The sequence below is a fragment of the Bacillus timonensis genome (assembly GCF_004799755.1).
In the GTDB taxonomy this organism is placed as follows: domain Bacteria; phylum Bacillota; class Bacilli; order Bacillales; family Bacillaceae_L; genus Ferdinandcohnia; species Ferdinandcohnia timonensis_A.
Window position 1 is genome coordinate 1 of the sequence record NZ_SLUB01000026.1, and the last position, 57,671, is coordinate 57,671.

The 57,671-nt window shown below is 36.7% G+C and carries 64 protein-coding genes, 1 pseudogene and 1 riboswitch (1 of these 66 running past the window's edge); of the genes and pseudogenes, 4 read left to right on the plus strand and 61 right to left on the minus strand.

Features of this window, described 5'->3' with window-relative positions; all coding sequences use genetic code 11:
• The 34 genes from E1I69_RS14130 to E1I69_RS25265 form a co-directional block, all read right to left on the minus strand.
• A partial coding sequence (locus tag E1I69_RS14130; protein ID WP_207308552.1) for a transposase occupies positions 1 to 386 on the minus strand: 386 nt, incomplete at its 3' end.
• Between the two features lie 568 nt (positions 387 to 954).
• Positions 955 to 1,710, minus strand: coding sequence for a hypothetical protein (locus E1I69_RS14135; protein WP_136380228.1), 756 nt, complete (start codon positions 1,708 to 1,710; stop codon positions 955 to 957).
• 49 nt (positions 1,711 to 1,759) lie between these two features.
• Positions 1,760 to 2,236: an Hsp20/alpha crystallin family protein gene (locus tag E1I69_RS14140; protein ID WP_136380229.1), complete on the minus strand. Its 477-nt coding sequence runs from the start codon at positions 2,234 to 2,236 to the stop codon at positions 1,760 to 1,762.
• Between the two features lie 138 nt (positions 2,237 to 2,374).
• Positions 2,375 to 2,884, minus strand: coding sequence for an Hsp20/alpha crystallin family protein (locus tag E1I69_RS14145; RefSeq protein ID WP_136380230.1), 510 nt, complete (start codon positions 2,882 to 2,884; stop codon positions 2,375 to 2,377).
• A 23-nt stretch (positions 2,885 to 2,907) separates the two neighbouring features.
• The gene (locus E1I69_RS14150; RefSeq protein ID WP_136380231.1) at positions 2,908 to 3,150 is read right to left on the minus strand and encodes a spore germination protein; all 243 of its coding nucleotides are present in this window, start codon (positions 3,148 to 3,150) and stop codon (positions 2,908 to 2,910) included.
• A 63-nt stretch (positions 3,151 to 3,213) separates the two neighbouring features.
• A complete protein-coding gene (locus E1I69_RS14155) occupies positions 3,214 to 3,456 on the minus strand; it encodes a spore germination protein (RefSeq protein ID WP_136380232.1) in 243 nt (80 codons plus the stop codon).
• Between the two features lie 137 nt (positions 3,457 to 3,593).
• Positions 3,594 to 4,868: a cation:dicarboxylate symporter family transporter gene (locus tag E1I69_RS14160; protein WP_136380233.1), complete on the minus strand. Its 1,275-nt coding sequence runs from the start codon at positions 4,866 to 4,868 to the stop codon at positions 3,594 to 3,596.
• 118 nt (positions 4,869 to 4,986) lie between these two features.
• Positions 4,987 to 5,143: riboswitch (cyclic di-AMP (ydaO/yuaA leader) on the minus strand.
• Between the two features lie 253 nt (positions 5,144 to 5,396).
• Entirely contained in the window at positions 5,397 to 6,305 is a 909-nt protein-coding gene (locus tag E1I69_RS14165; protein ID WP_136380234.1) for a dihydrodipicolinate synthase family protein, read from the minus strand.
• Between the two features lie 75 nt (positions 6,306 to 6,380).
• Positions 6,381 to 7,280: a fumarylacetoacetate hydrolase family protein gene (locus E1I69_RS14170; RefSeq protein ID WP_136380235.1), complete on the minus strand. Its 900-nt coding sequence runs from the start codon at positions 7,278 to 7,280 to the stop codon at positions 6,381 to 6,383.
• Between the two features lie 130 nt (positions 7,281 to 7,410).
• Entirely contained in the window at positions 7,411 to 8,184 is a 774-nt protein-coding gene (locus E1I69_RS14175; protein ID WP_136380236.1) for an IclR family transcriptional regulator, read from the minus strand.
• A 76-nt stretch (positions 8,185 to 8,260) separates the two neighbouring features.
• The gene (locus E1I69_RS14180; protein ID WP_136380237.1) at positions 8,261 to 9,205 is read right to left on the minus strand and encodes a sugar kinase; all 945 of its coding nucleotides are present in this window, start codon (positions 9,203 to 9,205) and stop codon (positions 8,261 to 8,263) included.
• 30 nt (positions 9,206 to 9,235) lie between these two features.
• Positions 9,236 to 11,443: a dihydroxy-acid dehydratase gene (locus E1I69_RS14185; RefSeq protein ID WP_242634602.1), complete on the minus strand. Its 2,208-nt coding sequence runs from the start codon at positions 11,441 to 11,443 to the stop codon at positions 9,236 to 9,238.
• Between the two features lie 16 nt (positions 11,444 to 11,459).
• Entirely contained in the window at positions 11,460 to 12,608 is a 1,149-nt protein-coding gene (gene dgoD, locus E1I69_RS14190; protein ID WP_136380239.1) for a galactonate dehydratase, read from the minus strand.
• A 74-nt stretch (positions 12,609 to 12,682) separates the two neighbouring features.
• A complete protein-coding gene (locus E1I69_RS14195) occupies positions 12,683 to 13,951 on the minus strand; it encodes a lactate racemase domain-containing protein (RefSeq protein WP_136380240.1) in 1,269 nt (422 codons plus the stop codon).
• Between the two features lie 28 nt (positions 13,952 to 13,979).
• Positions 13,980 to 15,029 (minus strand): TRAP transporter substrate-binding protein, encoded by a 1,050-nt coding sequence (locus tag E1I69_RS14200; protein ID WP_136380241.1) that lies wholly within the window; start codon positions 15,027 to 15,029, stop codon positions 13,980 to 13,982.
• Between the two features lie 13 nt (positions 15,030 to 15,042).
• Entirely contained in the window at positions 15,043 to 16,080 is a 1,038-nt protein-coding gene (locus E1I69_RS14205; protein ID WP_136380242.1) for a C-terminal binding protein, read from the minus strand.
• Positions 16,081 to 16,099: 19 nt separating this feature from the next.
• Positions 16,100 to 17,374, minus strand: coding sequence for a TRAP transporter large permease (locus E1I69_RS14210; protein WP_136380243.1), 1,275 nt, complete (start codon positions 17,372 to 17,374; stop codon positions 16,100 to 16,102).
• A gap of 45 nt (positions 17,375 to 17,419) precedes the next feature.
• The gene (locus E1I69_RS14215) at positions 17,420 to 17,938 is read right to left on the minus strand and encodes a TRAP transporter small permease (protein WP_136380244.1); all 519 of its coding nucleotides are present in this window, start codon (positions 17,936 to 17,938) and stop codon (positions 17,420 to 17,422) included.
• A gap of 15 nt (positions 17,939 to 17,953) precedes the next feature.
• On the minus strand, positions 17,954 to 18,988 hold the full coding sequence (locus E1I69_RS14220; protein ID WP_136380245.1) for a TRAP transporter substrate-binding protein: 1,035 nt from the start codon (positions 18,986 to 18,988) through the stop codon (positions 17,954 to 17,956).
• A 237-nt stretch (positions 18,989 to 19,225) separates the two neighbouring features.
• Positions 19,226 to 19,903, minus strand: a complete 678-nt coding sequence (locus E1I69_RS14225) for a bifunctional 4-hydroxy-2-oxoglutarate aldolase/2-dehydro-3-deoxy-phosphogluconate aldolase (RefSeq protein WP_136380246.1) — start codon at positions 19,901 to 19,903, stop codon at positions 19,226 to 19,228.
• Between the two features lie 116 nt (positions 19,904 to 20,019).
• Entirely contained in the window at positions 20,020 to 21,177 is a 1,158-nt protein-coding gene (locus E1I69_RS14230; RefSeq protein ID WP_136380247.1) for a UxaA family hydrolase, read from the minus strand.
• Complete coding sequence (locus tag E1I69_RS14235; protein ID WP_136380248.1) at positions 21,174 to 21,488, minus strand: UxaA family hydrolase; 315 nt, start codon at positions 21,486 to 21,488, stop codon at positions 21,174 to 21,176. Before E1I69_RS14235 ends, E1I69_RS14230 begins: the two co-directional genes overlap by 4 nt.
• Positions 21,489 to 21,504: 16 nt before the next feature.
• A complete protein-coding gene (locus tag E1I69_RS14240; protein WP_136380249.1) occupies positions 21,505 to 22,629 on the minus strand; it encodes a UxaA family hydrolase in 1,125 nt (374 codons plus the stop codon).
• 42 nt (positions 22,630 to 22,671) lie between these two features.
• A complete protein-coding gene (locus E1I69_RS14245) occupies positions 22,672 to 23,802 on the minus strand; it encodes a 2-keto-3-deoxygluconate permease (protein WP_136380250.1) in 1,131 nt (376 codons plus the stop codon).
• A 140-nt stretch (positions 23,803 to 23,942) separates the two neighbouring features.
• Positions 23,943 to 24,863: a fumarylacetoacetate hydrolase family protein gene (locus tag E1I69_RS14250; protein WP_136380251.1), complete on the minus strand. Its 921-nt coding sequence runs from the start codon at positions 24,861 to 24,863 to the stop codon at positions 23,943 to 23,945.
• A gap of 32 nt (positions 24,864 to 24,895) precedes the next feature.
• Complete coding sequence (locus E1I69_RS14255; protein WP_136380252.1) at positions 24,896 to 25,846, minus strand: U32 family peptidase; 951 nt, start codon at positions 25,844 to 25,846, stop codon at positions 24,896 to 24,898.
• Between the two features lie 92 nt (positions 25,847 to 25,938).
• Entirely contained in the window at positions 25,939 to 27,405 is a 1,467-nt protein-coding gene (gene gucD, locus E1I69_RS14260; RefSeq protein WP_136380253.1) for an alpha-ketoglutaric semialdehyde dehydrogenase GucD, read from the minus strand.
• 338 nt (positions 27,406 to 27,743) lie between these two features.
• Positions 27,744 to 27,980 (minus strand): hypothetical protein, encoded by a 237-nt coding sequence (locus E1I69_RS14265; RefSeq protein ID WP_136380254.1) that lies wholly within the window; start codon positions 27,978 to 27,980, stop codon positions 27,744 to 27,746.
• 130 nt (positions 27,981 to 28,110) lie between these two features.
• Positions 28,111 to 28,632, minus strand: coding sequence for a hypothetical protein (locus E1I69_RS14270; RefSeq protein WP_207308553.1), 522 nt, complete (start codon positions 28,630 to 28,632; stop codon positions 28,111 to 28,113).
• A 160-nt stretch (positions 28,633 to 28,792) separates the two neighbouring features.
• Complete coding sequence (locus E1I69_RS14275) at positions 28,793 to 29,296, minus strand: DinB family protein (RefSeq protein ID WP_136380255.1); 504 nt, start codon at positions 29,294 to 29,296, stop codon at positions 28,793 to 28,795.
• A gap of 184 nt (positions 29,297 to 29,480) precedes the next feature.
• Entirely contained in the window at positions 29,481 to 29,789 is a 309-nt protein-coding gene (locus tag E1I69_RS14280) for a hypothetical protein (protein ID WP_136380256.1), read from the minus strand.
• Between the two features lie 187 nt (positions 29,790 to 29,976).
• Positions 29,977 to 30,264, minus strand: a complete 288-nt coding sequence (locus tag E1I69_RS14285; protein WP_136380257.1) for a hypothetical protein — start codon at positions 30,262 to 30,264, stop codon at positions 29,977 to 29,979.
• A gap of 176 nt (positions 30,265 to 30,440) precedes the next feature.
• Positions 30,441 to 31,274 (minus strand): hypothetical protein, encoded by an 834-nt coding sequence (locus tag E1I69_RS14290; RefSeq protein WP_136380258.1) that lies wholly within the window; start codon positions 31,272 to 31,274, stop codon positions 30,441 to 30,443.
• Between the two features lie 101 nt (positions 31,275 to 31,375).
• Entirely contained in the window at positions 31,376 to 31,504 is a 129-nt protein-coding gene (locus E1I69_RS25265; protein WP_278186167.1) for a hypothetical protein, read from the minus strand.
• A gap of 590 nt (positions 31,505 to 32,094) precedes the next feature.
• Here E1I69_RS25265 and E1I69_RS14300 point away from each other — a divergent pair.
• Together E1I69_RS14300 and E1I69_RS14305 are read left to right on the plus strand one after the other, a co-directional pair.
• Positions 32,095 to 32,577, plus strand: a complete 483-nt coding sequence (locus E1I69_RS14300) for a CBO0543 family protein (RefSeq protein WP_136380259.1) — start codon at positions 32,095 to 32,097, stop codon at positions 32,575 to 32,577.
• Between the two features lie 116 nt (positions 32,578 to 32,693).
• A complete protein-coding gene (locus E1I69_RS14305; RefSeq protein ID WP_136380260.1) occupies positions 32,694 to 34,022 on the plus strand; it encodes an IS3 family transposase in 1,329 nt (442 codons plus the stop codon).
• Between the two features lie 387 nt (positions 34,023 to 34,409).
• On the opposite strand, the gene E1I69_RS14310 is transcribed toward E1I69_RS14305, so the two are convergent.
• The 4 genes and pseudogenes from E1I69_RS14310 to msrA form a co-directional block, all read right to left on the minus strand.
• Positions 34,410 to 35,000 carry a molybdopterin-dependent oxidoreductase gene (locus E1I69_RS14310; protein WP_136380261.1) on the minus strand — a complete coding sequence of 197 codons (591 nt, stop codon included), beginning with the start codon at positions 34,998 to 35,000 and terminating at the stop codon, positions 34,410 to 34,412.
• 29 nt (positions 35,001 to 35,029) lie between these two features.
• A complete protein-coding gene (locus E1I69_RS14315) occupies positions 35,030 to 35,788 on the minus strand; it encodes a Crp/Fnr family transcriptional regulator (protein WP_136380262.1) in 759 nt (252 codons plus the stop codon).
• A gap of 175 nt (positions 35,789 to 35,963) precedes the next feature.
• Positions 35,964 to 36,410, minus strand: coding sequence for a peptide-methionine (R)-S-oxide reductase MsrB (msrB, locus tag E1I69_RS25510; protein WP_431731885.1), 447 nt, complete (start codon positions 36,408 to 36,410; stop codon positions 35,964 to 35,966).
• Positions 36,411 to 36,455: 45 nt separating this feature from the next.
• Positions 36,456 to 36,923 (minus strand): annotated as a pseudogene (gene msrA / locus E1I69_RS25515) (peptide-methionine (S)-S-oxide reductase MsrA); the annotation flags it as partial.
• A 700-nt stretch (positions 36,924 to 37,623) separates the two neighbouring features.
• Here msrA and E1I69_RS14325 point away from each other — a divergent pair.
• Positions 37,624 to 38,631 (plus strand): DUF2268 domain-containing protein, encoded by a 1,008-nt coding sequence (locus E1I69_RS14325; RefSeq protein WP_161974906.1) that lies wholly within the window; start codon positions 37,624 to 37,626, stop codon positions 38,629 to 38,631.
• A gap of 546 nt (positions 38,632 to 39,177) precedes the next feature.
• Here the strand turns inward: E1I69_RS14325 and E1I69_RS14330 are convergent.
• The 8 genes from E1I69_RS14330 to E1I69_RS14365 form a co-directional block, all read right to left on the minus strand.
• Entirely contained in the window at positions 39,178 to 39,786 is a 609-nt protein-coding gene (locus E1I69_RS14330) for a class I SAM-dependent methyltransferase (RefSeq protein ID WP_136380265.1), read from the minus strand.
• 176 nt (positions 39,787 to 39,962) lie between these two features.
• On the minus strand, positions 39,963 to 40,706 hold the full coding sequence (locus tag E1I69_RS14335) for a CPBP family intramembrane glutamic endopeptidase (RefSeq protein ID WP_136380266.1): 744 nt from the start codon (positions 40,704 to 40,706) through the stop codon (positions 39,963 to 39,965).
• 233 nt (positions 40,707 to 40,939) lie between these two features.
• Positions 40,940 to 41,680, minus strand: coding sequence for a class I SAM-dependent methyltransferase (locus E1I69_RS14340; RefSeq protein WP_136380267.1), 741 nt, complete (start codon positions 41,678 to 41,680; stop codon positions 40,940 to 40,942).
• Positions 41,681 to 41,713: 33 nt separating this feature from the next.
• Positions 41,714 to 42,250: an HXXEE domain-containing protein gene (locus E1I69_RS14345; RefSeq protein ID WP_136380268.1), complete on the minus strand. Its 537-nt coding sequence runs from the start codon at positions 42,248 to 42,250 to the stop codon at positions 41,714 to 41,716.
• Between the two features lie 354 nt (positions 42,251 to 42,604).
• Entirely contained in the window at positions 42,605 to 43,162 is a 558-nt protein-coding gene (locus tag E1I69_RS14350) for a hypothetical protein (RefSeq protein ID WP_136380269.1), read from the minus strand.
• Positions 43,163 to 43,245: 83 nt separating this feature from the next.
• A complete protein-coding gene (locus tag E1I69_RS14355) occupies positions 43,246 to 43,476 on the minus strand; it encodes a hypothetical protein (protein WP_136380270.1) in 231 nt (76 codons plus the stop codon).
• 129 nt (positions 43,477 to 43,605) lie between these two features.
• On the minus strand, positions 43,606 to 43,800 hold the full coding sequence (locus tag E1I69_RS14360; RefSeq protein WP_136380271.1) for a nucleic acid-binding protein: 195 nt from the start codon (positions 43,798 to 43,800) through the stop codon (positions 43,606 to 43,608).
• Positions 43,801 to 43,978: 178 nt separating this feature from the next.
• Positions 43,979 to 44,464 (minus strand): GNAT family N-acetyltransferase, encoded by a 486-nt coding sequence (locus E1I69_RS14365; protein WP_207308554.1) that lies wholly within the window; start codon positions 44,462 to 44,464, stop codon positions 43,979 to 43,981.
• Between the two features lie 197 nt (positions 44,465 to 44,661).
• On the opposite strand from E1I69_RS14365, the gene E1I69_RS14370 reads away from it, so the two are divergent.
• Entirely contained in the window at positions 44,662 to 44,997 is a 336-nt protein-coding gene (locus E1I69_RS14370; protein ID WP_136380273.1) for a L,D-transpeptidase, read from the plus strand.
• A gap of 293 nt (positions 44,998 to 45,290) precedes the next feature.
• Here E1I69_RS14370 and E1I69_RS14375 read toward each other — a convergent pair whose 3' ends face one another.
• The 15 genes from E1I69_RS14375 to E1I69_RS14450 all read right to left on the minus strand — a co-directional run.
• The gene (locus E1I69_RS14375) at positions 45,291 to 46,139 is read right to left on the minus strand and encodes a sialate O-acetylesterase (RefSeq protein ID WP_136380274.1); all 849 of its coding nucleotides are present in this window, start codon (positions 46,137 to 46,139) and stop codon (positions 45,291 to 45,293) included.
• Between the two features lie 707 nt (positions 46,140 to 46,846).
• Positions 46,847 to 47,404, minus strand: coding sequence for a hypothetical protein (locus E1I69_RS14380; protein ID WP_136380275.1), 558 nt, complete (start codon positions 47,402 to 47,404; stop codon positions 46,847 to 46,849).
• Between the two features lie 269 nt (positions 47,405 to 47,673).
• A complete protein-coding gene (locus E1I69_RS14385) occupies positions 47,674 to 48,111 on the minus strand; it encodes a DUF4362 domain-containing protein (protein WP_136380276.1) in 438 nt (145 codons plus the stop codon).
• A gap of 383 nt (positions 48,112 to 48,494) precedes the next feature.
• Entirely contained in the window at positions 48,495 to 49,982 is a 1,488-nt protein-coding gene (locus E1I69_RS14390) for a sigma-E factor regulatory protein RseB domain-containing protein (RefSeq protein WP_136380277.1), read from the minus strand.
• Positions 49,972 to 50,532 (minus strand): sigma-70 family RNA polymerase sigma factor, encoded by a 561-nt coding sequence (locus E1I69_RS14395; RefSeq protein WP_242634603.1) that lies wholly within the window; start codon positions 50,530 to 50,532, stop codon positions 49,972 to 49,974. The genes E1I69_RS14390 and E1I69_RS14395 overlap by 11 nt, the downstream gene beginning before the upstream one ends.
• A gap of 328 nt (positions 50,533 to 50,860) precedes the next feature.
• Positions 50,861 to 51,184 (minus strand): hypothetical protein, encoded by a 324-nt coding sequence (locus E1I69_RS14400; RefSeq protein ID WP_136380278.1) that lies wholly within the window; start codon positions 51,182 to 51,184, stop codon positions 50,861 to 50,863.
• A 105-nt stretch (positions 51,185 to 51,289) separates the two neighbouring features.
• Positions 51,290 to 51,706, minus strand: coding sequence for an HIT family protein (locus E1I69_RS14405; RefSeq protein WP_136380279.1), 417 nt, complete (start codon positions 51,704 to 51,706; stop codon positions 51,290 to 51,292).
• A gap of 198 nt (positions 51,707 to 51,904) precedes the next feature.
• Positions 51,905 to 52,612 (minus strand): hypothetical protein, encoded by a 708-nt coding sequence (locus E1I69_RS14410; RefSeq protein WP_136380280.1) that lies wholly within the window; start codon positions 52,610 to 52,612, stop codon positions 51,905 to 51,907.
• 118 nt (positions 52,613 to 52,730) lie between these two features.
• A complete protein-coding gene (locus tag E1I69_RS14415; protein WP_136380281.1) occupies positions 52,731 to 53,195 on the minus strand; it encodes a hypothetical protein in 465 nt (154 codons plus the stop codon).
• A 50-nt stretch (positions 53,196 to 53,245) separates the two neighbouring features.
• Positions 53,246 to 53,701 (minus strand): SRPBCC family protein, encoded by a 456-nt coding sequence (locus tag E1I69_RS14420; protein ID WP_136380282.1) that lies wholly within the window; start codon positions 53,699 to 53,701, stop codon positions 53,246 to 53,248.
• A 258-nt stretch (positions 53,702 to 53,959) separates the two neighbouring features.
• Positions 53,960 to 55,207, minus strand: a complete 1,248-nt coding sequence (locus E1I69_RS14425) for a DUF4153 domain-containing protein (protein WP_136380283.1) — start codon at positions 55,205 to 55,207, stop codon at positions 53,960 to 53,962.
• Positions 55,208 to 55,852: 645 nt separating this feature from the next.
• Positions 55,853 to 56,062 carry a hypothetical protein gene (locus E1I69_RS14435; RefSeq protein ID WP_136380284.1) on the minus strand — a complete coding sequence of 70 codons (210 nt, stop codon included), beginning with the start codon at positions 56,060 to 56,062 and terminating at the stop codon, positions 55,853 to 55,855.
• Between the two features lie 224 nt (positions 56,063 to 56,286).
• A complete protein-coding gene (locus E1I69_RS24990; RefSeq protein ID WP_136380290.1) occupies positions 56,287 to 56,493 on the minus strand; it encodes a hypothetical protein in 207 nt (68 codons plus the stop codon).
• A gap of 84 nt (positions 56,494 to 56,577) precedes the next feature.
• Complete coding sequence (locus tag E1I69_RS14445) at positions 56,578 to 57,066, minus strand: DUF5412 family protein (protein ID WP_242634604.1); 489 nt, start codon at positions 57,064 to 57,066, stop codon at positions 56,578 to 56,580.
• Between the two features lie 411 nt (positions 57,067 to 57,477).
• A protein-coding gene (locus tag E1I69_RS14450; protein WP_136380286.1) for an NUDIX domain-containing protein crosses the window boundary here: on the minus strand, positions 57,478 to 57,671 show its 3' end. The gene runs 256 nt beyond the window's last position; only the last 194 of its 450 coding nucleotides appear in the window; the start codon falls outside the window, past its right edge; its stop codon occupies positions 57,478 to 57,480.

Here is a 57,671-nt window from a genome sequence, read left to right on the forward strand (position 1 = left end):
CCACATAATTGTTGAACAATATTTTTGACTTTTCGAGTAGACACACCGTTTACAACCATTTCTAGCATTGAAAGTACAAATGCTTGATCACAACGTGCATATTTTTCAAACAAGGAAGGTGAAAATCCCCCATTGCGAGTACGAGGAACCCTCAGATTCACCCTACCAATACTCATAATGAGCTCACGCTCATAGTATCCATTACGAGAATCAATTCGGTCAGTAGAACGTTCATAAGCTCCAACTTGTAGATATTCGTCACGTTCTTTCTCCATCACAGAATTTAAAACAAGAACAATCGAAGCTTTAATAACAGAGTCAATATCAGAATTCATTACTGATTCTTTTAAAACATCAATATCTAGGTTAAACTGTATTTGAGTCATTTTTATTCCTCTTTTCTATGTTTTTCTTGGTCGTTAAACATTGTTGACAAAAAGGAATAAAATGACTCATTTTCTTTTTACACAATTATACGGACTTAATCACATCTTCTGACAAAGGAAAGCCAAAACAGCTCAGTTGTGTCTGAAGTCGAGACATCTTCTGACAAGGGAAAGCCAAAACAGCTTGGTTGTGTCCGAAGTTGAGACATCTTCTGACAAGGGAAAGCCAAAACAGCTCAGTTGTGTCCGAAGTCGCGTAACTCCTTTACTATTAGATTTTAAACACGCTGTTGCATCTTCAACTTCGCACCGAACAGCAATTCACCGACATATCACACCTATTTTCACAAGCACATTCCATGTACAACAAGTATTGTCACACCTCCAAAAAACGGATGTGGTTTTAATTATTTTTTTATAAAAACTTGCATTAATCGTTAACTATAATAAGAAAATTAAAGCGTGAATTCGTATGTGAATTCACGCTAAAAAATGTATTGTGATTTACTGTTTTGCACCCTGAAGCGGAACCCGTTAGGAACTCCCCAGGTCTCCTGTTAAAGTAAATCTAATCTTCTTCTATAAAAATTTCAGTCCCTTTCTCGTTCATGTCAACTTTCATTCCACCGCTTTTATCTTCATGTGTGTCAGCCTGTTCCGTCTGCTCATCACCCTTCTGTTCACCTTTTTTTCCTTTTTTAAAATCATTCATGGTCGATAAAAAGTCCTCCGCTAAGTCTGATGGGATGATTCCCGTTCCATATGTAGCTCCAACATTTAAGCTCCCACTTAAATCCCTTACTCCAAGGTGTGCGATATTATTATTCAGTTCATATTTATCAATCAGCATTCGTTCAACCTTTATATCCTGGTAAACAATGGGGAGATGGGTTGATTGCGTTTGACTACCCAATGCTTTCTTGATTTCCTGAAACTCCTCAAAAATCTGTTTATTTTCAGATTCACATTGCTGGATCCGCTCTTTTAGGCTAGTCATGTTTTGGGTAAGGACATGTAACTGTTCCTTTAGTTTGTCCATTTCGTGAAACCACTGAGCCCTCATTCTTTTTTCTACAGTGGCGTTGATTTTCGCTTCAAAATCATCAGGAATGCTAGGATATTGCTTTTCCTTCTTCCCCTTGACTGCTGATTCTTCTAATGCATTCATAGTGGAAATGGCAAGTAAGTGGCTTTCCATTTTCAAAAATCGCTTCATTGTCACTTCAAGCGTATTGATTCTTTTAAACTCCACTTCAAGCTTCGTGATCCTCTTTACTAAAGCGTCCCGATCATTTTCTTTATGACCATTTCTTTTAAAGGGCATTTTTATCATCACCACACTTTTTTCCGTCAATTTATTTTAAGATGAGCATCTATTCGATTATGACAAACTCCTCTGGCTCTATTTTTTTATGATAGGTAATTACGAGAAGTCCATGATTAAACCTTGCTCGTATCGGATTGCCATCTGTTGGTTCTGGAAGCTCAATCGTGCGCTCAAATTCACCATATACTCGCTCGTTTTTCAAGGCTGTTTCTGGTTTAAATGGCAATCTTGAAATTCCTTTTATGGTTAGTTTGGATCCAATGACTTTTAACTGAATGTCTCTTTTATCAATCCCGGGGATTTCGATTAAGATGACAATTTGAGAGTCTAGCATGAAGATATCTACTGGAGGATATTCCATTGATTCTGCAGGACGACCTACTTGATCTTCACTTTGTTCTGCCTTCATGTCCTGCATAAATTTCCTTGCCGATTCCTTATCGAATACTTGGTTCCAAAAATCACCCGCTTGGTATTTCTGGGCAACCTCCATCCACTGCTTGAGCTTTTCAAAATCCACCATGCTTCCCCCCCTCGTCAACTGTTTGACATGCTAATTAGGTATCGCCTTCTACTACTAATCATATTGTTCGATTGGCGTTTCATTCCTGCGAATTCGTTACAGCTCCTTAATTATCTAAGGAACCAGACGCCCATCTGTTCATTCAACGGGAGGGACGTCTATTTGCGTATATTGCATATCGGTTGCCTTAGGTAGTTTAATTTGAAGATATTCATCTTTATAGGTGGTAATAGCTCCTTTTTTCTTGACAATCTCAGGCAGGGCGAACACATGATAACTTTCTTCATACGGGTACCCCTCAATGATGATTTGGTTAGATGTATGAAAAATTTTTAAGTTCGATAATTTTGACGGATCCTTTATTCTAAACTTCACATACACGTGATCAAGAGAATCAAATATCGAAGGAGTTAGTTCACTTGAATTCGCTTGTACGGGTAATGTAATCTCTCCATCTTCACTCACTTGGTTCTCATGAAACGCACGGTTTAAAACAGAAGCATTTTTTTGAAAGTAGTCCATAGAAGTTGACATTGATTTCGAAATGGATTCTTGAACAAATTTTTCAATGCTCGAAGATTCTCCTGACTGCTTCATCAACTGCTGCATAATATCCTTGAATGGGAAGAGGGATTGAAAGGGGAACATATGATAACCTCCTTATACTCAAGCTAAAATTGATTTGAAACAGGCAACGATGGGTTGAAGATTTGATCTTGATCCGTTATATCTGTATCTAAATAACCTTCTGCAATCACAGATGAATTTGGTGATAAATCACCCAACGAAAAGCTTAATCCTACATTTTTCGAATTGGCCGTGTGGCTGTTATGAACCGTACCACCAATATCAAAATTCGCGTTTTGGCTCATATTATTCGTCTTTATATTAAAGACATTAATCATATAGGGCATTTTATTTATTCCTTTCTCTCTGACTTTTTTCTGTACTAAAATCGACTTGGTCTATAACTGTAATTAATCCTGAGTGGCATTTACAACCGCTGGGGTTCCGATATCGCCTTGATCATTTAGATCCGGATCAATAAACACATTCTCCATTCCTGCTGTAGTTGGTGAAAGATCTCCATAGGATGAATTTTCCCCTTGGGACTTCGAATTCGCTGTGTGGGCATTATGAAAGGATTCACCAATATTCACTGAACCGTTATTTGAAATGCTATTGACTTTCATGCTATAAATATTGATATGAGTTGGCATATTGATTACCTCCCCCTTCATGTTCTTATATCTTATGCAATAGGCATGCAGGCTGTTATCCCTAATTTGAAGTTGTTGCTTTTGACGAAAAAAAATAAGCACATTTCCATAAACTAGAAATGTGCTTACCCGTATTTTTATAAAGCTGAAGCTTCTGCTTCTCTTAAGGTTTCAACTTCAACAGGAGGATTAAATTTCCCTTCCCATTTCGCCACTACGAGAGCTGCTAATGAGTTTCCTACGACGTTAACTGCAGTACGTCCCATATCTAGAATACGGTCAATACCCGCAATAAATGCTAAGCCTTCAGCAGGTAAACCAATTGTACTAAATGTCGCTAATAGAACAACAAAGGAAACTCCAGGTACTCCAGCCATTCCTTTAGATGTTACCATTAACACTAACATAAGCGTAATTTGGTGACCAATGCTTAAGTCAATTCCGTACATTTGAGCAATAAATAAAGACGCTATCGCTTGGTATAAAACAGATCCATCCAGATTAAAGGAATAACCTGTTGGAATAACGAAAGTCGCAATATGCTTTGGACTTCCTGCTTTCTCCATTTTGTCCATAATTTTCGGAAGGACGGTTTCGGAGCTTGCTGTTGAAAAGGCTAAAATTAACTCTTCCTTGATCAACTTCAGTAATTTAAAAATACTGAACCCAACGAACTTGGCAAGTAAGCCTAAAACAACAATCACAAAGAAAATCATCGTTCCATAAACGGTAAGGGCTAGCTTACCTAATGGAATCAGGGATGAAAAACCGTATTTTGAAATCGTTACCCCGATTAATGCAAATACACCGATTGGGGCATACTTCATAAATAAGTTCGTTACATAAAACATGGCATTTGCCATACCTTCAAAGAAACGTAAAACCGGTTTTCCTTTTTCACCAATCGCAGCAATTCCTAGGCCGAATACGACGGCAAAGAAAATAATCGCAAGCATGTCGCCTTCAACCATCGCTTGAATTGGATTTGTAGGGACAATATGAAGCAGCGTATCGGTAATCGATTTGCCTTCTTGTTCCTCTGAGGTGTGAACATAACCAGAAATATCACTTTGCTCTAGCTTGTCCATATTTAGACCAGCACCAGGCTGAAAAACATTGGCAGCAATTAGACCGACCGCGATCGCGACTAATGTCATCCCTATAAAATAAGTAAGAGACTTAGCGCCTAACTTCCCAACCGATTTTAAATCACCGACACCAGCAATCGCAACAATGATACTAGAAAGGACAATTGGCACGACAATCATTTTAATTAAACGGATAAAAAGATCACCGAACGGCTGTAAGACACTCTGTGCTGTTGCACTTCCATAGAAAATCCCACCGACGATAATCCCTAAGACAAGTCCGATAAAAATTTGAGTAGCTAAACTTAATTTAAACTTTTTCATAAATTACCTCACCCTCTTGATGTTTTTTAGAAAGCTGTATTGCTTAGGCAAGGGAAACAAATGAATACGATAATTCTCACAAAAAAAACGGCAAATGCCGACTTACGATCTATCGTTCTCGTTTCCACTAAATTGCTTACGAGGTTAGCTTTCAGGTTAGGACTATCGGAAACACTGAGCCCCTTCTTTATCAGAATTCACCTATAACGGAAATATCCTCCGTGTAAATCATTGGGTCCCCCGCTCTTAAAAATAAGATTAAGCACATATGAACTAATAGAATTTTATCATTAAAATACTATATTAGTAAACTATTGATTATTTCCAGTAAAAGTGATTCCTACCTTCCACATAACATTTTGCAAACTATTTTCGTTTAAACCTTCGCGCAAGCACATTATTCTTTAATAATTTATGCGCAATATAAAAAAGGGAGCAGTCTCTACATATTATAAAGACTGCTCCCCACCTAGCGGAACGCTACTTATTTAATTTTGCTAGCAAATAAATTCCTGCGGTTCTTGTGCATCACTTTAGATATGTATTTATAAATGTTGCTACCTTTTGGTTTAATGTCGTTTCCTCTGCCAACGCAGGTGGAAGATTGGCTGTTTTGTAACCAAGAATTGTTTGGTTTACCGTTTCTTTGATTGCTAGGAAAAGCGGTTCGCTAAGTTCATAAATGGACATAAGGGAATTTATCTTTTGATGATAAGTAAGCGCCTCTTGTAATTTCCCAGATTTAAAACAATTATATAGGTTAACAGATTGTTCGGGAGCAAACACGGAGGTTCCATTAATCGATCCTGCTGCTCCAATTTGTAACGCTGGCAGGATTAAATCATCAAAAGCTGCGAAAACAGCAAAATCTTCTCTTTTCTTTTTTGTCTCAAGAATAAGGTTTCTAATATGCCCAAGGCTATCAATCGTGTCTTTAATACCCACAATATTCTCACAGCTTTCAGCAAGTCTTGCAATGAGTTGTGGTGACAGACTCTGACCTGTTAACATCGGAATATTATAAATTAACACAGAAATATCAACACTTTCGGACACCGCAGTAAAATAATCATAAAGTTGATCTTCTGTAAATTTCCAATAGTACGGACTTACGACAAGCACCCCGTCGGCACCGCATTCTTGGGCATGACGTGACAATTCGATTGTATCCGCTAAAGAAGATGTTCCTGTACCAATCAGAACGGGTACCCGATTATTCACATACGGAATCATTTCAGCAATGAATTTCTTACGCATCTCAATGGATATAGAAGAAAATTCTCCAGTACTACCCATATATAAGATCCCGTGTACCCCTTTATTAATGAGAAAATCTGTTACCTGTTTGTTTGCTTCCCATTCAAAATCTCCATCCTCATTAAATAACGTGACAACCGGAGAGATTATTCCATGAAACTTGCCTGATTCTTGTTCCACTTATTCATCATCCTTTTCCGAAATTATCATTGTAAAACTCTCCTCCACACACGTTGGAGGTGAGCGAGAATCCGGTTACATAACTTTCTCACTAGGCACTTGAACTTTTACGGGATTTGCCAATACTCCAATGGAGGAAATCTCAATTTCAATATAGTCGTTCTCCTTAAGTGTAAATTCGTTCGGCGGAACAATCGAGGTGCCTGTTAACAGAACTGTACCCTCAAAAATTTCATTGTCTCGAATTAAGAATGAGACTAATTCTTCAAATCGTCGTTTTAACTGAGCTGTATTGGCAGTCCCCTCTACGACTAGTTGGTCATCTCTGAAAATTCGGCAGGTAAGCTGAAAATCATACGGGTCTTCTACCGTTTCTGCAAGGCGAATAGCTGGTCCAATCGCACATGAATGTTTCCATATCTTAGCTTGTGGTAAATAAAGGGGGTTCTCTCCCTCGATGTCCCGGCAACTCATATCATTGCCGATTGTATAGCCAACAATCCGCCCCTCTTTTGTAATAACAATCCCAACCTCAGGCTCGGGAATTTGCCAGTTGGAGTCATTTCGTAAGTAAACGGGAGTATTCGGCCCAATGGTTCTAGCTGCAGTTGATTTTAAAAATAACTCAGGCCGCTCAGCATCATAGACTTTATCATAACAGGTATGTTCGTCGTTTTTTCCATTTGTAGTTTCATAGTTTCTTGCATCCCTACTTTTCTCATAGGTCACTCCAGAAGCCCATACCTCTGGGGCAACAATCGGAACTAGTAATTCTAATTCGTCTAGTCTCTCTCTAATCGGATCCGTCCCGGCTATAGAGTTTTCAACCAGTTTAAGGGCTGTAACCCCAGTAGATTCCGCTTGATTCACCAATTCCATGAAATCCGAATGAGGCAAAGAATAAATGTCTCCTTGATCTGTTAACGCACCAAGCACAACAGCTGAATGATTATTTACAAAACGAATGATTCTCATGTAAACCCCTCCTGTTTTATAATATAAAACTCAGTTTTGTTATTTAAACAAAAATGACTCCACTTCACCATGCAACATATTAAATAAGGGCCAAGGATTTTTATGTTGTAGGTCATAAAAATCCTCGACGCTATTTGATCGGTAAATGCATTTCGTATCCTAATTCTCTAGATATTTTCATCGCAGCTTCTTTTAGCATCTCAACTGTCCTCTGAAGTTTTTCTTGGTCGATACTTGCAGAATGCTGGGACATACTCATTGCGGCTACAACTGTTCCAGAATGATCCCAGATCGGAACTGCAACGCAGGTGATGCCTGGTTCATTTTCTTCTTTATCCATTGAATAGCCGTTTTCCCTTACGTTTTCAAGTTCAGCCAAAAAAAGTGTTTCATCGGTGATTGTATTAGGAGTCTGCTGAACGTATTCATAGTCTTTAAGGATTTCTTGAAGTTCATTACTAGATTTATTTGCAATAAGCGATTTTCCGACTGCACTGCTGTGCAACGGTATTCTTCTACCAATTCTTGAGTACAGTACTGTTGCGGAGGGACCTTCCACCTTATCAATATAAATTCCTTCTTTGCCATCACGAATAACAAGATGGACTGTATTTCCCGACTTTACCGACAACTCAATTAAATACTTCTTGGCAATCGTGCGAAGGTCGAGTCTTCGAATGACAACATTACCACGCTCGAATAGTTTCATTCCAAGTCGGTATTTACCATTTTCAGGATTTTGCTCAATATATCCTCTTTGCCTTAATGTCTGTAATAAAGAGTGTACTGTACTTTTATGGAGTTGCATTTTTTCACTAATTTCAGTGATTTTCATTTCCTGTTCGTATTCATCGAATAAATCGAGGATACGGAGTGCACGATCTACTGATTGAATGATAAGCATTATTCTCACCCTTCTAAAGTCCTATATATGAATACATTTTACCATATTAAAGTAGATTAGGAATATGAATTCTGTGTTATCGAAGCACTTCCGTATCTCTTCTATCCTGACAAATTTGAGACCAATACGGGTACCCTTCCACATCTCCTGCAGTAGTCAGGGCAAAGGCTCCTACCCTATTTCCAAGGCGCACCGCTTCTTCTAGTGACCATCCTCTTAATAGTCCAGACAGAAAGCCAGCAGCAAACCCATCTCCTGCACCGATCGGATCTATGATTCGAGTTACGGTATAACCAGGAACAAATCCTTGGGCTGCTTTCGTTGCATAATAAGCACCTTTATCACCTAACTTTACCACAACTGCTTCCACACCTTTTTCCAAAAAACAGGCGGCAATGTCCGCTGGTTGTTTCTTTCCCGTTAATATCGTACCTTCTTCCAGACCAGGAAGAACGATATCAGATTGGGCTGCGATGACGTTCAATACTCCGCTTGCTTGTTCTTTGTTCCAGAGCTTCAGACGGATATTTGGGTCAAAAACTACCTTCACTCCATTCTTTTTCGCCAATGAAATGGCATGCATGACGGTTTCCCGGCAAGAAGGGCTTAATGCAGGAGTAATGCCTGTTAAATGAAGGAACGACGCCGTTTTTATCTGCTCTTCATTTAAATCTTCTGGAACCATCCTGCTGGCAGCAGAGCCATTCCGGTAATATAAAATATTCGGTTCTTGCATCGGCCGCATTTCCTTAAAAAATACAGCAGTAGGGTTATTTTCATCAAAAATGACACCCGAGGTATCAACGCCTTCGCCTCTAATAAAGTTGCGAATGTAAATGCCAAACTCATCCTTTCCAAGTCTTCCGGTCCATCCAACTCGATGACCGAGTCTTGAAAGAGCGATTGCGACATTCGATTCTGCTCCCCCAATTGTCTTTTGAAAACTGCTGGTAAACCGTAAGGGGCCAGGTGTTATTGGTGTAAACAAAACCATTGTTTCACCAAATGTAATGACATCCATTCGTTAGCCCCCCTATTCTCCCAATTGAATTCAATGTGTGTTTTCTGAAAGATTGGTTGAGTAAGCAGCCAAATCCTTCTTATAGTCATATATAGCATCTTCTGCCACCTCGAACGGAACAACACCATTGGCTGCATCCGTATGTCCCGCCATCCGATTGCTTGCAGCGACAAGACGCTGGCGCTGACGAATTGTTTTTAGTCTTGTTTCACCCAGCTCTTTCCTAGCCTCTTTAGCAGGATCAAACTGAAACACCAGGTTTCCATTTTGGAATTCGTCTTCATCTAAATAATCGATTCTTTTGTTACGAAGCTGAAGATAAAGCACATCCCCAGTCTTTAGATAAAGAATTCCTCCACCATTCTTCGCTTCTGGTGTCATGTGCCCGATTGCAGCACCATAGGTTACTCCAGAATAACGCCCATCACTGATTAACGTTGCTACTCTTTTCAGCTTTCGATTCGCATTTATATGCTGCATTGGAGTAAACATTTCTGGCATACCGAATGCTTCCGGTCCCTGCCCAGACACAATTACAGAAATTTTCAATGCACCTTCGGCAACCATAAAGTCAAATAGCTCATCATACTCCAAATTCGTGCCGTCCTTAAACAATTCCGGTGCATTGTGTTTGAGCATTGCTTTCATCGTTAAATAATTAAAACTTCTATTCTGCTTTACTTTTTCTAATAAATTTTCTTCCAACAATCCTTCATTGGCACTATGTTCATTATCATAAAAAAGGACAAATGATGCCTTTTGATCAAAATTATCGAGTTGTGCTGTTGTCATTCCGCTAATCTTTACCACGGCACTTTCAAAAAAGTTCCCTGTTAACACGTCCACTCCGCTGAATGACCTTCTCGGTTTTGAAAGAATAATAGGATTATCCTTTACTCCAGTTGCCGGTAAACCTTGTTTTTTCGAGAGCCGCTCTCTCCAGGTTGTTCCGGTCACTGTCGGTGCATCTATATCCATTGGTACACCATTTTCAATCAACTCATAGATGAGTGTCTCCATCCCTTTAATCTGACCACTGCAGCATTGCATTGCAAGTGCAAAAATGTCCCTGCCCTCAGTCAGGCTATAGTTAAACAAATCTGGAATCGGGACCTCATGATGGATTTGGTCATAATCCCACAGATTAAATTTATAACCGCCGTACATCATCGCAGCAACGATGTGCATCATCAAATTGGTGGAGCCCCCTGATGCACTGTGGATCCTAATCGCATTTCTAATATTGGCAGCCATAATGCTAGAAGTTCCAAAAGCTGGATTATTTATCATACCTGCTAGTGAATCGACTGCTTTATTGACCTCTACCTGTGTTGGCGGAGCTGTCAGTTGCTCAACTGCAGGATGTACGAGCCCCATACCCGCTACCAGGTGGCGAGAGCTATTTCCTGTCCCGTTAAAGGCACAGACACCACCCTGTCCGTCACAAGTCGCAACAGCCAATTTCTTTTCGTAAAGCTCGTGCTGACTTTTCGTGATGATGCCCCGCTCCCGCGCGCGCTCAAGTACGCCTTGAAATGCTGTATTTGAGGAGCATTGTAAAATGTACGAAAGAGCGTCACGCAGGTCAAAGGCAATATCCTCGGCCCCTTTCGCATCTGCGAGGAGTGCTACTTCTTCAAGCTCGGAAAACAGCGCACTTGGAATCGTTCCTCCCTTTAGAACATGGGCAGGGGCAAAAGTAGCAAAAAACGGTGCTTCATTTCGAAATTTGCGAACTCGGTCTAAATGTGCCAAGGCACTTACGACACCAAGAGGCTGTTTGTCACAGCCCTGAATCACAAATGCCCCGTGATAGCTGTGCGCTTCTAGCTGGTTCACAACCATTTGTGCAACTGCATTCCGGCTTTGCAAGGAATAGCTCATGCCCTGGTTATTCTGGGCGGTGCCATCACACATGACAGGAGTTGCGAATTGAAAAGGGACTCCTCCGTTTTGCCAAATCCGGATGGCTGCCCTTGCAATCGTTTGGAAGTCCATGATATGGGCTGGATGATCCTGTGAACCACCAATTATCGCGATCCTTGGCGCATTATGATGAAGCCGGTCATAAATCTCTTCTAACGACCAATCGGGCCGGTACCCTTTCAATTCTGTTTGGAGGATTTGTTTAGACCGGTCCAACAATCCCGCGACGCAAATTGGTTCATTTGCTTTACCTTGAACATTATCCCGATATGGGTTAACTATATTCTCAATATGAGGGAATTTCACTGTCATCAATTCTACCTCCTTTTTACCATTCGGCTACACTGCCATCTTCGTTTCGCCAAATTGGATTTTTCCAATCATGACCCTTTTCAGCTGCAGCAAGAACGGTGTTTTCATCCACTTCAATACCCAATCCTGGTCCTTCAGGAATCTCGACAAATCCATTTGTATATTTGAACACGGATGGATCTGTTAAATAGTCAAGCAAATCACTGCCTTGATTGTAATGAATACCTAGACTTTGTTCTTGAATCACCACATTTGGTGTACAAGCATCCAGTTGGAAAGAGGAGGCTAGTGCAATTGGACCAAGTGGACAGTGCGGAGCAACTGAAACGTCAAAAGCCTCCGCCATAGCCGCAATCTTTTTACATTCTAGGATTCCACCGGCATGGGAAAGGTCCGGCTGAATAATATCCACATACCCATCTATTAGTAGCTGTTTAAAGCCCCAACGGCTATATTGACGTTCACCTGTAGCAATTGGGCAGACAGTATGTCGGGCTATTTCTCTTAAAGCCTCATTGTTTTCCGGTAAAACCGGTTCCTCGATAAACATCGGGCGGAAAGGTTCTAATTCCTTTACGAGAATTTTTGCCATGCTCTTATGAACCCTGCCATGAAAGTCAAGTGCGATTCCAAACTCTTTACCCACCGCTTCTCTTACGGCAGCGATACGTTGAACGGCCGCCTCCACCTTTGAATGAGTATCTATATAATCCATTTCCTCTGTTGCATTCATTTTGACTGCTGTAAAACCAGCATCCGCCTTTTCCATGGCTGCTTTTGCCACATCCGTCGGCCGGTCTCCACCAATCCAGGAATAGACCCTTATTTTTTCCCGTGCCTTTCCACCAAGCATTTCGTATACCGGAATTTGATAGTACTTCCCTTTAATATCCCAGAGCGCCTGTTCAATTCCGGAAATGGCGCTCATTAAAATCGGACCGCCTCTGTAAAATCCCCCTCTATAAAGCACCTGCCAGTGGTCCTCAATCATTAAGGGGTCTTTTCCGACAAGATAGTCGCTGATTTCTTGCACACAAGCTCTTACTGTATCTGCTCGCCCTTCCACAATTGGTTCTCCCCATCCTGAAATCCCTTCGTCCGTGTCAATCTTCAGGAATAGCCAACGGGGAGGCACTTTATAAAGTGTCAATGCTGTGATTTTTATAAAAATCCCTCCCTACTAAACTACTTAGGTAAACATCCTTGGCCTTTAAAGAAATTGTTTTTCTATTAAACTGCTTAAATACGAACGTTCGAACTCGACAAATCCATCGGGGCTGGATCAGATACTATTTCAATAGCATCTATGCTTCTCGCTTCCTCCAACATCGATTCGGATATCCATATCTCCTGGATTTCCAATGTGTTTTTGATCCGGACGATCCTTACTTTGCTTAAATCAAACGCATTGCAGGTTTTAATCGCTGCTTTTACTGCCAATTCCTCATTTTCTAAAATCATCGGTAGCTTGACGACCTGTGTGACTGTACTTGTTAATGCATTGGCATATCCTTTTTCCAAAATGGTTTGATCCATCACCTTCTGGGTAGAAACATCGGCCATCCCGATTCCATTTGCATTCCCATGAGTTTTCTCTGTTAATCCCAATACTGCAATTCTAGTTACCTGAGGACCGCCACTAGCATATGGCGTAGCATATCGTCCAGTTATATTCGGATCCATTCCGTCTCCCGAAATGTCCTTCCCCAGTTCATCCACAACAAGTACATCGATTGGATCAAACATGATTCTTGGCATTAATGATTTTGCTTCCTTCAAGAGTTCCGGTTCACGATGGATGATCTCTTCTGCCGGAATTGCAACAATCTTAGCAGGTAGATCATAAGCATTTTCTATCGACCCGAGACCAAAAATGATTGGTGTACGCTCAATAGCTATTTTCGCCATCTCCACCACATGCTCAGCCATGTATTTGAAGCTGAAGGCATGGGCAGCTTCTGCCCCTTTTTGCTTTCCAAGACCAATGGTAATCATTTTCATTAGTCCACTTTCTACTGGTCCACGAAAAGCGGTATGTGGTTTAATTCTGTTGATCACGATGATTTTATCTGCCTTGTAAGCATGATGATCCATATAAATTGGAAGACCGTTTGGTAGCCTTCCAATTTCTACAACCTCCATTGTAGCTAAAATGGGGGCGCCAATTGCATCTTCTGTTACCCCTAACTGCTCGAGAACATCCACTTGCCCAGCAGCAGTTGCTCCTCCATGGCTCCCCATCGCTGGTACGATGAAAGGATGTCCTCCAACACTTTTCACAGCATTCACAGTCTCCCTAACCAGTTCCGGCAATTTAGCGACGCCCCTTGAACCAACAGCGATGGCCACTCTGTCTCCAGATTCGACTCTATTAAGTACCCCGGCCGTTTGAATCGCTTCATGAACGGCCTTTTTTACATTCTCAACTTCTGGAGCATGAAATGTTTGCCTTATCTTTATCATTTGTGGAATCTTTATGTCACGCAGGAGTTCTTTTATGATTTCCATGTTCTCTCATCTCCCGGGAATCTCTTTCCTATTTGCGTACTTTTTCAATTTCCTTCATCATCTCGTCCACTAAGTCCTGACCAAACTTTTCGGAGTAGTCATCAATAATAGGCTGAATGACCTCTTTCATTTTTTGCTTTTCTTCGGCAGATACTTCGTTAACCTTTGTTCCTGATTCCTTTATTTCTTCAATCGCTTTGGCATCTTCTTCACGGCTTATCTGACGCTGATACTTGCCTGCTTCAACTGCTGCATCTTGTAAAATGGTTTGCTCTTCCTCGGAGAGACCATCCCAGAATTTCTTACTAACCAGAAATACAAATGGCGTATATACATGCCCAGTCAAACTTAAATAATCCTGAACCTCATTAAATTTATTCGACTTAATGGTTGCAAGCGGATTTTCCTGACCATCTACTGTTTTACTCTCAAGTGCTGTGAACACTTCTGAAAAAGCCATTGGTGTTGGATTTGCCCCAAGCTCTTTAAATGCATCAAGATGGACTTCATTTTGCATGGTTCTGATCTTAAGCCCTTGGAAATCTTCCGCCTTTTCAACAGGATGTTTACTGTTTGTCAATTGGCGGAACCCATTTTCCCAGTAGCCCAGTCCAATGAGCCCGTGTTCTGGGAGTTTTTCCAGTAATTTTTGACCAACTGGACCGTCAAGGACCGCATCAGCCTCTTCAGGCGTATTAAACAGGAATGGGAAATCAAATATTCCAAATTCCTTAATCATTCCTACTAACGGTGATGTGGAAGGAATGGTAATCTCCTGAAGTCCTCCCTGTAAGGCCTCAGTCATTTTTTGGTCGTCACCAAGTGTCGCGCTGTAAAATGGCTTTACTGTTAATTTCCCACCGCTCTTTTCAGCCACAATTTCACTAAATTTTTTTAATCCTAGACCTTCTGGATGGTCTTCGTTAAGCCCAATTCCCGCTTTTATTGTTCTCTCTTGAATCCCGTCAGCCTTTTTTCCTCCATCATTATTTCCGGTTGACGCAGAACCACATGCACTAAGCAGTAACATTCCTGGAATAATAATTCCAACACCCAATTTTTTTAGCCAACTTTTCATTTACACTTCCCCCTTATCTCGTTCCTTTACTATTTGGAATGGTCACTTGACCTACTTGTTCCCTCAAATCCTTATCATTCTTTACTTCTAAATTAACCAGGTATTTCGGGTACTTCTTTTCAATCAGTACATCCATGATCCCCACCGCTGCCTTTGTCCTCATTTCCGCCTCTGCTTCTTCCGAATACCAGGCAACATGTGGTGTTAAGATCACTTGATTCATCGAAAGAAACGGGTGCTGTGCAGCAATCGGCTCTTCTTCAACTACGTCTAAAGCTGCTCCCGCTACCTGTCCTCGCTCAAGAGCCTCAACTAGAGCACTTTCATCGATAACAGGACCTCTTGATGTATTAATAATCAATGGTTTCTTTTTCATCCTCGCAAATTGTTCTTTTCCAAGCATCCCTTTTGTAGCTGGAGTCAGCGGAGCATGGACAGAAATGATATCCGACTCTTCCACAAGCGTTTCAAGAGAGACGAGGGTAACACCCTTTCTCTTTGCCTCTGCTACTGGAAAATAAGGATCCGAAGCGATGATGGTAAAGCCAAGTGGCTTTGCTTTCTCGGCAAGTGATTGAGGAATCCTGCCAAAACCAACAAGACCCAGTGTTTGATTACGCAACCGATGAATCGGTCGTGTCACCTTAAAATCCCAATTCCCGTTTTTTACCTGTTGATTGGCAACCACCACTTTCCGTACCCATGATAAAATCAAGGCTAAGGCATGATCGGAAACTTCATCCATACAGTAATCAGGCACATTCGCTACACAGATTCCTCTTTCTGTAGCCGCTTCCAAGTCAATCGTATTTACTCCAACTCCATAACGTGTGATCACCTGACAGTTTGTTAACGATTCAATCACTTGTCTGCTTAGTGGTGCATACTGATTGATAATACCGTCTGCATCATGGCAAGCATGAATGACTTCAGCTTCCGTACGGCATTGGGCTGCGATTACTTCGATTTCCGGCGATTGGTATAACACCGCCTCCTCAAATCGAAGATCTTCAAACTCCCAGTCTGTTACCACTACTTTGAACTTAGCCAAAACTCCACCTCCAATAAAATTACGTTAAGAAATCAAGCGGAACCATAATAATAGAAGGAAATAGTATCAAAAGAATAAGGACAATAATATGAACTAGAACAAACGGCCATATCCCTTTTGTTAATTCAATGATATTGATCTTACTGACTCCACAGCCGACATATAAGACCGTTCCAACTGGAGGAGTTATTAAGCCAATACACAAGTTAATCACCATAATAATTCCGAAATACACAGGATCAATCCCAGCCAGCTTTACAAGCGGCAGAAATACCGGTGTAAAGATTAAGATCGCTGGTGTAAGATCCATGACAAGACCAATCGCCAATAAAATTAAATTAATTAATAAAAGCAACATTAAAGGATTATCAATCAGACCGCCAAGAAGTGCCGCCATTTGTCCAGGAACATCTGCCACGGTGATCATCCAAGCAGATACCATAGCAGCCGCTGCTACGAACATAACCACTGCGGTTGTCTTTGCTGCAGCAACAAGGACATTATGTAAATCCTTTAATTGCAACTCACGATAAATGACAGCCCCGACAAATAAGGCGTAGAATGCTGCTACTACAGCTGCTTCTGTTGGTGTAAAGATTCCTCCCCTTAAACCTCCAATGATGATAACAGGAAGAAACAGTGCCCAAATCGCTTTTATAGTAGCTTGAAATATTTCCTTTGATGATTGTCTTTTGGGAAGCTCACTTTTATCTTTCCGAGCAATAAATGTCCAGACAACGATTAATCCGAGTCCCATCATAATCCCTGGAATAATACCACCCATAAATAATTGAGTGATTGAAACCCCTGCGGTTACCCCATAGATAATCATTGGAATACTAGGCGGAATCACGGGAGCAATAATACCTGAAGCACAAATTAATCCTGTCGAGCGATTAACGTCGTAACCCCTGGCAATCATCATTGGTATTAAGATGGCCCCAAGCGCCGCCGTGTCGGCCACTGCTGAACCGGACAAACCAGCAAACAAAATGCTAGCAATGATGGCTACATACCCCAGTCCTCCTCTAATATGACCGACCAAGGACATCGCAAATTCAACAATTCGCTTAGAAATACCTCCTGCGTTCATCAGTTCACCTGCTAGCACGAAAAATGGGATCGCCATAAGTGAAAAATTATTTGCTCCATTAATTAGGTTTTGCGCTACAATTTGCGCATCCATCATATCTAAGGTAAACATAATGGCAACTCCACAAATGATTAATGCAAAAGCGATAGGCACCCCAAGTGCAAGTGACCCAAACAATGAGCCGAGAAAAACACCAACCATATATTTGCCTCCTTTCGAAATTAATACTCAACTATTTTAGTAGCTTTATTGTTTTATAACTTCTTCGGTGGATGAAATGATGCTAAATTGTGAATTGGACTTTGATGTAAATGCCTGTATCATTCTGGCGATAATAATTATTGCCATTGATACACTTGTAATAACGCCTATTCCATAAAGAAATGAAAGTGGAAGCCCTGTTGCCGGGGCGGTACTGTTCATATTTAACACCGTCATTTTCCAGCTTCCTACAAGCAATAGCCATAAAATATATAACACTAATAAATTACTAATCACAAAAGCGATTTTCTTTAATTTAAGCGGTAGCGCATTGACAACAACATCGACACCAAGATGCATATTATCCTTCAGGCAGGCAATTGCACCTAGAAACACCAGCCACACAAACAGAAATCTAGACATTTCTTCCGACCATGTAATTCCTGAATTAAAAATGTAACGGAGGATAACATTCCCAAAGACTAGAATTGACATCGTGGCCAGTGACAAAGAAATACTCACATTGAGAATTTTTATACAAATCTTACTAATTTTTTGTAGCATGAATAGATCCCTCCTTTAGTTGGCTTCAGCTTTGATCTTTTCAACCAACTCTTCGGCCCAATCGAATTCTTGATAAATTTCATCGTATAAAGGTTGGGCAGCTTTTTCCATATCATCTATGAATTCTTCAGATGGAGTAGTAAACTGGATACCATGCTCTTCGAGGAATTTCTTGTCTTCTTCATAGCTTTTTTCCAGTAATTCAAATTCATACTCTGCAGCAGTCTTTGAGGCTTTTTCGATAATTTGCTGCTGTTCTTTGGACAAACTGTTCCAGAATTGACTATTAATGATATAGATGTTCGGGCTAAACATATGCTTAGATTCCAAAACGTCACTCTGTACTTCATACCACCCGGATGCTCTCAGGGTTGCAATTGGATTGTCTTGGCCATCCACAACCTTTTGTTCTAATGCAGTAAATATTTCAGAGATTGGTAGAGGCGTAATATTTGCTCCAAGCAATTTTCCAAGAGTAATGTAGTTTGGTATATTTGGCATCCTTAAGCGAAGACCATCAAATTCCTCCAGACTCTTAATCGGTGTATTTGATGAAAACATTCTGAAGCCATTTGCACTCCAAGCCAACGGTTTTACACCATGCTCTTTTTCAAGGTCGGCCGTTAATTCTTCTCCAATCGGACCATTTAATACGGATTTTACGTGTTCAAAGTCTTTAAAGAGGAAAGGCCATTCTGGGACAGCCATTTTAGGAATATCTGCCTGCATGATTAAACCAGGAATCCCCATTTCAATCGTGCCGTTTCGTACTCCGTCATAGAACTCCTTTTCGGCACCAAGCGTACTATTCGGAAATAGCTGAACTTTTAGACTTCCTTTTGATTCTTCTTCAACAATTTTCTTGAATTTTTCTTTGAGGGCTATATTCTGTGGATGATCTTCTGCAAAATAATGGGCGACTTTAATCGTTTTTTGAGATTCGTTGCCGGTTGCTTGTTCAGAATCAGATTTTTCTGTACCGCTACAAGCGGTGAGGAACAATGATGTAATGAGGATAAAAATACCTAAAGTTGAAAATTTTTTATTCATCTTACCAACTCCTTTTTTATTCAGGATAAAATGTAAGCGATACCAAAATGTTCAATAACCAAAAACTTCAATAAGCACCTCCTTCACAAATGATTACATTATAATGATGGGTTATGAAATATAGAAGAAAAATTGAGTGGACATTTCAATAGTTTTATAATATAAAACTACATTCCACTATATAAAACTAACATAATGGTAATATAATTCAAATTTTCTGACTTGTCAATAATTTTATTAGGGTTTTTTTTCGTTTTTTTCTAATATTACTTCGTTTCTTCTAGCTTTTCTTACTAGTTGGACAAACTGCTGCGCAAGTGAGGTTAATGGTTCCCACTGATTATTATCTATAAGATCCTTCCTAAGTAGGGCACCGCCAACTCCCACGGCAACAGATCCCGCAGCGATGAAATCCTCCGTATTTTCAAGGTCGATTCCCCCAGTTGGCATCATTGGTATGTGACCTAAAGGTCCGCGAATTTGTTTGATGAAATCTGGGCCCAATGAACTAGCTGGGAAAACTTTCACAACATCTGCTCCCCACTCATACGCCTGCAAAATTTCAGTTGGTGTAAAAACGCCAGGAATTACGATTTTCTTGTATCCTTTGGTTACCTCAATCGTTCCTTTATGTAAGGTCGGTGCAAAAATAAATTCTGCCCCTGCCTCAATTGCCATTTCAGCTGACTGAGAGTTCAGCACGGTACCTGCTCCAATTACGGCCTTTTCTCCAAATATGTCTTTTACCTCGCGAATCGCCCCCAATGCGTCCTCAGAATCAATTGTGATTTCAATGCCGGTAACTCCTCCTGCAATAAGGGAAGACACAACTTGAGTCACTTTTTCTCGACTGACTTTCCGAACAACAGCAATAACACCTGAATCTAATAGGTTACTCAGGTTGCTATGACTCATGGAATTCCTCCGTTTCATATTGACGTTTTAATAGATTTTGTTATTCAAACCTTCAACGTGGATGGTAAGGAAAAGGAAGGTCCCTTAAGATAACAGGATTCCTCCTTCCATCGTATTTATATGGTTTGGGCTAATCTCCAAATGGCAAATTCTTGATTTTTGTGTCTTTCTGCAGCCGTCAAAGCTCCGTTTGCGGTTTTCATAATCAGTTCATAGATTTCTTCGCCAATTTCATCAATGGTGTTTATACCTTCAATGATTTTTCCAGCATTTACATCAATATGCTCCTCCATAATTTCATAAAGCCTTGGATTCGTTCCGATTTTAATGACAGGAACAATTGGTGAACCCGTAGGCGATCCTTTGCCAGTGGAAAACAGAACAATTTGTGCACCTCCAGCTGCAAGACCTGCTACCGATTCCACATCATATCCAGGTGTATCCATAAAGATAAACCCTTTCTCCGTTGGTTTTTCTGAATAGGCTATCACTTCCATTAATGTTGAATTCCCACCTTTTTTAATACAGCCTAGCGATTTTTCCTCAAGTGTTGTCAGCCCACCTGCCATATTCCCAGGAGTAGGATTGGCTGATCGGATATCCTCACCTGTGTCTCGAATTCTTGCCTCATATTCCTTTACTATTTTTAAGAAGGCTTCACCGACTTCAGGGTTCACCGCACGATTAGCTAAAATATGTTCTGCACCAATTGCTTCCGTTGTCTCCGCTAAGATACTGGTTCCTCCATCTCTAACAATTGCATCAGAACAGGCTCCAATTGCAGGATTCGCCGTGATTCCTGACCAAGCATCTGAACCGCCACACTCTAATCCGATGATCAATTCCGTAACATCAGCCGTCTCCTTCCTTTGCTCCTTGCTACGCTCTACTGCATGTTTTAGCCAGCTCCTTGCTTCTTTCAGAACGTCGGTAAGCGATTTATCCTTCTGAACTATGAGGGCATTCACATAACATCCCTCTTCTCTTAGTTCCGTGACTATTTTCTCAGCTGGATCGTCATCGCCCATCCCTAGAAAAAGCGCAGCACTTACGTTTGGATGACCCGCCGTCCCTTTGAGCGTGCGAATCGTTTGTTCTAAATCTTCCGGGTATTGTGCTTTTCCCCCTTGATGAGCAACCGGTATTACCCCCGGGGCAAGCTGGGCTACCTTTTTCGTAAGACTGGCCAATTCACCAACCGTATTCAATATAATCACATGGTTTCTAACACCTATTTTCCCATTTGGTCTACGGTACCCTTCAAATGTTTTCATGGCAATTGCACCTCTCGGTTTGTACTTATTCGTTCTTCTTCTTTCAATCCTCGGACATTGAATACATGAACATGGTAACCAGGTTGAATGTCCTCCGTTGCAATGCCCATGCATTCTCCATATTTCATGATTTTTCCACCTTTCGGGATAAAACGGGTTGCGATTTTATGTCCGTAAGGAATCTTTTGCATGACCTCTACGTTCTCCACAACCCCTTGGATGAAGAGTGATTCACCTTCTTTAATGCTTCTAAGAGCCACAGCCACATTATCGTTCTGATTCAGTATTAGCGCATTGAACTTTTTGCTCATAACAGTCCCTCCGATATTAAAAAGTAGTTCCAACGTGTGGTATTGAAAATTCACCAAGTTCCAACTTTTCAAGGCTCGTTTGTTTGCCCGAACAGATTTCGAGAAGTTCAGCTATAATCGCTTCTACTTGAGTTGAAACCTCTTCAGTTGTGACGGTATAGTCAATCAGTTCGTCAAACGCTTCATTTGGGTTTTTTGGGGCTATCGTCATGCAAGGAAGGGCAATGGATCCCGTCAGTACGCCTCTGCTGCTGACAATAATCACTAAACTGCATCCGCTAGAAGCCATATTTGATAAGGCCTCAACGATATTGTTTGGAACGGTAATCAAATGAAGGCCCGCCTCTTCTGGTGTTTCACTGTATCCAAGCACACTTCTAATAGAATGTGTACCAGTCATCCTTGCTTCTAGAAGACTGAGTGCCTTCTCCTGTTCTGTAAATTCAGCATACGCCATCGATCCATTCGTTACTTCTTTCCATCGTTTCCGCTGTAAGCCCTCTCCGATCGTCTGTAGTCTATTTCTTACATTTTCATTTCCAGCACGTTCTGATAATGGTTCTCCCGCTGGTTCCAATGTTTTTGAAAAGCCAAACAGGACTTTGGCGTTCTTTTCTACTAATTTATCAACTACCCCACCTATCACTGGAGCCAATTGATTTAATGGAGCTTCGTCTAAATCTACTGGTAAAATGCCCACTGTCAACGAGGAGATAGGAAAGCGTTTCCTTTTTTGATCAACTATTTCCCTTGACCACTGTTCAGCTATTTCGATACCTGCTTTTATCGTATTTTCTCCTCCAGCAAGCTGCTGAATGCCAATTCCTTTGACTGGTTTTGTTTTCGGAATACTTTTCAGCAATCCACTGACCTGGTTCGTTTCACAGCCTAGTCCTACTAGCAGGGCAGAATAAAGATTAGGATTTGCCGAAATTCCCATCAACATATTTTTTGTTAATTTAAAGTCGTCCCCGAGCTGTGCACATCCATTTCCATGAACAAAAGGAATCGCACCAGGTACCTTTTCAGAAATTTCCCTAGCGACAACACTAGAACATACAACGGTACAAATAACTCCAATATGATTTCGTATTCCTACCGAGCCATCACTTCTTTTATAGCCTTCAAAAGAATAGTCCAACTAAATACTCCCCTTCCATTTCTATTAAAATAGTGGAATAAATTACTCAATCGTTTTTTCTATAGCGGTAGTCCCTGTCGTGTTTTTCGGATTTCCATGAAACTCTTCTTTTCCTTCAATCCCCCGCTTCCTTTGGTAATTATCAACGAGTATTACCGCAACGGGCACAAGCAATGCCGTGGTGATGGTTGAAATTGAAATTTGTGCAGACGCTACAGCAACAAGTCCTTGATATACCTCAGCTTCGGCCGCGGTCATTAATCCTGCCCCACTTGCAACAGTAGCTGCTGCTGCAATGGCTGCTGGTGTCGCAACTGCATTACCAGCTGTAGAAGCTTCTGCCATAGGTGCGATGTAACTTTTCTCTCGGAAAATTTTAAAGGTTAACACCATAGCAAATCCAGAAAAAATTACGGTCATTAAAGCAAGAACAAGCCCCGCGCCAACAACCTGCGGATTAAAGAAGCTCGCCAAATTCATCCCTGCACCTAATGCAAAAGCGAAGAAAGGAATAACCAAGGATTCTCCTGCAGCTAAAAATAAGCGGATTTCATTGTCAAGATTTCCTAAAATCATCCCAATTAAAATAGGTAATAAGACTGCAATAAAGGCGATTAATGGAAAGTTAGCCCCCATCATTCCGAGAGCCATTAAGGTAAAGAATGGACCATCGTTTAGGGATAGAACAGCCGTTGCGCCTACATCTGAACGATTACCGTATTGTCCCGTTAACGCCGCATACATCCCCCCGTTTCCATTGGTCATCGCAGCAATAATTGCCATGGTTGATAAACCAAGGAATCCATTCACTGGATCAGACAAAAGTCCCCATAGCATCCCGACAATAAATCCTGCTAAATATTTTGATGTTGTTAATAACACACCTTTTTTTAGCGCCTTTCCTCCAACACGAAGATTCATTTGACTTCCTGCACAAAATAAGAATAACGCGCATAAAGTCAAAGCCCCATCCTTAAACAAAGCCTGAGAAAATCCTCCGATTTTCAAGAATTCATAATAGCCATCTTGATTCGCGGCAACACCCAACATTTTTAAGAATTTCATGATAAAAGGAATGTGAAGTTGGTCGATTGTATTTAATAGGGCACCTGCAAATAAAGGGACAACCATTAAGCCACCAGGAACTTTATCAATGTTCTGTTTTATTTTCATATTTCACTCTCCAAATGATTTTATTTAGTTGAAGAATAAAACTTATTAATTTGTCCAAAAAAAGGATCACCGAAAGTTTTGTTATCCATAGAAGAGTGTTTTTTAGTTAATAGTGTGTTTACTGTGAGGATAAAAGTGAGTTATTTGTGCATTGTTTTGGTAGAATTGGATGTTCTTACATCATTTAGAAGGGTTCCGATTCTTTCAATTGTAATAGATAATTGGTCCCCTTCTTTTAACCATACTTGAGGATCTCTTCCCATACCGACACCTGGAGGAGTACCTGTGGCAATGATATCCCCGGGCTTTAACGTCATAGACTGTGAAAGGAAGGAGACAATGTATGGTATCTTAAAAATTAAATTTTCCGTATTGGAATGCTGCATCAATTCATCATTTAATCGTAAGGTAATCTCCAGTTGATGTGGGTTTCCTACTTCTTCTTTTGTTACAATAGCTGGACCAATGGGCGCAAATGTATCAGCCGATTTTCCACGGGACCATTGACCGTCAGCAAATTGAAGATCCCTTGCACTCACGTCATTCATAATCGTGTAGCCGAAAATATAGTCCTCTGCTTCCTCTTCGGAAATACATTTTGCTTCCTTGCCAATGACAACCGCAAGCTCGGCCTCAAAATCGACTTGATTCGAATTAATTGGTAATTCAATAGATGCTTGATTGCCAATAAGAGTATTGGCATATTTTGAAAAAATAACAGGCGATGAAGGAGGGTCCATATTCGTTTCTCTACAATGATCAAGATAATTCAATCCCACACATATGATTTTTTCCGGATTGCTTATTGGAGCCAACACCTCCACCTCCGATAAAGAAATGGAAGGTTGATCACTATCCTCGTAACAATTCAGGAGTGATTCAAGATATGGCAGAGTGGCCTCACTTTGCTCAATAAGCTCCTTCATGTCAGTTGGAAGAGACCAATCTTGTGGAAGCTGTTCTTTGTATAAATCATATAAACGATTCAAACTTAAAATCTGATTTTCTACTAAAATACCGAGATGAATAGTAGTTTGCGACCGATATGACACGAACTTCATGTTAAATGCCTCCTGATATGCAGCTTCGTCTTTTATATTGATGCAGACTCTGCAATAATTTTTGGAATACCTAGTCCTTCAGCACCAAGCTTAGATGTTACAGCATCTGGATAATAGCGCTCGATCATTTGAATTCCTAACGCGGCACGGCGTACACGTTCTTTCACTAGTGAAATGTTAGTGCCTTCCCATTGCTTTCCAGAAGGATAGACATCAGGATGATTACGTAGTCCAAATTTAATATAAACCGGAGCTAATACCCGAATGATTTCTGGAATTTCATAATAGCGAAGGAAACCTCCGAAATTATCTGGCACCTCAACATAGATATCAATAGGAATATCAATGGTCTGACGAATGGATGCTAACTTATGTAGCGTAAGCGCAGTTGGCACATTATACGTTCCTGCCCCAAGGTCCTGCATTAATTTAACAGAAACTGGGTTGGCAGCGCCCATTTGCACTGAAACCTTTACAACAAAATCCTCTGGGAGTTGACCCGATTTTTTCATTTCCTTTGTCAGCAGCAAAAGACCTTCATCTGCAATTAAGGCACTCCTTAGTCCAAGTTTAGCTCCTCTTTTTAAATCTTCCATCGCATAGACAAGCTGATCGGCTCCTTCATGTCGCAAACCTATCGATTTCCCACCGCTCGTGAATGGCTGGGCACTAATATCCCATGTACCCCTAGGACCGACAAACAAGCTAAGTTCCATACCTTTTTCAGCAGCCAACTGGCACATTTCCTTAATTTCCTCGTTCGTCTGCAGCATGATTCCACTACCTTGTGAAACGCGATGAATCGTGAGCCCATAATGATCGATTTCCTTTAACGTTTCTCTTAGCGCCACTGGACCTTCCACACTTGGCAGTTCAATTCGGTATTGAGCCCCGTCCGGAAATCTCTTATTTGATGTAGGGAGTTCTGTTAAATCAGTGGATGGATAACCTAGTTTTTCTAATAACTCTCTGGATTCATTCATCTGACATTCCCTCTTTCCTATTTTAATTTATAGGGCATGAATCGTTCTATTTAAAAGAAGGGGGTTCTATGAATCCCCCTTGAATTCGTAGATTACCCCTTAATAAATACAGTTTTAATAGAAGTATAAAATTCTTTTGCTGCTTCTCCTTGTTCTCGTGAACCTGTGCTAGAAGCCTTCATACCTCCAAAAGGTGCCTGAAGTTCAACACCGGCACTTTCAGCATTAATCCGGACAAGGCCAGCTTCGATTTCATCAATAAACTCAAGCAGTGAACCAATATTCGTAGTAAAGATTGAAGCACTTAATCCGTATTTCGTCTCATTAGCAAGGTTAATCGCCTCTTCTAAATCAGTTGCCTTAAACAGTGCAATGACCGGACCGAAAATTTCCTCCTGCGCAATGCTCATTTCTGGTGTAACGTTTTCAAAAATCGTTGGTGTGACATAATATCCTTTCGCATGCTCACCGCTTGTTAGTGGCTCTCCACCGTAAATAAGAGTAGCTCCCTCTTCTTTACCCTGTTCAATATATTTGATTACAGTACGGAACTGACTTTCACTTGCACACGGTCCCATCCAGATTCCCTCTTCTAATCCAGGGCCAACCGTTATTTTCTCTGTTTCTTGAATCAACTTTTCTTTAAAAGCTTCGTAAACCTCCGATTCAACAATGACACGGCTTGAAGCCGTACATTTTTGTCCAGTAGAGCGAAAAGCACCGCTAATAACAGCCTCAACGGCACTATCTAAATTGGCATCCTTCATAACAATGACCGGATTCTTGCCTCCCATCTCCAACTGAAACTTGATCCCTCGGCTTGCTGCAGATTTAGCGACGCCTTCACCTACAGTTTCAGAACCAGTAAAGGTAATTGCATTTAAGAGCGGATGTTCAATCAGTTTCTGACCAATGACTGAGCCGGAACCTGTTATAAAATTGATGACCCCTTCTGGAAGTCCTGCTTTAGCAAAGCAGTCAACTACTTTTGCTGCTGTTACTGCTGCTTCTGTTGCTGGTTTAAATACGACGGTATTTCCATATACAAGTGCAGGTGCTATCTTCCAAATGGGTATGGCTACTGGAAAATTCCAAGGTGTGATTACGCCAACGACTCCAAGTGGTGAACGCTTAGTAAACATGAGCGCATCCTTATCAGACGATGGAATAACATCGCCGTCCTTCCGCATGCCTTCTCCAGCATAATAGCGAAGAATCGCAACACCACGGGCCGTTTCACCTTTTGCTTCGGGAAGAGTTTTACCCATTTCTCTTGTCATCGTTTCAGCAATCTCTTCTAGGTTTTCTTCAAGAATATTTGCCACTTTGTAAAGAATTTGACCCCTTGCTGCCTGCCCTAGCTTCCGCCATAGCTTTTTCGCCTTGTGTGCAGCCTGCACAGCATGATCAAGGTCTTCAACCGTAGAACTTTGAACATATCCGACAATTTCTTCTTTATTTGCTGGGTTTAAACTTTTGATAGTTTCCTCTGATGCGGACCCAATCCACTGATTGTTAATAAAGTTTCTGTACGTTTTTTCCTTCATTTCTGTTTGCATGAAAGAACACTCCTTTTATGAGTTTTTTTCACTTTGTTTTTGCTTTTGTCATGCATGCGGGAACTACCTCGAGCTTAATCTTTGAGTATGGGTTTAACAAGGAGAATCCGGAGAATTGTTTTACATTATAAAACTCGGTTTATGTATTCTAAACTAAAGTCATTTTATCACACTTGTTCAAATTTTCAAACACATTTTTTCACAAAAATTTTGATAAGGACCGAGATGTTTTTATAGAAGACGAATGCATGTATCGGGGTAATGTTACTAGAAAAATTTAGGATTAAATATTAAAAAACCAGCGTTCAATCCCGCTGGCTTCATCCTCTTCGGTTAAACTATTTATTAGGGGTTATAAATAATTTTTGAGATATAAAGTAGGCTAAGGTTGCGACTAATAATGTTGCCACAAATGGAATGATAGAAGTCTGCCCAAAAACGACTTCTTGACTAGTATTATTGTTCATTGAAGATAAATCAGGAGTGTAATGAGTTGTCAGAAGCCAACCTGATAAAATTTGCACGATTAAATACAACAAACCAAAACTTAAAATAAATACCACATATTTTTTCAATCTGGTCCACCCCCCTTTTCTTATCTACGTAACAATTATGAATAAGGTTTCACCCTACACCGTTCTCAACAATACGGCTCACTATTTAAATAGATAAATGCCTTGCATTCTTGAAAAGGCAAAGCACCCGTTAATTTTCCATTGATAGTTCTTCAATTGTTTTAAAAACTCTTGAATAGACATCTTGAATATTTTGTTCATTTACTTCGTCATTATATAAACCGTATCCCCAATACTGTTCACTTTTGCTATCGTAAAGATAAGCATAAACACCTGAATCAACATCTGGAAAATTTTCAAAACTCGCATCTTCATAAATAAAAGGTACATAAGATTTTGGTGTTTCGATAAATAAGAATGGGAGTGGACTGTTATTATAAACAGTTGCATATTGCGGCTTATCTGCTTCTTTTAAGTTTTTCTTCGTAATAAATATAGCATCATAGTGATCTACGTTTTGCAAATCAGTAAAATCTATATTTGTAAATCTAACATTATCTTCTTTAATCTTGGGTTTTTCCCCAATAATCCCAATATGTAGTGATCTTCCACTATAAATTTCAAATTCTATTTTTTCTTCATGCTTAGAACACCCAACTACTATACATATAACTGAAATCAATAGTATAACAAAATTAACTTTTGATTTCATACTTCTAACCCCCTTTAGCAAAAAACAGTCAATTATTATACTAACCCACCCCCGTTAAAATAAGGATTTCGCCAGTACGCATGTAAGTCCAATCAATGAAGTTAATTTTGTGATTACCAAAGCCTTCTATTAATTATTCTAGTTTAGTAAGTAGTAAAACTTATAAATTATTAACTTTTTGTTCTAGTTCACGCTTTTGGCGTAAGTGATGGCGAAAATGCATACCTACAAGATCGTACCACTCCCTTGCGTTCAGCCAGCCAAAACCTCCATGATTAACTTTGTAATTGGGATTTATAGCATCTACTCTAGATTCCCATTTTCCCAACCTCTGCATTACCTGATCTAACCTACTCATTAAATCTTCTTTACTATCCGAATTGCTTGGTGGTGTATTTAGTTCGTCCGGCAACTTGATTTTAATTGGTGGGAACCCTCCGATTTTATATATGTGCTCACCAAAGTCCGTTTTTCCAAGTTTTTGCTCTTCCTTTGACTTCGCACAAGATTCTACATTGTCAAGGTACTCAATGGCGACTAGAATTACATGGTCGTACATTTGACCAATGGACCAAACCCCTTCAACCGATATATATCTAAGTTGCTCAAGTGAATAGTTTTGCAAATCGCTTTTATATGTTTCAATCAGTTTTTCAGCACTCATTAATTCGCTCCTTTACCATTGTGCTACACCTTAATGTTCTCGTTTATAACAATTTTTTTCACTCTATTACTTGTCATCTTTATTTACAATAAGCTTCGGTAGTTCAATACCTTCAAAAAAAGTGCCTTAATCCTTCTTGGATAAACGCACTCGGTAGTATAACAACTGTTACAAATTTCATTTATTACTCAGATCGAGCATCATATGTGAACGGAACAAATCCACCAAGGACTCCTATCCCTTCTACAAGTAGATAACTTTCATATTTCCCTTCTAATTTGACCCCAACCTTATTAAATAAAAAATAATTATCTATATTACTATCAATAACTTTATAATTATTGGAATCTAGTACACATTCTTTTCCTTGGCACTCTATGCTGTATTTATTTGATAACCACTTATCAAATGAAGAAGATGGCGGTTTTGTTATTGTTAGAAGTACGACAAACAATACAAGCAGGCTGAAGATCATAATACGTTTCTTTTTCATTGTTAAACCCTCATTCAACATATTTACCAATAACTACATTTTAAAATAAGGTACTAAATTATGCCATATCAATATTCAACCAGACTTACTTCTTTAGTAAAAAAAGCTTCAATAAAAATAGGCGATATCCTTCTTGGATCAATGCACCCGTTTGTTATACATATGACTTACACAATAATTGCATAAGTCATAATTTCTTACGTTTTCGTTCTAAAAATATTGGTGCTATATTTAGCAAGATAGAAACAATTGTCAAAAACCAAAATGCCCTTGCCATACCAGGTATTACATCCGATAAAGCCGCCCAATCTTCCGCTTTTACCCACCGAGTTAGATAACTGTAATCTGCACAAATTGTTAATGCTGTAAATGATAATGCCATCGCCATAGCAAGCTTATAATCCTTTCCTGCTGCATACAAAGAAAGATTTATAACAGTTACTACTATTGCAATAACCCCAAATATTACCCACATAACTATACCCCCATTTTGACATTTATACGTTAAATCTTATTTTATAGTAAATGCCCCTCCTTTTGTGATTTCTTTTTAAACAAACCTGCCCCAGTAGTACAATAAAAAAAAGCGACCTCGTTATTGAAGCAACGCACATGTTAATTGAATAGTGGGAATAACGAAAGGTAAAAGGATTATAGTTCAATTTCCATATCTGTACTGTTATATTCTATTAGTTCTAAACTCTCCGTCATTTGAATATTTTGCGATGAACCATTAATGGTCTGTTCAAAGTTACTTTGTAATTCTTTTCCTATCAGCACTCCAGTGTCATCCACTGTTAAATTTTGCTTTATGCTTTTGTAGATTATATTTTCATTATAAGATAAAGAATTTTCTAAAGAACTTATCACATTCGGATCAGCACCTTCTTGTTTCGCTTTGTCCAACTGTTCATTTATCTCAGAAATATTTTTCTGCTTTACAGATGATAGGTAGGAGTCATTATAAGCAATTTCGTAAATCGTTAAATGATTTTCCTCTTTTTTCTCTACCTTTTCAATATCATCCCTATTAAGTTCTATATTCATAAATGATTGCAAGTAATCAGGATATCCTGTTGCATTTTCATTAACGAATTGCCATTGGGGTTCTTCTGTTAAAACTTCATTATCATTACCGATAAACTGATTATCCTCGTTTATTCTACCAAAACGCTGGTATTGTGTTTTATCTTTTTGAATAACCTCCGTGAGCGTTTTATTATTGGCTTCTCCTAACGCCATTTCTGTATGCCAGTCAACATAGCCATCTTGAACGACAAAAGTTCCTTCTGTCCCTTGCGTTTGTTTTTCATTTTCGTTTTCTACAACATATACATAAGAAAAATTCCCATTTTCAAGCTGAGTAGCTCTATTACTTGCATCTCGAACTAAGGATATATGTTGACTAACAACATTATTCGAACAGGCGGTCAAGATAAAGAAAAAAACAACAAAAATACTTAGAAACACTTTCTTGTTTTTCATAAACTTCCCCCTAACATTCAACATTTTTTAAACGTTTACATTTATTACTACGAATTAAAAAATATAAAGTTTCGCTTATTAAACCCTCGTTAGCACAATAATCAATTGATTTTATCTTCTAAATCTTTGACTCTTTTTTCTAATTTTTTCGACCTTTTTTCCACTTCATATGCGTTACAAAACGCTCCCGATGCAAGGGCGAATGCTACCAGAACCCAATACCAATCCACTTTATATTTCCTCCTCAGAATCATTTAACTAAAATTTTTTTCGACCAACCTGCCCCTTTAGTTTAATAACTTCCACAAAAAAGTGCGTCAATCCTTCTTGGATCAACGCACTCGTTTGTTGAATAAGGCTAAAAAAGTTACATACGTAACTGTTGTTCATATCTGTAATTTTTAAGTGATTGTATGAATTCGTTCACGTTACTTAACTTTTCGTCTGGTTGAACACTAAACTCTAATGTCTGATAATGGGGCAACCACTGTACCCCAATTGTATGTACGTTAGCTTCTTTACCAGCCTGAATGTCAGCGTCACTATCTCCTAAAAAATAGCATCAGTGTTTTTTATGTTAAGCTGTGCCAATGCCTTGTTTAATCCCTCAATTATCAATCAGGTGGATAATCACCCAACGTGTCAATCGTTTCTTTTAATTCTTTGGATACCATCGATGTTCATTTTTTTTGCTTCTTGTATAACTAATTTAGCTTTGTTGTGTTTTTCGTGCCTCGGTCGAATAATAATTTTATCCTCAAACTAAAATTGCATTAATCAATTCAAAGAGTAAAGACTATTTAATAAAGGAGGATAATTAATGAAATACAAAGCAGAGAAAACAATCGAAATTTCATCCTGGATAATTGTTTCACTATTGTTAATAAAATTGACACCAAAAACTAAAATTCGTGAATCATTAGTTATATTTTTATTTAAACAAGTATTAACATGGATTTTTGGATTACTAGTGGTACAAAAAAACTTAATTTCCTATCCATATCGCTTATTTTTCAAAAAGACAAATAAAGCTAGTTTTTCATTCGAATATTTTATATATCCTGGACTTTGTGCTTTATTTAGTTTGTACTACCCAAAAAATAAATCTATCCTTTTAAAAACCCTACATTCCTTTATTGGTCCTTCAGTAATAGTCATCTTTGAAATTATTGCAGTGAAATATACAAAATTAATTAAATATAAGAAATGGGCTTGGTATTGGAGCTTTATTACAATTTGGATAACAGATTACTTAACACAAGCTTTTCATAACTGGTTTTTTAAAACTAAACTTCATGAGTAAAAAGGGGCTGGTAGACTAATATGGTACCTATAAATAGGACACTTGGAAAAGAGTGTTTAATCTATAGGTATTTTTTTATATACTTAAATCTAATACGTGGGGATTAGGGGACGACTATGAGTAAACTAAAATTTTCAGACAAACAAGTAAAAAAATTACAAAATAACCCAAATGTACAGCGTGTCAGCAATTTAGCTATTACATATACAGATGACTTTAAAAGTAGATTTATGGACGAATATATAGCAGGTAAACTACCTAGGCAAATCTTTAAAGAGAATGGGTTTGATGAGGCCATTGTTGGTATAAAAAGGATTGAACAATCTGCATTTAGGTGGAAAAAGGCATATGAAAAAAATGGACTTATAGGACTCTCAGATTCACGAAAAACAACTGCTGGTAAGCCTTTGAAGCGTGAACTTTCTCAAGCAGAAATCATCGAAAGACAAGAAGCAAGAATTAAACTGTTAGAAGGACAGGTAGAACTATTAAAAAAGCTAGAAATGACAGAAAGGAGGCTGTTAAACAAAGGTCAAAAACTCGAAACAAATAAAATATTTCAATTGATTAAGGAAACAATTGATCAAAATGGTTTCACACGAATGACTAAATATTATTGTGATCTAACGGGTGTATCACGTTCTGGATACTATAGTTTTCTAGATGCTTACGAAGTACGATTAGAAAAAGAACGAGTTGATATAGAAGCAAGAGATATTATTTTAAAGGCATTTAATCGACGTGGATACAAGAAAGGGTCTCGTTCCATTAAAATGATATTGGAAAACGATTTTAACATTAAATATAGCCGAAAAAAGATCCAAAGAATTATGAGAAAGTACAATATCGTTTGCCCTCATAGAAAGCCAAATCCGTACAAAAAAATTGCAAAAGCAACCAAAGAACATCAAGTCGTACCCAATATGTTAAATCGAGAATTTAAGCAGGGAGTGCCAGGTAAAGTATTATTAACGGATATTACTTATTTACCATATGGAAATAAAGCTATGGCTTATTTGTCAACCGTAAAAGATGCTTCTACGAATGAGATTTTAGCATACCATGTGTCAGACCGAATCACTTTAGACATCGCTACTAAAACGATTCAAAAACTGATAAGTAATAAGAAAATAAAATTGAGTCCAGATGCGTTTATTCATTCAGATCAAGGGAGTCATTACACAAGCCCAACTTATCAAAAACTATTAAAGAAACATGGCTTAGGCCAATCTATGTCTAGACGAGGAAACTGTTGGGACAACGCCCCACAAGAGTCCTTTTTTGGCCATTTAAAGGATGAAGTCGACTATGAATCCTGTAAATCTTTAAAGGAATTAAAAGCTAAAATAAATCATTATATGGTTTATTACAACAATTATCGTTACCAATGGAATTTAAAAAAGATGACCCCTATACAATATAGAGATCATCTTTCAGCTGCATAACTCTTTTTTTAATGTGTCCTTGACATGGGTGCCAGTTTAGACTGCCTCTTTTTGTATTAATTTAAATACACGATTTTAAGTATCGCTTTTTTTACATTATTGCCTCCGTTTGTCAACAAAATGTGGGTTATCTTTCAACTTCTGTCACTGTTGACTTTGAATTAACTATTAGCCTTTCCTAACAATGTAAAGAAATCCTCAATGAGAAAAATACTATGGTTTTTCTATCTGTTTTTGTTTTTGTCTTTCTTCCATTAGGAATAGCTGGAATCTATTCTTCTTTCCATTAATCTGTACCGTTACAAAAAATGGGCATACTCTTTTATTGGAAGCAAGGTATCAAAAATTTTAAGTACTTTTCACTCTCTCTTAGTTTCGTGGCCAGTATTAACGGTACCGCTCTTCTTTATATGGATTGGCTGTCATGGAGTAGCCACGCTCTTCCCAGAATCCAGCCTCGTCTGCTTTCATAAATTTTATCCCTGAAACCCACTTTGTGCCTTTCCATAGATAAAATTCTTCTGGTGGAATAAACCTTAGTGGATAACCATGTTTTAGATCAATATCATGCCAATCATGATTTTTATCTTTCCAACGGTATACAAATAAAGAATCGTCCCCTAATAAAGGCTCTAGCGGTAGATTTGCAGAATAACCAAATCTCTCCCTATTGTAATACCCAAAAATTTTAATGTATTTTACGCCTTCATTCATTTCAACTAATTTCATTAACTCTCTAAGCGCAATTCCTTCAAAAGTTGTATCAAATTTAGACCAAGTGGTAACACAATGCATGTTAACGGTTGATATGGTCTTTGGAAGTTCCATGATTTCCTTATAGGATAAGGACCTTTCTTGCTTCACTTCACCGAAAAGTCTGAAATTCCATGTGATTTCATTAAACTCGGGAACATCCCCAGTGTGCAGAATTGGCCATTTTTCTGTTTCAAATTGTCCAGGTGGAAGTTGCCTTTTCATCTTACACCATCCCTTTTTCAATTTAAACGTTAAACCACCGTACTTCGTATAGTATGCTCCAAGCCTTTTCCTTTATAAACATGACAATGATAGTAGGGATTGATTACCCCCCCCTCTACCCCATACACTTTCTTGGCCAGAACTATATTAATTTTTAATGGCTTTCTTTTAATAACTTGTTCCCTTTCTAATTCTCCTAATAATAAACTAACAGTTTCTCTTGATGAGCCGATCATACTTGCGATATCATGCTGAGTAATTTTGACTTCAACTGTTTGCCAATCTCCACTTCTTACACCAAAGCGGTTACTTAACTGCATAAAGAGTAAAAGAATTCGATGTTTGACATCTTTATAGGCAATGCTTTCTGTTATTTGGTACACCTCTTTTAACTTTGAAGTCAAAATGGTTATAAGCTTTAACGAAATATCAGGATTTTGACGAAGTAACTCTTCAAAACGATCCTTTGTTAACGTGCAAACAAGGGAGTCAATCATCGTTTCTGCATAAATGTTGTATTCTGTTAAGGAAAAACTAGAAGTTTCTCCAAAGATATTACCTTCACTTAAAAGATCAACTGTGAATTCCTTTCCTGTTGAAGATATCCTATATAAACGAACCTGTCCTTTTTTTAAGAAAAATAATGACCTCATATGTTGAGTCGGACTTAAGATAATTGTCCCTTTTTTTATAGGAGCGGTTACCGTCACTTCGTCTATTTTCTTTAATTCTTCTTCCGGTAGCTCATCTAGTAAATTTATATGTGAAAGTAGCATGAGTTTTTCCATGTCTTCACTCCTTGTTATACTGTTCTATAATCTTTTCATAATCAAACCAGTAAATAGATCGACATCTTCTTGGCATTTACAATCACCTGATAATATATGTAAATCCATATCCATTCTAGAAATGCTTTAAATATAAAAAAACGTCCTAGAGAAGTCTCTAGGAACGTTATCTAAATTATTTAAATAACCGAAGGTATTCCCCATAGCCTTCTTCATTTAGCTTTTCAGTTGGGATAAATTTAAGTGCTGCAGAGTTAATGCAATATCGAAGACCGCCTTTATCACGTGGTCCATCATCAAATACGTGTCCTAAATGAGAGTCTGCTGAGGAGCTTCTGACTTCAATGCGTCTCATCCCATGGGACGTATCTAGTTTTTCAAGGACTTCTTGATGCTTAATAGGCTTTGTGAAGCTAGGCCATCCACACCCAGAGTCGAATTTGTCCAATGAACTAAATAATGGTTTACCAGAAACGATATCTACATAAATTCCTTCTTCCTTGTTATCCCAAAATTCATTTTGGAATGGTGGTTCAGTACCATTTTCTTGGGTCACATGGTGCTGTATAGGAGTAAGATTCTTTATGTTTTCTGAGTGGTGTTTCTTCCAATTTTCCCGGATAAATCCCGCTCGTCCAGATCCTTCCTTGTACATATTATAATGAAAGGAATTCTTTTTATAATAGCCTTGATGGTATTCTTCTGCTGGATAAAACACAGATGCCTCACTGATTTCTGTCACGATTGGCTTTGAAAACTTTTTGCTATTCTCTAATGCCTGTTTGGACTCTTCGGCTAGCCTCTTTTGTTCCTCAGTATGATAAAAAATCGCCGTTTTATAGGACTCTCCGCGATCACCAAACTGACCATGTGCATCGGTTGGATCTATTTGTTGCCAGAATAGATCTAAGAGCTTTGTATACGGGAAAACATTCGGATCATACGTAATTTGAACTGCCTCATAATGACCCGTTGTGTTTGAGCATACTTCTTCATAGGTTGGGTTGTCTTTATGCCCACCTGTATATCCTGAAACTACATCAATAATGCCTGGTAATTCATCAAATGGCTGAACCATACACCAAAAACATCCACCAGCAAATGTAGCTAATTCATAATTTGTTGACATAATCATGCCTCCTACTAATACTTAGTTTTACCTAAACCCTATCTTTTCCTTCAATTCTGAAAGATTCCTCAGAACATAAAAGGGCACTCTTAAATCTTTCCTCAAGATGTCGAATCTATAAATAATATCTTTTTTTTATAGTAATTCATTACATACACTACTTGGCTCTCTTGCAGGCTGTCAAAACTACATTGCGAATAATACCTTCACTTCAGTTGTTACTTTATGAGAGGTAGATTCTATATTGCAATTTACTAATACCATGATTAGTTCCTCCTCTAAAGTGTTTCTAATAACTTACACTTACGATTATACTTGGAATCCCTTTTAAAAAATGTAAGCTGCCTTACATTTTTAATAAATAATAAAGTCAAGTAATATTTGAAACTCTGCAATTGGTAGAATAGACTGTTTTGGATAAGCCGCCATTAGTTTAAGTACATTATTTCACAAACTTTAAACACGTTTTTTTCATAAATTGCTTTTCCATTGGGTTGAGACATAGTACAGGAAAGGTTAAAGCTAAAGAAATTTATACAGTGATGGGCTAATTTTATCCACCAGTCTATATTTTTTTAGAAAGGGTGGTCTAAAGAATTAACAGTATTAGGCATATAAGTAGGCGATAAAATGACAATAATCTACTTGTAAAATAAATGGAAGAAAAGGAAAATTTAGATTATACTATAAATAGTCATTAAATTTGGTGGTGTTTATAATTAATAGACTAATTCCTTTTTTCATATTTTCCGTTATTGCTGTATTACTTATCGGTTGTTTTAATCAAACAATTGAAGTTGAATCACCTAAAGAAAATATTAAGAATCCCTTCATTGTTAAGAATGGCAATCAGGAATTTAGAATTATACCCTTTTATAGTCAAATATTAGATTACTTGGAAAGCGTTTCAGAAATTGAACAACACGAGAAGATGGAAGAACATTACTATCAAAAAGTTGTCGAACCATTTCAATTAGATACTATAGGTAAAGGAGAGGGGTTTTGGCTAAAGGACCATTGGGCTTTTGCAACTCCTAAAGACATTAAAACTTTGGAGGAATTTGTATATTCTCTAATTAATAATCAAGATGAAATAAATAAAACAATAGAACAAGCCTTGATTAAATCATCTAATACCCTTCCAGGCGGGAATAAGACTGTGTATTTATTTCCTCCTAATCCGGATGACATGTATGGTATAAATTTAATGGGTGGCGTTTCTGGGCTAGCAGTTAGTAAGGATGTATTCATAATACGGATTGATCCATCTTCATTTAAAGAGGATTTGTTGGAGTATGCTGTTGCACATGAATATCATCATACTAATTATATGGAGAGCGGAAATGTAAACTGGAATAACACTTTATTAGATTCAATTATTCTCGAAGGAAAAGCGGACACTTTTGCCAAAAGTCTGTACCCCGATATTACTATACCGTGGATAGAACCTCTTTCAGCCCAAAAAGAAAAAGAGATATGGGAGGATTTGGAAGAAGATTTATGGTCAATTGACCTTGACCGATCATTATATCACGATTATCATAATGGAAATCCTAGCAAAGGAATCCCCACTTGGACCAACTACAAAATTGGATACCAAATCATGAATTCCTTTTTGGAAAATAACCCTTCCGTCTCGGTTCATGACTGGACGATATTATCTGCGGAGGAGATTTTATCAAATAGTAAATATGGAGATAGGATTTCAAAATAAAAGTTTATTTAGATTCTTGCAAAGGAAGAGATATTCTGACTTTGCTTTTTTGTTTTGCATTTTCTGTCTACTTAATTATAAAGCTCTGTTTTTCTTCTTCAACTATCCTGCCCCGTTTGTTCAATAGGGAGTTCAAACAATAAGGTGGTTAATTCATCTTGGATCAACGCACCCGTTACTTCAACTACTCCTATAATAGAACCTTTTCTAAATTTGCACTTAATGAAATAAATTCATCTTCACTTTCTGTTTCTACCTAAGAAAAACCCATCATTCACAAAACGTGGGATAATATGCTTATTAGATAGTTTAGTAAAACAAAGTAAAGAGAAGGGTTTTCATTTTGTAGAAAGATTAGTAAATGATTATAAAAATGGTAGTAATACATTCAACCATTCTGGAGAAGGTTTATTTGGCGTCTCCTTGTTGAGCTAAAGCACCCTTTAGCTCAATAACGAAGAGAGCTTGAAATATTGTAGTTATGAATTTCCAACTGTTCAATTAAGAATTACAAATTCCCGTTTTCTAATAAGAATTGTGTTTATTTTAACTATTAACTCCAAGAACACATACTGTCGCTATCGGCTTCATTTTCTTTAGTTCCATTTTAATATTGGAATACCCTGCATCCTTCAGTTGATTAGAAATTTCAATCCCTAATCGTTTGGATGATTCTTCTGTTGCTCCTTTCATAAAGGGTTGAACAGTGATAGTAATCACACCATTTTCTTTCATGAATTTACGAATTCCCTTTAGGGTTTCAACAGGATTTCCCCAAAAAATAATAGTGTTGATTGAAAAAACCTTATCAAAAAGAAGATTAAATGAAGGAAGATTTTGAGCATCTGCAAGTATTAATTCAACTTGCCCTTTTTGAATTGAATCTTTATTTCTTTTCTGAGCCTGTTGCAACATTTTTTCTGAATAATCAATCCCTATAATTTTACCATCTTGAATAACTTTGGAAGCCACCTCGATTCCAATCCCAGGTCCGAACCCAATTTCTAATACGTTATCATCTTTTTTGACATTTAATAATGAAATAGTCCACTTGTTCTTTTCGGCACTAACCGTTGCCATTAACTTTCCTGCGATACTGCCAAAAAAACCTTCTGGCTTCTTAAATTGATCACCAAATTTTTTCAATATACCCATGCTATACTTTTAGCCCCTTTCTTTTTCAAAAATTCTCCAATAACTCCTTTCTTCAACTATACTGCTATTTAGCAAAATAACTTCAACAAGAAAGGTAGTTAATCCATTTTGGATCAACTCATTCGTTAGTTTAACGTATAGGTATCACAGTTTTAACTCGATTAAACATAGATCAGTCAATTTTGTTTTTCCGTTTCTATGCCTTCTCCTAATTTTGCAAAATAGTCTATTAAAAAATGAAAAATAATGAGTGGTAATATTGACCCTAAACCAAGATAGAGGATAGAAAATATGATTCCGAAAACCGTTGTTCTTAATACTCCTTTTATCAATCCCTGATAAGTGTGAGCGAGACCGAACAATACTGATGATAAGAAGATAATTAACCAAATCGAAAAATTGGGGAATAAGAACGCTAAAGCAAAAATGAGAAATCCTCTATATATGATTTCTTCAGTTACACCTGCTGTAATTGAAACGTAATTCCACAATTTTTTCTCCTTTTTAGTTGTAGGAAGTATGTCTGAGAATTCTACTTTATCCAATTCTTTTTCTTTTGCCTGTGATAATTTACTTCTAATCTTTTCACTATATCGAAAACCTATAAGATAATATATGATGCTAAGTAAATATAGTAACGCAATAACAAACGCAGAATAAGTAATAAATGGGCCAAATACCTCGGTGTTAATAGTTGGTATTGTCAATCCAATATCAGTAAAAGTTAGGTCTGTAAAAACAATTATGAGTAGTATAAAAATGGTGGGACCACATAGACCTATAATTGAATTGATATAGAACTTGATTCTTGCATTTTCGTTGGTTTTAACATCTGATTTGAATTTTTGAAAATCAAAATAACCGACAATTGGTTCATATAATAATGCAAAGATTATTACTAACCAAAAAGCATATTCCAAACCTTCATCCCCTATCTTTTACATTATTGATTCACCACTTTTTAGAACCTTTACTAAAAACAACAATCTTTAAGAAAACACCCTTATAAGATGAGGTACATTCTTCAAAAATCCTGACCCTTTCATATAAATAATACGATGTGCTCCGTTCGTTGATTAACTTCCACAAAAAGATCGTCAAAAGACGAACCTTTTTTATTCAGTTTTTCCAAAAGCAACTTGTATGCTGTAATTCATTTGTTAGCTATTATCAGGAACCTTTTAGAATTTGTACGAATTCCCTTTTCGGTTCGATTGTTTTCGATGAAATCACTCAGAATACCCAAGTCGTTCTCTCCGTGACCAAAATCAGGAATGATTGGTGTATGTCTGAGTAAGAATATCAGATCCTCAGGTCTTTGATAGTAATCAATAGCATCATATTCAAAAGATTGAACTTCGGTAAAACCCGCTTCTTTCAGTTCTTTTAAATGTCTTTCTTTTAACGCCCCATCGACTTCCCCATAATTTTGTCCCCGTCCAAAAGCTGTCTTCAAATTTAATTTGTCAGCTTCGCTCACTTGCTGCGTTAAAAAAATCCCACCGCTTTTTAATACCTTTGCTATTTCGGTTGAAACATACGGTGCGTGGCGACTTGAGATGACATCAAAAAAACCAGCAGGGAATTGTAAATTATCAGAAGACATTTGGGAAAACCGAACGTTTAACACCTCTGAATTTTTAAGATTGGATTGAGCCGTTTCCATCATTCCGCTTGATAAATCAATTCCAACCAGGAAAAGCAATGAAGAAGCGATTCTTAATACATTTTCTCCTCCGCCAGTACCAACGTCCAAGAGAATATCTGTACTTTTGCACTTCTTCGTCACTTCTTCGTAAAAATCCCACTTAACACCTTCGGTTGTGACTTGTAATTTACTAAAATCCCAGCCATTTATTTTTCCAACCTTATCATAAAATTCTAATTCATTCATTTATATGAACCTACCTTTCAAATATAAAAATGTCTATACTACTTTTTTTCCAATCCCATGAGCAAGCAATGCGATAGGGATAATTAAGAGACAAAAAGGTAAGCATAAAAAAATTATTTTCCATGTAATTACTTCATTCACTAATAAGGAACGAAATAAGACTAAACTGTATGGAATTATAACGATCAGAGAAGTAAATGCACCAGGCGTAACGGAACGAAGAATGAAGGATTGACCAATATGAGTAAAAGCGTGTAGAAAAAAGACCAATGTAGTAATGGTAAAAATATAAATATTACCAAATAATCCTTGATTGACATATTGATTTGCCATAACGGTTGAACTACTTACGAATAGGAATATAATTAATACGGCAACTGCAAACTGGGCTGTTGACATAGAAAATTGCTTAATCACTCTATCCGCAAATCTTTCCGGCAATATGTTGTATATCTTTGTTGAATTTCTCTTCATCCACCTCTCAACCATAATAATTTCTTCAAAGTCATGAAGGATAAACATAATTGGAAATAACCAGATAAGTGTTTGAATATCAAACCACTGTTCCATAATTCACATCCTTTCCATCAAACGATTATTTTCTTTTAACAATTCTTGGTGTTCTTCCTTCAATTAACCTCCTCAATAGTTTAATAACATCTACCACAATGCTAACATAATTTTCCAATAATGAAATTAGAAATTTAATAATAAGCTAATTTCGTATAGATTTTTTATATAACGGGGTTTTAGGAGGCGTTCGAGTATGGTATTGAACTTAGCAAAAACTTTGCATTTGAAAATCGAGTTGAACAAATGCTCATTTCAGCTTGTCAAAAATCTAAGTATGTTACCGTTGAAATACTAAGGATTTCATAAAAAAAGACCTTAAATAAGGTCGATTTCAATTTGATCATATTCTAACTAAAAGTTCATATTTTCAACACCAATGAGTATCTTAATCTGATCTTCATTTTCTTCAACTAATACATTGAGTTGCTTATTTGCTTTTTGATTATATTCTTCAATATCGTCCATTGGTTCACCTAAAACTTCCTGTATATAAGAATTGATATACGCACTTATTTCAGTTGTTTTCTCAATGTATTTTTTATAATACTCCTCTGGAGCCAGTCCTAGCTTTTTAGCTTGTGGTTCTGCGAACTCACGAATTGAATTTGCTGCTTCACTATTAATATGATCAGGTGGATAATCACCCAACGCCTCAATCGTTTCTTTTACTTCTTTGGATACATCGATGTTCATACTTTTTGCTTCTTGTATTACTAATTTAGCTTTTATAGTCCCGTCAATCATATTAAGTATTTCTTCATCCGGATATAAAAAACGTAACTCACCAATTGTTATCTCTTCTCCTCTTACAATTGCAGCAACATCTTCATCATTATACTTAGTAGAATCAGAGCATCCCGTTAAGATAATGAAATAAATAACGATGATAGAACAAAAGGGTTTATACATAACTTACACACCTCATTCCAGAACCATAACTGACTAATATTGGAACAACGCAAGGTTTGTTTACGCACATTTGAAACCAACAGTTATCCAAAGTGATTATGAAACCACCAAACAACAAGAAACATACTCACTAATCCCCAAGCTGTGGTACTCACTATCCACCATATTATGGATTTAGCTTTTATTGAATTTTCCGTGTCTTCCATATTTGCTTTTATAAAAGCGAGTTTACTTTCCAACCCTTTTTTCATAGAAGTGAGAACTACAAATCCGATTATTATGAAACCAATAGTTATCCAGAGTAATAAGTCCACCTTTTATAACCTCCCTTTTTTGTGAATTACTTTTCTTTCAATCTTCTTTATTCTATTATCCTGTCCCGTAAAAATGCCTTGCCTTCTTGTCGAAGCAAATGCTGAATAGGAGTCAATTTGGAAAAGTAATTATACGAACTTTTTATAATCATCTATATAGAATGAAACATACCCACAATTAGGACAAACTGCTGCTTTTGGCTTTGCTGAGATATTGTTAAATAGTCCTTTCCCTTTTTTGCTTATTTTAATGCCATACATAACACCTTCAACCTTCACATTACAGTCTAGAATCATTTTTATGTCGCATTGGTAACATTTCATTCACTTTTACACCACCGTTATTAGGTACTTTGATCTGTTAGTTTTTTATACGTTTTAATAAAGGCTTAGGTTTCACTATAGACCATACCTCTTCCACTAAGCTTCCCCGTTTGTACAATTACTTCTTCAAAAAGGGTGCTTCTCCTTCTTTAAGGAAAGCACCCCTTTAGCTTAGTAATTAAATTTTCAAAGCCATTCTTACAGTTTTTAAAATATGTCCATCGAATTCGTCATCAAACTCTTTAACCATTTCGAACCCTTTTGCTTCATAAAACGTCTTTCCTATTTTATTATCCTTTTCTACATTTATATAAATCTCTTTTACACCATCTAAATCTTTAATTCCTTGTTGTAACAAAGCTGAACCAATACCCTTACCTTGGTATTCTGGATAAAGATAAATAGAACCCAATTCAACTTTTCCATCTTCTCTTACTGGAGAAAAGTTGGCAAAACCAACAACGCTACCATCAACTTCAGCTACGAAAAGAAAAGATCGCTCTATGCGTTGCTTCATCCTTTCATCATTGTAAGCTGATTTCAAGAAATTATTTTGTACCTCTAAAGGAATAATTCCTTCATATGTAGCATGCCAAGTTGTTTTCGCCACGTCTTGTACTTGTTTTGTATCTTCGTGGTGCATCTTACGAATAGAGAAATTCACATAAATCTCCCCTTTTGTAATAATTTTCTATTTTGGGTTATTGTAACATAATTAGACGTTACATAGTTACAATTGTTTTTTAACTAAACTGTAGTTCAGCTATAACTGTGTTTAAATATCTGGCCAGATTGTACTTCTTTTATCTAACAAATGCCTGAGTTACTTCATACAATAGTCAAAAAAGGAAGTGGATCTTCATGGCGAAATGGATTAATGTATCAACATCGAAGCATCAATTAACACTATTTGATGGAAACAAGAGGATAAAGGCTTACCCGGTTGCAATTGGAAAGATATTGTCACCAACGCCTTCTGGGACATACACGATTATTAATAAACAACCTAATCCCGGAGGACCGTTTGGAGTGTTGTGGATGGGATTGTCAAGACCTCATTACGGGATACACGGAACAAATAACCCATCTTCCATTGGAAAGAATGTCTCACATGGTTGTATTCGAATGTTTAATCATGATGTTCTAGATTTATCATCTAGAGTTGCAATTGGTACTCCGGTTGTTATTCATAAATGACGTTGGAAATCTCATACCCATTACTACATAGGTTTGGGTCAAATTGGACTAAATGCCCAGTTAGCTCGCCCAGAATCTGAAGCTTCTTAATCTATTCAGTATTATTTCAATAGATTATAAGTTTAGGCTGCGTTATCTTTAGTATTCCGTCTATCGTAGCTAATTTTCATGGTAGTTTAGTGTAATACTTCACCTTAATATAACTCCAATCCTATTAAGTGTTGTTCCAGAATCCAATACAAAAAGACGCTTTCTTATTCAAAAAAAGCGCCTGATTGTGTATCGATTTGACTTTACTTACTTTCATTAATATTCGAGATATTATTAGAAAACTCCTCAAAACTCAATTGTCCTAAAGCAAACTTCGTACTTTGAACAAATATACGTTCATTTTTAGTTAGTTCACGTTTTGCTATCTTTTCAATCCATTCATGCTCTATGTCTAAAATATCTACAACATGCTTTTGTTTTGAAAAAGCTTCATAGTATCTTAATCCAAATTTTCTTTGGGACATAGCATCAATATGTATACCATCTGGATTTGCAGTTAAGCCTTTTGATGTTACAAAATAGCAATCATTTTCGGTTTGAGCAACTTTAGATAATATCTGGTTTATTTGTTTATATTCTACAGCGCTTTTTCCAAATCCAACCTCTCCAAGGTAATGTCCCAACTCACCGATTATAATCGGGATATCTGGTGCATTCAATTCTTTTCTCAAGTGTTTTAATAAGGAAAGTAATTTATCTTCATACGTCTTATAACGTTCTCCGTAACTGTCGCTTTCTCCTTGATGCCACAGGATTCCCACTATTTCACTTGTTTCCATAGCAAATTTCGCTTCAGAAATCGCATGTCTTGTTAATAGTCCATCAATTGCCCAATCATCAATAGAGCTTCCTCCCTCGGCACATGGTATGACCCCGATGGACTCACCCTGATGATCCTCTGTCCAAGCCTGAGCAAAAGAGGCTGCCGGGCCAACACCAGATATGTGACGATCAAAATTAAGTGGTTCTGTCATCATTTGCCATCTACCGTTTCGCAACATTTTTATATGCTCATTATAAATAGGAGTTACATCTTCAATAAATCCTCTGCCGGCCATATTTGATTGTCCGATTAATAATATCGATTTCATAAAAAAACCTTCTTTCTATTTTACAAGGTCTATTTAGTTTAAATAAGAGTAAGAGTATAGCGTAATTAGACTTTTTTTGTCAATTCGATTTGTCTTTATTCATCTCTAAAATGGGTCGATTGTGGAACAAGCTAAAAATCTTTTCTTCACCTAGCCTCCCCGCTTGTTTAAAAATCCAATAAAAAAGTGCCTTAATCCTTCTTGGATCAAAGCACCCTTTAACCATCTATGAAGTAGAGCTTCACCACAGAAAATAAAAGTTAATTACGTTCTTTCATGGTAGTACAATAAAAAGGTTAAATTTATTTATAAGTCTACTAAATAAGCAGTAACCAATACTGCTGAGGTAGACCATACAAGAAATAGAAAAGCTGGTAGATGAAGGGATACTTCCTCTTTTATAGCTCTTATGAAATTCACAACAAAACTATAACCACAAATAAAAAATAAAATAGTTAAAAAGAAAAACAAATTAGACATCCTTTCATAACGTTTAACAATGTTTGCTTATATTCTAACACAACTTAATTGAACTAAACTGCTTCGTTAGAACAACAAAAAAAAGCTGCCGTTATGACAACTCTGATCTTCAACTATTGCACTCGTTACTTTAAGTACGATTATTCACAAACTTTATATTTGTACTGCTAAAACTCAATTGATTTGTCTTGATATATTTGTCACGAAATTCATAAATGTGGATAACTTTATTCAATTTCTGTTATCTCTAAATTCATCTCGTCCAACTTAGAATAAAAGACGAGTTTAATATCATCAAAATAACCATTATCGGGTAGTTTTATACTTTTTCCATCTCGGAAAAACATCTCATATTCATTGATTTCTACTTCATCTTCATTTTTATAGTAATTGATTTTTTCAATTTCATCCCATTTATAAGTATGGCTTTGGAGTTTGAGAGGGGGAGTGTGCGAAATTGAATTATAGGATAGTGAAGTATTGGCTTGTGAAGCTACAAAAAATGGGACAAGGCTTAGAATAACACAAATAATGCCTAATGAAATTGAGACTTTCCTATTGTTCAATAAAAAGAGGAACATCATAGATAAAATCAATAGAAGATAACCGACTCCGTAGATATAAAAGATATTTTTTGGTACAAAGATCTGCCATATATCTGGTTTATAGTGTACAATTTCAGCAACTGTCTGCGGAACAAATAGAATAGATATTGGTGCAAATATAGCCATACATATTCCAATTACCAGATAAATAACCCTGTCTTCATAAGTTGTTTTTTTCATACTCTTCCACCTCCAAAATTAAACTGTTATCGTAACTTACGATTAAGATGCGAGAAGGTTTCAGAAAAATCATTATTTTAAGTCTACAAGTCGTTTTAACGTCAAATTTTAATGGGTTTTTCTTTTTTTAAAATGTAGTTGGTTTTTAGCTAAACTGCTCCGTTAATTTAATTTCCTTCACGAAAAATGCGTTAATCCTACTTGGATTAACGCACCCATTACTTTAAGTACAAAGGTTCACAAAGTCCTTTATATAGCCTTCATTTAATTTAGTGTTTTTTCTCTACACTAATTAAAATGTGTTCAGTATTCTTGGAACAACCACTTATTAAATATTCAATTTCACCTTGATTATTTTTTTTCTCAATTACTTCTTTGCAAACATCGGTCTCTTTACCTTTATCTTTCCCAGCAAATTTATCATTTGAATTATCATAGCTATAATGAATGACTTCCCCATCAAATTGTAAGTCTTGAAATATAGGATCTCCTTCGTGAGTATAGGCAGTAACTCGTATAGTGTCTTCGTTTTTGTTTGATAGATTAATTAAAAATTGCTCAAACCTTTCTAAATTAAAAACTTCATTTCGATAAACAACATCACCTCGTTCAATTGCTTCCTCTAACCCGTAACCCCCACTCTTTGAACAACCACTAATACTTATACCTACAAAAAATAATATTACAATAAATAGAAAACTCCTCACTTTCTCCCTCCAATCCTATTTCCTGTACATATTAATTTCTTCACTTCATTATAATTTACCTTCTTCAACTAACCTGCACCGTTTGTTCAATAAGGAATTCATTAAAAAGTGCATTAATCCATCTTGGATCAATGCACCCTTTAGTTATACAAGCATCTTCATTTCTATTATTCTATTTTTTCGATATACGAAGTAGGCTTAGGTTATTTTCTTTTATTTTTACCAATTTTCTCGTTACCACGTTTAAAGTTTCCCTTAATTTTAGCTAACAATAACTGGACTTCTGCTCTATTATCTTCAATCTTGAATTCTTGCTAAGACGCTCAACCACACTATTGGGGCTTATCTTATTCTTACTAACTTTATATCAGTATGGATTAGAATTATTCTAAGCTTTGTTTCATTTTTTGATAATCTGGATTTTCTAGACTCTCCGGACCAGGATACAATAAGTACAAATATAAATCCTGATTAGGAACGTTCGTAGTGGCCTTTAATATTTGTTTACTCTCCTTAGAGTAAATATAGCGGTCACTATCAGCTCCATTAATTAAAGACGTAAATTTAGAGCCTTCATAACCATCAAATAAATTGTTGAAGTAATTTTTATCTACTTTCATTAATAATATCCAGTTTACCTTTTTATCTTTGAAATAAAATCTTGCAAACCCATTATAGTCTAAGATTACATCTGCCCCACTGCCATCTTCTTCATCTATTGAATATTTTCCTCCCAGGCGTTCTATTACCTTATCCATTGAATCGCCCAACGTTATTCCATGGACATAGAGGTAACCTTTTTCATTTGAAAATGAGGGTTTTTGTAAGTTCAGTTCTGGTGGCTGTTGTTCGTCGTTTTGTTTTTGGCCTTCATTAGCTGATTCTCTCTCACTCTTCTTGTATCCATCTAAATTTGGAGTAAACATTTTTGTATCTATTGGCACATTTATTTGGAGTTCCTTTGGATATAAATAGTCAACAACCTCACCGTTTTGATTGTATGTTTCATATTTTAAGAGGACTCCAGTATCCTTATCAATCCAGAAACGAAATGTTTTTGCACGGTGTTTCTCCCCTGCATACTCGTTTAAATTGCCTTTTATAACAATTGTGTTGTGAGTAAGGATTTTTTCGTTCTGTATTTCAATCTCCCATTTATCTAAACTTTTTAAGTAATTTAATGTAATTTCACGCGGGAACAGTGAACTTCGGGCTATTGGATGTTGCACGCTGTTTCTATATCTTCTCTCCGAATAGGTTTTAGATGCACTATCTACTGTCCAAAGTTTATCTTCTTTATAATACGTAATAACGCTCTCCACATCATCCCCATGGTTATACGTTTCGGAACTGTAGCCACCCATTATTGGACTTAAGCTAAGTGCATATTTAACATTTGAACTCATTTTAGTACCATCATGTATTACAGTTTGAATTTCATATTCACCTACGGCTGTATCAAATTTATCAGATGATAATAGCTTCTTGTAAATTTCCTCTTTTGTCATGTCTGCGAAGTTTTCTTCCTTAGCAGTAGGAGTAATAACGGTGTTCTCCGGAATATCCTTGCTGGAGTCTGGAGGGATTTTATTTGGTTCATGTGCCTGATAAATTTGATTGGCATCGTTTTTTGAAAAAATATCATCAATCCCTGCAATGTAATATGTGCCGGCTAACAAAATACAGGTAAGTGCAACGCTAAATAGCAGATGAATTCTTCCATGAAATGACCTAGAAACATTGTTTCGTAAAGAATTTGATTTAATCGTTTTTAAGACTCTATTCTTATGCTCTTGGGTAAAATAAATATTTTTTTCGTTTGTTATTGAATCCGTTAAAATATTTTTTAAATCCTTCAGTTTATCTTCCATTTAGCTCGCCCCCTTTTAACTTTTTGTCTAATGCAAGCCGCGCTCGATGCAATCTCGTCTTTACAGTATTGGCCTTTGTCTCCAACATCGAAGCAATCTCGTCAATTTTCAGATCCTCATAGTAATATAGAATAATAACCTCTCTTAACTTAATAGGTAAGCTCATTACTGCATCTGCAACCCTTAATTTTTCTTCCCGCTTTATATTCTCAAATTCAGCCGAATGACTTGCTTTCTCTTTTTTCACCTTTACAAAATCTGTAATAACAAGATGTCTATAATGCCAACTCCTGAACACGTCTTTACATTTATTAATCGTTATTCGATATATCCATGTCTTGTAAGAAGATTCATTTCTGAACGAATCCAATTTCTCATAACATTTGATAAAAACTTCTTGAGTGATATCCTCCGCCAATTGCTTATCTTTCACATATGTATAAGCCAGCATGATCACTTCTTGACCGTACTGATCCATTAACCACTTAAGCTTCTCTTCTTTGTCCAGATAATCAATTGATGTATCAGGTTCCCTTTCCATTTCAATCATGTATTCGCTTCCTTTTAGGTTTTAAGTATTAGACGAAACTAATTATGTTTAGGTTCGACTTATATATAAATTACTTAGAAATAGCTTAAGGTCTATATTTAAGTATAAAAAAGAAACCCATACTTCAACACTAAAGTACTGGTTAGTAAATTTGCATTTCTTGAGTATACTGTTGAATTCGAAAGAAATCGTGTTATTTATAAACGACATTTTATTCGTATTTTTAGACATACTATTAATCATGGTTTCTTTAACTATCCTGCTGCATTAGTTTAATAACTTAACAAGTAAAGGATTAATTCCTTTTTAGATTAACGCACTTGATCGTTTAATCGGAGGATTCTTTTAGGAAGACTTCAATTTGATCATTACGTTTGACTAATATGACCGAACTATCTTCTTTTGAACTGAATAACTCTGTACCTTTATCCAAATAATTTGACCATAGGTGAATGTTTGGCATTACATTGGGATTTACTTTGTTTGCAACAATACCAATTTCTTTATCAATCGTATATTCATTTTTATCATCATAACCTTTAAGAATAAATCTATCGTTATTATAAATAAGAATTGCTTGGTAAGAACCTCCGTTTGTGTTACATCCAGAAATTAATATGACGAACACAAGTAGATACAAAAGTTTATTCATAAACAGTCCACCACCTAATATACTTCCATTCTATACTGCTCCGTTAGTTCAACAAATTCTTTAAAAATAGCGTTAATCCCTTCTTAGATCAACGCACCCGTTACTTTAATAACTTTTATTCAAGATTTCCGATAAGTTAGCACTTAACGATATAAATTCTTCTTTGGAAACTGCATTTTCTGGTTCTACCCAAGAGAACCCATCATTTAAAAAGCGTGGAATAATGTGCATATGATAATGCTCAACATCCTTAAAAATCCCATTGTTTTGCAGTATAGTAATGCCATCTGTGTTTAATAAATTTTCAAGTGCAGTAGCTATTTGTTGAGATGTAAGTATTACTTGTGTCAAACTATCTTTGTCAACCTCGCTAAACTCTTGATAATGTTTTTTAGGAACTACTAATATATGTCCCTTGTTGATAGGGTATTTGTCCAAAAAACAACAAACATAAGCATTTTCGTAAATTATAAAAGCATCTTCTTTTTTAGAGACTATCTCACAAAAGATACAAGTATCCATACTCCACCTCTCCTTATATTCTTATTGCACTAAACTGCCCCGCTTGTTCAAAAGTTCAATAAAAAGTGCCTTAATCCTTCTTGGATCAAAGCACCATTTAGCCATCCATGAAACAAAGCTTCACCACAGAAATAAAAGTTAATTACGTTCTTTATGTTAATTTAAGTCCATTTTTTCACAACAAAAAACCTTTTGTTTTTATTCTTTCAAGTTTTTAAAGAAATCATATATTTCTTCAACATTATACGTTTTATAAACAAGTTCTTCTTTTTTAAATACAAGTATTGCAGGGAATGTTTCAATTCCCAATTCTTCTTTATAATCGACCACGTAATCCTCATCGTATTCCATCCATGCAGCTGCAGCTTCTTGCTCTTTGGTTTCCAAGATGTTCAAAATCTCTCCGTACATTTGTTCTTTCATCTCGTCAGGCAGTTTCTCACCCATTTGGTACATGACAACAATATTAAATCCATCCACATGTGATAGGAGCCTTGAATACTTTTCTTCGTCTGTCATCTTTAATAATATTATTTCTTTTGGGTAACCTTCGAATTCATTCCCTCTTGGTGGATTAACTAACACTTTTTGCCCCTTTTTTATATCATCAATAGATACTTCTGTTCCATCCTCATCGTTAATAACAGTTTTTTCATTTATCTTAGATGTATAAGAATAACCTTCAGTTGTAATACCAGGACCTTTGCTATCTCGTTTTTCCCATTCAGAAATATCAACAACAATGCTGTCTTCGCTTTTCTTAACTTCCCTTACAGTTCCTATCATTTGATCATCTTTATAGTGTCCGTAAGAGTATTCTCCATTGCCTACCGCATTTTTACCACATGCTGAAAGATATAGCATGCTAATTAAGAAAATAACTAAAAATGGAATTCTTTTCCCCAAGTAGCTTCCCCCTCTTAATGGATTAGACATCTCATTACTAAAAATGTTGTTTCTTTTTGTAATTAGAGAAGTTTATTTTCATGGTAGTTCAATATGAAATTATAATGTTGGAGGACTATCAGACAGACAAATCGATAAATTCTAGTTCCAGTTCTGCTTCTTCTTTCGAACGATAAACGGTAATTTTCCCATAGGGTTTCAAGTTGTTCTGCCACGATCCTATATTATTCAGAAAATCTTCTCCGTTTTCAGAAATTATCAAGCACTCTAAATGCCTATTGATATAACAAATTGGTGCGTCACTTTTCAAATCACATTGTTGACCAACAGTTCCAATAAATCCACCTTTACTATCTTTTGCCATAATATCTACATATGGAACCGTATAAAATTCTAAATGTGGAATATCATCGTCAAAGATAAATTGAATATCATAGTCGTTAGCATATTTTTGATACTCCTCATTTTTATGATAAACACTCATAGGATAAATTGTTGTACCTGCTGGTATAACCTCTGTATCTTTTAAATATACATTTATGGCTCCAGTTAATTCTGTTCTATCTAGATAAACTTTTCGCATCTCAACCTCCGTTTAATCTTAGTTGGATCATCGCCAGGTAGGTGAATAAGCTACTTGACATTCTCTGCAATTCTTTTTAGTTCTTTTGCACGAGAAACAATAAAGTTTGTCATATATTTTTCCAAAAATAACTTATCTGCAATAATTCCAAGTGGACCAAAAGGTGACTTATACTCAAATGTATCAATCATTAGAGTCCCACCTTTTTCTTCTTTAAATTGATGGATATGTGTAAAGGAACTAAAAGCTCCTTTTACCATAATATCAACAAACACAGTAGGCTTTTCCATATGAATTACTTTTGCTGTTAGCCTTTGTTTAATACCAAAATGAGTTGCTTCCCAAGTAACGTGATTACCAATTTCTAATAGCCCTTGCGTAATACCACCAACAGCTTTTTCTTTAGTTTTAGCAGTAGTTTCAATATGTATATCTACGTTTCTAGCAAGGTCAAAGCATACCTCCACAGGCGCTTGAATAAATTGCTTATGCTTAATAATAGGCATTTGCTATCTCCTTTGTAAAAACAATAATTCATCACCATTTTTAATCTTTTTTGCTAAAAAAACGCAATTCACAAAGAACAAAATTGTATTGATTGGCGTTACATAGACAGAAATAATCTATTAACTTTCTCCTCTTTTTAACTTTAGTTATGAAATAAGCCAAAACTATGCAACTCTATATAAAAAGCTGCATAATATCGACTCCAAGGATTTTATACGTTATAGCAGATTATCTTTTCGTTTAACTATCAATTCTTTCTATTTAAAAATTATAGGAAAAGCAAATGTAACAAAGGCTGCCCAAAGTCCGTAGACTGGCAAATACTTAGTGACGGCATCTTGAATACTTGAAGGTCCTGAATTGTTTCGTAGAAAACGCATGTAGGGAAGCATAATCCAAATTAGATTTGCCCAGATAAGTATGTTTACTCCTAAAACAGCAAGTCTATTAGGCGTTATCCCATAAGAAGATAGTCTGAACACGATGGCTGACAAGGCCACACTGTCAACGATAAGCGCAAGAACAATTAAAGCAAAATTAAGATAATCTGAAATGTTCTTTTTCTCATCTGAGTCGCTCTCGGTAATGGAAAATATGGTAACGACCAATACACCAAGGAGTATTCCATTGAAGACTATCAGGAAATTGCGGTCCAAGAATGGATTTTTTCCGACCCAAATAACCGTTATAAGATAGACCAACAAAGTGAGCAGGACAAGAGGACTAAAAATTTTAGCTATATATGGTGTAATATTCTTAGCAAGTTTTAGATTCAGTGATACTAGGTATGTTGCCACAATAGCGAGAGCGGCAGCACCAAATAAGACGATATTACTAAAATAGAAGTCTTCTATATTCAAGCCAACAAAACTAAATAACTGCATAGTTAATGCGGCTAATACCATTCCGCTAACTGCCATGCTGGCGTAGAGAATACAATATTCCAGATTAAATTTAATATAGGCTAATCTTGTACTACCTTTTGAGTATTCATTTCCTGTAAATGCAAGTCCTACCAATACCCATAAGAATATGGGAAGGTGTAAATAAGCAAGGATAATACTGTCTTTATCATTTAATGGTAACATATTAAGATAAATCCCAGAAATGAGGAACAACGCTGCAAGGGAATAAATAATACTTTTTTTCGGAGTATTATTGTAAACAAAATAGGCCGCAATAAAAGGAATTATACCAAAAGCCAGGTTAATTGGAGCAATTGCTCCCTGTTCAACAAAATGGAAAATGATCCTGGTGCTTATCCCAGCCAGAATGGCTAAAATGCCCATGAATAAGAAACCTTTTTGAAACAAGGATGATTTTTCTGTGTTTGCCGACTCCTTGAAATGCAATCTTTCATACCATACACCAAGAACCTGAGAATCAGGAATTTGTTCCCATGCGTATGAGAATGACCTTTTAAAAGCTTTCGGGTCTTTTCGATACATTCTCTCCAGCTCATGAGGGTTATCAATATTTTTAATAATCAAATTGTTAATGTCCAAAGTTTTACCTCCCCAAATCATTGTTATATTTAGTTTCCTCCACAATGTTAATCTGTCTTTTTTTGTAATCTAAAATATCTCCTGACTGACATTCTAAAGCCTTACATTTTGCCACTATAGTCGATAATTAAATCACTTTTGCCTCTCTCCATCTTCAATATAGAAAGGCTCGACATTGTTATTCCAACCTTCTCCGGTAGTACTGCTACGCTCAATTTCCTTTTTACCGCCCACAGAGCAAGCTATTTTTATCATTTCTTCCCAAAAAGAAACTCACTTATTCATTCTGATTTTAATCTATATTTTATCGTTTTTCAATAAATTTTTATTAATTTAAATAACAATTTTATTGCATTCTTTGTTTTAAGCAAAATTAAAAAGCATTCCTCATTTAAAGAAATGCTCTATAACTTTGTACATGAATTCAGTTGATTTCTCAATGAATGTTTTATAATAGCCAGTCCTAGCTTTTTAGCTTGTGGTTCGGCAAACTCAGAATTGAATTTGCTGCCTTTGTATCAATACGATCAGGTGGATAATCAGTTTTACTAACCTGCCCCGTAAGTGACAATAACTTCTTCAAAAAAGGGTGCTTCTCCTTCTTTAAGGAAAGCACCCGTTACTTTACGTGTAATGTTTCACAAATTATATTTCCCCTTTAATTTCTTCCTTTTTCCATTTTGTATAGGTGTATATTTGAGTTGTTAATGCAATCAATGAAACTATTAATGTTTGGATGATTGCTACGTTTTTGGGAACAGAATAAAATCCCCAAACAATCACCACTATTGCTATTGGTATTAGTGCTAAATTCCAAATAAATTTCCTTTTATAACTCCAACTCCAGTAAGTCACCTTTACACCCCTTTTGCTATTTAAATTGTTTTATCAAATTTACTTATGTATAAAATTAATTACACCCTTATTATTAAATATAATACCATAAATAACCAATTATTTTTTGAACAATCCTGCTCCGTTTGTAAAAAGTTATTCAATAAAAAAGGTGGTTAATCCTTGTAGATCAACGCACCCGTATGCTTAAAGTTGGAGTTATATTCTCCATTGTTCATTAAATTCTACCCGAAATTTCTATCCAAAAACAGAAGTAGATAACTACCTGCACAAAGATAAATTGCAACTTGAGTAATAACATAAATTGTACGTTCAAATGGTGTTAGTTTTCTTTCTTTCTTCATTTTTTTAAAATGCCTATAATAATAGAATGAACATAGGAGTAGGATTATTGCTGATAATTGAAATATATTTACCAGTAAGCTAACCAAAAAATCAGCCCCCCTAAAAAATTTTTTTTTCACACTTCCTTTTTGGATAGAATTCTAATAATATCCCCCTTTATGCAATTAGTGTTATTCGTTTTGAAAGCAAGTCTCATATTTATCTTTCATTAACAAGCTTTTGCAAGCCTGACCATTTTCGTGATAAATCTCTTTACCGATTACTAATGTAATACTTCTATCTGAATTTGGAAAATCAGGATTATCATTGAGAATATTTAAGGTGTCCTCATCTAACCATTCCATCGAAAAATGATCTTTTGCATCGGCATAATAAACTGTCCTAACTTTATTGTTATCATTTTTGTATGTGATTTCTACCCATACATTAACGCCGCCTGCTGCACCACCATATAGTTCATAATAAGCATTTGCTGTTAATTTTTCAGTTGGTGAGGTTACAGGTCCAGGTCCCTTTTGGGTGAATTCTTTATCAATTTCACTGAAAGTAAAAAAATACGTTTCATATATATAGATTGAAGAAACCAAAACAATCCCAGACAACGTTGCAATCAGCATCGTTTTAGGAAAAGGTTTCTTTTTAATGAAAGAAATAATCATCCATACACATAAAATCAAAAATAATATAAAAGTAATAATAGAAAGTAAGACACCGAATAAAATTAAAATCAGAAGCCCCCCGTTCTAAGTTCAAAAAAATCATCACAATACTAGTAGTTTTGTAATGCTCTTCCTCGACTCTGCTCCTCCGTTTCTACAATAAGAATCAAAGTCTTATTTGAAGCGACTTAAGCCTTGCCAAAGGGCAACTCCTAAAAAGAATACGATTATTGTCAAGGTGAACCATGAGTAAAAGTTCTTTTTGTTTCGTACTATTTTGTATATAAAGAAAATCAGAATAAAAATCAATAGTGCCATTCCCGTAATTGCTAACAGCATATTAAGCACGAACATAGTAAACCTCCAACTGTTAAACTAACCCGCATAGTTAACACAAGAAGAAACAGCACTTTATTTAATAAAATCAAATAATTTCACATCGACATCATCTATGTAACCAATTTGCTGCTTTAAGTCCCATAATCGAATTTCAGATGTCTCGTTGTTATTCTGAAATGGTTGGAGTTCTTCAAGTGTAGTAAAATATACAGGATTATACTTGATTTCATTACTGATTACGTTTCTTACTTTCAACAAACCCTTAA

Bases quoted from the DNA above. Each gene is read 5' to 3' on its own strand.
- E1I69_RS14415 (WP_136380281.1), bottom strand. From the start codon at position 53,195: ATGCGAAAAGTTTATCTAGATAGAACAGAATTAACTGGAGCCATAAAT.
- E1I69_RS14370 (WP_136380273.1), top strand. From the start codon at position 44,662: ATGGCGAAATGGATTAATGTATCAACATCGAAGCATCAATTAACACTA.
- E1I69_RS14215 (WP_136380244.1), bottom strand. From the start codon at position 17,938: ATGCTACAAAAAATTAGTAAGATTTGTATAAAAATTCTCAATGTGAGT.
- E1I69_RS14155 (WP_136380232.1), bottom strand. From the start codon at position 3,456: ATGCCAACTCATATCAATATTTATAGCATGAAAGTCAATAGCATTTCA.
- E1I69_RS14180 (WP_136380237.1), bottom strand. From the start codon at position 9,205: ATGGATGTCATTACATTTGGTGAAACAATGGTTTTGTTTACACCAATA.
- E1I69_RS14195 (WP_136380240.1), bottom strand. From the start codon at position 13,951: ATGGAAATCATAAAAGAACTCCTGCGTGACATAAAGATTCCACAAATG.
- E1I69_RS14340 (WP_136380267.1), bottom strand. From the start codon at position 41,680: ATGAATGAATTAGAATTTTATGATAAGGTTGGAAAAATAAATGGCTGG.
- E1I69_RS14175 (WP_136380236.1), bottom strand. From the start codon at position 8,184: ATGCTTATCATTCAATCAGTAGATCGTGCACTCCGTATCCTCGATTTA.
- E1I69_RS14400 (WP_136380278.1), bottom strand. From the start codon at position 51,184: ATGAATAAACTTTTGTATCTACTTGTGTTCGTCATATTAATTTCTGGA.
- E1I69_RS14380 (WP_136380275.1), bottom strand. From the start codon at position 47,404: ATGAAAAAAACAACTTATGAAGACAGGGTTATTTATCTGGTAATTGGA.
- E1I69_RS14235 (WP_136380248.1), bottom strand. From the start codon at position 21,488: ATGAGCAAAAAGTTCAATGCGCTAATACTGAATCAGAACGATAATGTG.
- E1I69_RS14445 (WP_242634604.1), bottom strand. From the start codon at position 57,066: ATGATTATTTCTTTCATTAAAAAGAAACCTTTTCCTAAAACGATGCTG.
- E1I69_RS14310 (WP_136380261.1), bottom strand. From the start codon at position 35,000: ATGAAAAGGCAACTTCCACCTGGACAATTTGAAACAGAAAAATGGCCA.
- E1I69_RS14210 (WP_136380243.1), bottom strand. From the start codon at position 17,374: ATGGTTGGTGTTTTTCTCGGCTCATTGTTTGGGTCACTTGCACTTGGG.
- E1I69_RS14220 (WP_136380245.1), bottom strand. From the start codon at position 18,988: ATGAATAAAAAATTTTCAACTTTAGGTATTTTTATCCTCATTACATCA.
- E1I69_RS14290 (WP_136380258.1), bottom strand. From the start codon at position 31,274: ATGAAAAACAAGAAAGTGTTTCTAAGTATTTTTGTTGTTTTTTTCTTT.
- E1I69_RS14345 (WP_136380268.1), bottom strand. From the start codon at position 42,250: ATGGAACAGTGGTTTGATATTCAAACACTTATCTGGTTATTTCCAATT.
- E1I69_RS14225 (WP_136380246.1), bottom strand. From the start codon at position 19,903: ATGAGTCATAGCAACCTGAGTAACCTATTAGATTCAGGTGTTATTGCT.
- E1I69_RS14360 (WP_136380271.1), bottom strand. From the start codon at position 43,800: ATGAAATGTTACCAATGCGACATAAAAATGATTCTAGACTGTAATGTG.
- E1I69_RS14275 (WP_136380255.1), bottom strand. From the start codon at position 29,296: ATGAGTGCTGAAAAACTGATTGAAACATATAAAAGCGATTTGCAAAAC.
- E1I69_RS14315 (WP_136380262.1), bottom strand. From the start codon at position 35,788: ATGGAAAAACTCATGCTACTTTCACATATAAATTTACTAGATGAGCTA.
- gucD (WP_136380253.1), bottom strand. From the start codon at position 27,405: ATGCAAACAGAAATGAAGGAAAAAACGTACAGAAACTTTATTAACAAT.
- E1I69_RS14270 (WP_207308553.1), bottom strand. From the start codon at position 28,632: ATGAAATCAAAAGTTAATTTTGTTATACTATTGATTTCAGTTATATGT.
- E1I69_RS14420 (WP_136380282.1), bottom strand. From the start codon at position 53,701: ATGCCTATTATTAAGCATAAGCAATTTATTCAAGCGCCTGTGGAGGTA.
- E1I69_RS14405 (WP_136380279.1), bottom strand. From the start codon at position 51,706: ATGGATACTTGTATCTTTTGTGAGATAGTCTCTAAAAAAGAAGATGCT.
- E1I69_RS14300 (WP_136380259.1), top strand. From the start codon at position 32,095: ATGAAATACAAAGCAGAGAAAACAATCGAAATTTCATCCTGGATAATT.
- E1I69_RS14200 (WP_136380241.1), bottom strand. From the start codon at position 15,029: ATGAAAAGTTGGCTAAAAAAATTGGGTGTTGGAATTATTATTCCAGGA.
- E1I69_RS14160 (WP_136380233.1), bottom strand. From the start codon at position 4,868: ATGAAAAAGTTTAAATTAAGTTTAGCTACTCAAATTTTTATCGGACTT.
- E1I69_RS14140 (WP_136380229.1), bottom strand. From the start codon at position 2,236: ATGGTGGATTTTGAAAAGCTCAAGCAGTGGATGGAGGTTGCCCAGAAA.
- E1I69_RS14185 (WP_242634602.1), bottom strand. From the start codon at position 11,443: ATGACAGTGAAATTCCCTCATATTGAGAATATAGTTAACCCATATCGG.
- E1I69_RS14145 (WP_136380230.1), bottom strand. From the start codon at position 2,884: ATGTTCCCCTTTCAATCCCTCTTCCCATTCAAGGATATTATGCAGCAG.
- E1I69_RS14230 (WP_136380247.1), bottom strand. From the start codon at position 21,177: ATGAAAACATTTGAAGGGTACCGTAGACCAAATGGGAAAATAGGTGTT.
- E1I69_RS14330 (WP_136380265.1), bottom strand. From the start codon at position 39,786: ATGGGTATATTGAAAAAATTTGGTGATCAATTTAAGAAGCCAGAAGGT.
- E1I69_RS14375 (WP_136380274.1), bottom strand. From the start codon at position 46,139: ATGAAATCGATATTATTAATCGGACAATCAAATATGGCCGGCAGAGGA.
- E1I69_RS14250 (WP_136380251.1), bottom strand. From the start codon at position 24,863: ATGAAGTTCGTGTCATATCGGTCGCAAACTACTATTCATCTCGGTATT.
- E1I69_RS14135 (WP_136380228.1), bottom strand. From the start codon at position 1,710: ATGCCCTTTAAAAGAAATGGTCATAAAGAAAATGATCGGGACGCTTTA.
- E1I69_RS14170 (WP_136380235.1), bottom strand. From the start codon at position 7,280: ATGAGAATCATTCGTTTTGTAAATAATCATTCAGCTGTTGTGCTTGGT.
- E1I69_RS14350 (WP_136380269.1), bottom strand. From the start codon at position 43,162: ATGTATAAACCCTTTTGTTCTATCATCGTTATTTATTTCATTATCTTA.
- E1I69_RS14245 (WP_136380250.1), bottom strand. From the start codon at position 23,802: ATGAAAATAAAACAGAACATTGATAAAGTTCCTGGTGGCTTAATGGTT.
- E1I69_RS14395 (WP_242634603.1), bottom strand. From the start codon at position 50,532: ATGATTGAAATGGAAAGGGAACCTGATACATCAATTGATTATCTGGAC.
- E1I69_RS14150 (WP_136380231.1), bottom strand. From the start codon at position 3,150: ATGCCCTATATGATTAATGTCTTTAATATAAAGACGAATAATATGAGC.
- E1I69_RS14280 (WP_136380256.1), bottom strand. From the start codon at position 29,789: ATGAAAAAGAAACGTATTATGATCTTCAGCCTGCTTGTATTGTTTGTC.
- E1I69_RS14390 (WP_136380277.1), bottom strand. From the start codon at position 49,982: ATGGAAGATAAACTGAAGGATTTAAAAAATATTTTAACGGATTCAATA.
- E1I69_RS14255 (WP_136380252.1), bottom strand. From the start codon at position 25,846: ATGAATGAATCCAGAGAGTTATTAGAAAAACTAGGTTATCCATCCACT.
- E1I69_RS14305 (WP_136380260.1), top strand. From the start codon at position 32,694: ATGAGTAAACTAAAATTTTCAGACAAACAAGTAAAAAAATTACAAAAT.
- E1I69_RS14285 (WP_136380257.1), bottom strand. From the start codon at position 30,264: ATGTGGGTAATATTTGGGGTTATTGCAATAGTAGTAACTGTTATAAAT.